Origin of the sequence: Sphaerisporangium sp. NPDC051017 (genome assembly GCF_040683095.1) — a bacterium.
In the GTDB taxonomy this organism is placed as follows: domain Bacteria; phylum Actinomycetota; class Actinomycetes; order Streptosporangiales; family Streptosporangiaceae; genus Sphaerisporangium.
In genome coordinates, this window is the sequence record NZ_JBFBCI010000056.1 from 1 (window position 1) to 56,573 (window position 56,573).

Sequence of the window (56,573 nt, forward strand, 5' to 3'; positions counted from 1 at the left end):
GTGTTCGAGAACTCGCGACCACCTGGGGCGCCTACTTCTTCACCGGTGAGCCGGCCACCGCCGAACGCCACCGCGAACCCCGCACCGTCCTCGTCTGCCATGCCCGGCGGATCGAACAGCACGATCATCTCGACTCCGCCGGGTAACGCCGATCCGCCTTGGCGGTGGATCGGCTTTCCTGCCCCGCTGCGCGGGACAGTCCGCTTCACCCCCGGCCTGAAGCCCGGAGCACTATGGACTAACCCGGTAGCGGCCCGGCCGCCACGCCGTTGTCTCCAGGCGCCGCGCGAGGCCCGCGGCCCGCTCAGCCGGCCAGGCGGCCGTGACGGGCGGAGTGGTCGGCGCAGACGGCGGCGAGCGCGTCCAGGGAGATGCCGAGGGCCTCGGCCAGGGCCGAGACGGTGAAGAAGGCGGGCGTGGGGATGCGCCCGGTCTCGATCTTACGTAGGGTCTCGGCGGAGATTCCGGCGGCGGTCGCCACCTCGGCCATGCTGCGGTCGCCGCGCGCCTGCCGCAGCAGGGAGCCGAGCAGTTCGCCGCGCTCGCGTTCGGGGCCGGTCAGCGGGATTCGCACCATGCCCCTCATAGTACCGCGATAACAATACCGGTATTCCTATTGGGCCCGACGGGTGGGCGCTGCGCACCATCGACCGCAGCCGCGCGGCGCACGTGGAGCACACCGTGGCGATCACCGACGACGGCCCCCGCGTCCTCACGACCGCCAGGCCGAGGGCAACGCCGCGTCCGCGTCCTTCCCCCCGCTGAGCGATGACGTCCACGCCGGAGTCGCCGGCGTGTACGACGAGCTGATCCGCCCGCTCGTCCACGATCGCTGGTAGTCCGTCCGTCCACGTTCTCCGGCCGCCCGCACGCGTGCGCGGCGGGCCGGCCCTCGTCGCCCCCCGGCGGCGGGTCACTCCGGGGCGTGGACGGCGCGGGCGAGCCTCAGCGAGCCGGTGGAGTCGGACAGGACGTCGGTGCTGTCGCAGAACTGGTCGACCGTCCCCACCGGGGCCAGCGAGCCGACCTCCGGGCCGGCGCCGGCCAGCAGCGCGTCGGCGAACCGCTCGGCGCCGATCACGCGGAACGGCCGGTCGAAGTAGGGGCGCACAGACGGGTCGAGCGGCTCGGTGAGCGCCAGCCGGTTGTGCAGGCCGGCCACCCGCTCGTACGCGCGGCACAGGTGCTCCTCGCGGGCGCGCCAGCCGCGCGCGGACAGCGCCACCGCGAACGTCTCCCCGAGCTCCGCCGAGCCGGGCAGCCGGGCGAACGCGCTGCCCAGCCACTTGGCGTACGGCGGGTAGCGGCGGCGCATCAGCAGGCACAGCCGCATCAGGTCCTCGACCAGGCGGGCCGTGACGATCACCGAGCCGAGGTCGTCGCCCACCTCGCCGCAGCGGCCGGGGAAGCTCTCGATCCTGGCGACGCGCCGCCACTGGCACGCCAGCACGTACCGCCACAGTTCCGGCGGGTACCAGCGCAGGTTGGCGCGGGCGCGGCCGAGTTCGCCCAGGCCGTCGTGGAACACCTCGCCGCTGGTCGTCTCGGCCAGGCGCTGCCACGAGACGCCCAGCCAGTCGGCGGTGGTGATCTCGCCGCGCGGGTCGAAGCCGAGCCGGGACCGCGCCCAGGATCCGAAGCCGGTGACGACGACCCCGTGCCGCGCCGGGTTGCGGTCGGATCCGAACATGGTGGGATATCCGCGGAACCGCTCGGGCAGCGCCTCCGGCAGCCGCGCGGCGATGCCATCGGCGAGGGAGGGTTCCACGAAGACCAGGACCCGTGGCCCCCAGTCGTGGTCGGCGGAACGTTCGGTGTCGAAGGCGAGCACCTCCGAGCCGGGGCCGATGAGGGCGGCGCCGTGGGGCACCTCGCCGAGGAGCGGCCTGACCACCTCCGTGTAATAGGCACGCGACAACTCGCGGCCGGGCACGAAACCAGAAGCGAAATCGGACATCACTGAATAACTGTGCATCGCGGATCTGCGGCGTTCACCTGGTTTTCCGGGCGACGGCGACCGGCGCGTATCCGACGCCCGCGCGCGACGTGAGCGCGATCGCCGGATCAGGCGACGTGGGCGGCGGCCATCGGCCGGTGGCGCAGGCCGAGGCGTTCGTACAGGCGGATCGCCGCGTGATTCCACGAGTGGACCATCAGGGCCACCCGCCCCTGCTCGGCCGGCAGGACGCCGACGAGGAACCGGCACACCGCCGCCGCGTGCCCCTTGCCCTGCTCGGCCGGGGCCGTCGCAACGCCGGACACGAAGATCGCACCCCGGCGGCCATGCCCTGCGCCGCCCACACCATGGGGAGGTCGTCCCCGGACGCCGAGACGACGTCGCCCGCCCGGTACAGCTCGCGGATCACAGAATGGCGCCCGGACGGTAGGCCGCCGCCTCCGGGTGCCGCGCCACGACCGCGCCCACCCGGGACACGACCTCGGCGACCTGCGCGGCCGCCGCGCCGGTGAACGGCGCCGGGTCGGCCAGCAGCGCCCGCAGCGCGGGGAGGTCCAGCGGGAACCGCTCGTCGGCGGCCAGCCGGTCCAGCAGCGTGTTGTCCGCGCCGGTCTCGCGCATCGCCAGCGCCGCCGCCACCGCGTGCTCCTTGATCAGCTCGTGCGCGGTCTCCCGCCCGACCCCGGCGCGCACGGCCGCCATCAGCATCTTCGTCGTCGCCAGGAACGGCAGGTAGCGCTCCAGCTCGGCCTCGATCACGGCGGGGAACGCGCCGAACTCGGAGAGGACCGTCAGCATCGTCTCGACCAGCCCGTCGAAGGCGAAGAACGCGTCGGGCAGCGCCACCCGGCGCACCACCGAGCAGGAGACGTCCCCTTCGTTCCACTGGTCCCCGGCGAGCTCGCCCGCCATCGAGGCGTACCCGCGCAGGATCACCGTCAGGCCGTTCACGCGCTCGCAGGAGCGGGTGTTCATCTTGTGCGGCATCGCGCTGGAGCCGACCTGGCCCGCGCGGAACCCCTCGGTGACCAGCTCGTGCCCCGCCATCAGCCGGATGGTCTTGGCCAGGCTCGACGGCGCCGCCGCGAGCTGGACCAGCGTCGTCAGCACCTCGTAGTCGAGCGAGCGCGGGTACACCTGCCCCACGCTGGTCGGCCCGGCGGAGAAGCCCAGGTGGCGGGCGACGCGGCCCTCGAGCTCCGCCAACTTGCCCGCGTCGCCGCCGAGCAGGTCCAGCATGTCCTGCGCGGTGCCGACGGGGCCCTTGACGCCGCGCAGCGGGTAGCGGGCGATCAGCTCCTCCAGCCGCGCGAACGCCACCAGCAGCTCGTCGGCGGCGGTGGCGAACCGCTTGCCCAGCGTCGTCGCCTGCGCCGCCACGTTGTGCGAGCGCCCGGCCATGACCGTGCCGGAATGGGCGGCGGCCAGGTCCGCGAGCCCGGCGAGCAGCGCCACGCACCGGTCGCGCACGAGGAGCAGGCTGTCGCGGATCTGCAGCTGCTCGACGTTCTCGGTCAGGTCGCGGGAGGTCATGCCCTTGTGCACGTGCTCGTGCCCGGCCAGGTCGTTGAACTCCTCGATGCGGGCCTTCACGTCGTGACGGGTCACCCGCTCGCGCTCGGCGATCGAGGCCAGGTCGACCTTCCCGAGCACGGCCTCGTAGTCGTCCGCCACGCCGGGCGGCACGGGCACGCCCAGGTCGGCCTGCGCGCGCAGGACGGCCAGCCACAGCCGCCGCTCGGCCACCACCTTGTGCTCGGGAGACCACACCTGGGCCAGCTCGGGCGAGGCGTAGCGGGCGGCCAGGACGTTCGGGATGCGCGGCTTGACGGTCACGTTGCCTCAGTCTATGGGGACCGGCGGCCCCGGCCGCGCACAGGGCCGCCGCGTGGCGGCCGGGCCCATGACGTGGACCCTCGTATCGGTCGAGGCGTGGGTGAACGCAGGTCAAAGGCGTCACCATGGCACGGCAAGTTTGGACAACCCTAACACTTCGCGATATACGAATATTTAGCAGGACTGTGAACACCTGATAACCTGCGCTCGCGACGCCGGAGGGTGAACGTGGACGAGAGAGAAGAGCTCATCGCTCGCATCGAAGAGGACCAGCACGCCCTCAGGCGCGTCTTCACCCACGACAGGTCCATGCCGCTGCTCACACTGAACCTCACGATGCAGCAGCTCAAGGTCGTCCTCATCCTCGCCGGCCGCGGCTCGGCCTCCGGCCAGGAGCTCGCCCACGCCCTCGGCACCGGCCTCGGCACCGTCACCGGCATCGTGGACCGCCTCGTCGCCCAGGGCCTGGTCTCCCGCCACGAGGACCCCAACGACCGCCGCGTCCGGCGGATCCGCCTCACCGACGCGGGCGTCCGCATGACCGAGGAACTCGCCGACGCCGGGCCCGCCGGCTACCGCCGCCTGCTCGACGCCCTCGACCTCGACACCCTGCGCCAGCTCGAGCACGTCATGGGAAAGCTCCGGGAGGCCGCCACCGGTCTGATCGACACCGGGTGATACCTTCCGCTCCATGAGCGCGCCCGACGACCCGGCGACCCCGGCCGGCTCCTACCTCGACCGGCTCTTCTCCCTCTCCGGGCGCACCGCCCTGATCACCGGCGGCAGCTCGGGCATCGGCCTCGCCATGGCAGAGGCGATCGGGCGCGCCGGAGCCGCCGTGGTCATCGTCGCGCGCAGGCACACCGAGCTCGCCCAAGCCGTCGCCACCCTGCGCGGTCACGGCGTGCGCGCCGACTCCATCTCCGCCGACCTCGCCGACGCCGGCGCCGTCCAGGACGTCTGCGCGCGGGCCGCCTCCTTCTTCGGCGAGATCGACATCCTCGCCAACGTCGCCGCCAACAACATCCGCCGCCCCATGGCCGAGCTCACCCCCGCCGACCACGACCTCACCATGCGGGTCAACGTCACCGCCCCCTACGTGCTCGGCCAGCACTTCGGGCCGCGCATGGCGGCGCGCGGGTGGGGCCGCATCATCAACGTCGGCTCCCAGCAGTCGATCAGCGCGTTCGGCGACAGCGGCGTGTACGGGGTGAGCAAGGCCGCCGTCGCCGGGCTGACCCGCTCGCAGGCCGAGGCCTGGTCGCGGCACGGCGTGTCGGTGAACACCGTCGTCCCCGGGTTCGTCCTCACCCCGCTCACCGCGCCCGCCCAGGCCGTCCCCGGCCGCGTGGAGGCGCTGGCCGCCCGCTCGATGACCGGCCGCAACGGCCTTCCGTCCGACTTCGCGGGCGCCGCGGTGCTGCTCGCCGGGGACGGGGCCGCCTACATCACCGGCCAGATCCTGTACGTCGACGGCGGCTTCTCGGTGTACTGACGCCCCGGCCACCGCCGCCTGTCGTGCGCTTCTGTGGGGTAGAGAAGGGGCTGACCTCCCCCGGGCCCTTTACAACGTAGATCATTGACGAATTTGACCTGGAGCGCACTCCAGCACGAAGACTTCGGTCACAAGCGAGAGCATCAAGGAGAACCACGTATGAAGCAGAGAACCCTCGGCCAGGGCCTCACCGTCTCCCCTCTCGGCCTCGGCTGCATGGGCATGAGCGAGTTCTACGGGGCCGGCGACGAGGCGGAATCCCTCGCGACCCTGCACCGCGCCCTCGACCTCGGCGTCACCTTCCTGGACACCGCCGACATGTACGGCCCCTTCACCAACGAGCGGCTCGTCGGGAAGGCGATCGCCGGGCGCAGGGACGAGGTCGTGCTGGCCACGAAGTTCGGCGTCGAGCGCGGCCCGGACGGCTCCATGCGCGGGATCAACGGCCGGCCCGACTACGTGCGGCGGGCCTGCGACGCCTCCCTCCAGCGGCTCGGCGTCGACCACATCGACCTGTACTACCAGCACCGCGTCGACCCGGCCGTCCCGGTCGAGGAGACCTGGGGCGCCCTCGCCGAGCTGGTCGCCCAGGGCAAGGTGCGCCACCTCGGCATCTCCGAGGCCGCGCCCGCCGTGGTGCGCCGCGCGCACGCCGTCCACCCGATCACCGCGGGGCAGTACGAGTACTCGCTGTTCACCCGCGACCCCGAGGACGAGATCATCGCCACCTTCCGGGAGCTCGGCATCGGGCTGGTCGCCTACAGCCCGCTCGGCCGCGGGTTCCTCACCGGCGCGATCACCAGCGCCGACCAGTTCCAGGCCGGGGACTTCCGCGCGGCCAATCCCCGCTTCCAGGGCGAGAACTTCGCCGCCAACCGGGAGCTGGTCGTCCGGATCGAGCGGATCGCCGAGGCCAAGGGCGTCACGCCCGCGCAGCTCGCGCTCGCGTGGGTACTGGCGCAAGGCGAGGACGTCGTGCCGATCCCGGGCACCAAGCGGCGTGCCTACCTGGAGCAGAACGTCGCCGCCCTGGACATCGCCCTCACCGCCCAGGAGCTGGCCGGCCTGGAGGAGGCCGCCCCGCGCGGCGCGGTCGCCGGCGAGCGCTACCCCGCCGCCGCCCTCCCCCGGATCACCTCCTGACCTGTTCGGGGCCTGTTCGAGGGCGCGGCGGTGTTCTGGAGGAGGAGGGAGGAAGGGGTGAGGGACGAGCCCCTTCCGCGTGACGACGGAAGAACGCCGCCTCCGGGGCGCCTTGAACCGCCGTGCCGGAGGCGCGGCCATAGGCACAGCTCCCCGCGCGCCGGACGGGCGCGCGGGGGCGTGTCGCGGGGGATAGAGTCGTACCGTGTGTCCGGTGATGTCGGATTTAATGCTGTTTTTCCCGGGCCTTTGGCGGGACGTCACTTCGCGGGGGCGATGCTCGGTGGGGAGGAGGTTCCCGTGAGCCAGAAGACGACCCCGCCACGCATCGTCGTGGGCGTGAACCACTCCCCCGCCGCGACCGCCGCGCTGCGCTGGGCCCTCGGCGAGGCCAGGCTGCGGGGCGCGGTGATCGAGGCCGTCCACGCCTGGCAGTGGTCGGGCCAGCACCGGGCGTCGTACGCGCCGATGGGAACCTGGCGTTCCCACGACGAGGAGTACCAGGCGGCGCGCGAGCGGACGCGGCGCATCGTCGCGGAGGTGCTGCCGTCCACCGAGCCCGTCGTGGCGCACGGCCCGCCCGCCCAGGTGCTGCTCGCCCACGCCGAGGACGCCGACCTGCTCGTCCTCGGGATCCGCAGCCCGTCGCCGGGCGCGCCCGCCTCGGCGACGCCCGTGCTGGCCGCCTGCGTCATGGGCGCGCGCTGCCCGGTGGTCGTGGTGTCCACCGAGATGACCCCCGCGCCGGAGTTCGACCCCCGCCGCGTGACGCTGAGCGGCGCCCCCACCCGCTGAGGCGACGACTGCGCCCCTCCTGTCATGGCTTGTGGGTGAACGACCACTTCTGGACACCGCCGGGCACTCCTCAGCCGCACGGTTCGCGCCTACCGTGGGTCTCACCTCGGACACGCTCGGGCCCCGGCGCGACGGCGGCGCGCCGGGGCCGGGCGGCCTCAGCGGCCGTGGTCCAGCGGCTCGGGCTCGCGCGGTGAGCCCGCCGCGTACAGGGCGGCCATCTCCCGGATCGCCGAGACCATGAGCTCGCGCAGCTCGGGCGGGCCGAGCACCTCCAGGCTCGCGCCCATGCGCAGCAGCAGCCAGCAGGCGTGCCGGACCGACTCGATCGGCAGCCGCAGCACCCTCCAGCCGTCCTCTCCCGGCGGCCCGGCCGTCGCCAGGGCCGCCTCGACGGGACGCGTGCCCGCCGTGAGGCGCAGCATCTCCTCGGCGCCGGGGGCGAGGCGCACGGTGGCCTCGTACGGGTACATGCGCTCACGGAAGTCCTCGGAGTAGTCCTGCCAGAACTCCGCCAGGTCGAAGCCCTCGGGGCGGGTGAAACGGGCGGACAGGGCCTCGGCGGAGATGATGCGCGAGACCCGGTAGGTGCGCGGCCCGGCGTCTTGCGGGGCGGCGATCATGTACCAGGACCCGCCCTTCAGCACCAGCCCGTACGGCCGGACCTGCCGGGTGACCTCGGCGGGACCCCAGCGGCGGTACAGCATGCGGATCTCGCGACCCTCCCAGACGGCGTCGGCGACCAGGCCCAGCAGCGGGACGTCGTCGGCGTCGCGGTACCACCCGGGGACGTCGAGCAGGAACCGCTCGCGCATGCGGGAGGCGTGCGAGCGCGGCTCGGGCGGCAGCGCGGCCAGCAGCTTGAGCTCGGCGGCGGCCGCCACGTCCGCCAGGCCCAGCTCGGCGGCGGGCCCGGGCAGCCCCGCCAGGAAGAGCGAGGACGCCTCCTCGGCGCTGAGCCCGTTGAGCCGGGTGCGGTACCCGTCCAGCAACCGGTAGCCGCCGGCGGGCCCACGGTCGGCGTAGACGGGGACGCCGGCCGACGACAGCGCCTCCACGTCCCGGTAGACCGTGCGGATCGACACCTCCAGCTCCTGGGAGATCTCGGCGGCGGTCATCCGGCCGCGCGTCTGGAGAAGCAGCAGCAGGGACAGCAGCCGGCTCGCGCGCATAGGCCACAGTCTCCACGATTTGCCAACCTCACATGACGGATGTTCATATGAACGCATGGATCGTTTGCGTGCCATCATGGAAACCCTCATGACCTCGGACAGCGTGTCCGTCGCCGAGCTCGCCGCCGAGCACGGCGTGTCGGAGATGACCATCCGGCGGGACCTCGACGAACTGGCCCAGCAGGGGGTCGCCCGGCGGGTTCGCGGCGGGGCGCAGAGCCTGCTGCTGCGCGGCGAGGAGCCCCCCTTCGGCGTGCGCGAGCGCGAGTCGATCGACGCCAAGCGCCGCATCGCCGCCGAGGTGGCCGCGCTGATCGCCGACGGCGAGGCGGTCGTGCTGGACGGGGGCAGCACGGCCCTGGAGGTCGCCCGCGCCCTCCACGACCGCAGGGTCACCGTGCTCCCGCTGTCGCTGCAGTCGATCCAGGCCCTCGCGGACGCCCCCCGCGTGCGGCTGGTGCTGCCCGGCGGCGAGGTCCGCCGCGGCGAGCTGAACGTCACCGGGCCGCTCACGGTCGGCACCATCGGCGGGCTGCGCTTCGACACCGCGGTCATCGGCTGCTGCGGCCTGTCCGCCGAGCACGGGATGACCGCCCACGACCTCGCCGAGGTCGCGGTCAAGCAGGCCGCGATCGGCTCCGCGCGGCGCGTCATCGCCGTCGCCGACTCCACCAAGTTCCGCCAGACCGCGTTCGCCGCCGTCTGCCCCGCCTCCCGCCTCGACGTGCTCGTCACCGACTCCGGGATCCCCCGCGACCAGCACGACGCCCTCACCGCCGCCGGCGTGACCGTCCGCGTCGCCGCGTGAACGCCGTGACACGAACCCTCACCGGCGCCCGGTCCGACGCCGACGCCGCGCTGCGCCGCGCCCGCCTGGCCGTGTACGTCACATTCGCGATCCCAGGCGTCGCCCTCGGCGTGTGGACCGCGCGCATCCCCGCCATCAAGGAACGGCTCGCGCTCGGGGACGGGCAGCTCAGCCTGGCCCTGCTGGCCGTCGCCGCCGGCGCGCTCGCCGGCATGCAGGTCATCGGACGGCTCGTCGACCGCCACGGCGGCGCGAACGTGATGGTGCCGCTCGCCTTCGCCCAGGCGGCCGTGCTGCTGCCGCCGGCCCTCATGCCGAATCTGATCGGCCTGGCGGCCTCGCTCGCCTTGTTCGGCGTCGTGCACGGCATGGTCGACATCGCGATGAACGCGGTCGCCGTCGAGGTCGAGCGGGCCTGGAGACGGCCGCTGATGTCCTCCTTCCACGCCGTCTTCAGCGTCGGCGGGTTCACGGGCGCGGCGATCGGCGGCCTGTTCGCCCACGCGGGCGTGGGACCGTGGCCGACGTTCGCCGCCACCGCCGCCCTGCTCGCGGTCCTGGCCGCCATCTGGTCCCGCCCGATCCTGCGCGCCATGCCCGCCGTGCGCGCCGCCGAGGCCGATCAGGACGCGCCGCCTGGCCCCGTCGCGCCACCCGGACCCGCGGAATCGCCGGAGACCGCCACGGCCGCCGAGACCCCGCCCGCCGCCGCGCCCGGCCCGTCCGGAACGCCGGGGACGGCCGGGAAGGCACGGGCCGGCAGCGGAGCGCTGAGCGTGCTGTTCCTCGGCCTGCTCGCGTTCTGCTGCATGGTCGGCGAGGGCGCCTCCGCCGACTGGGGCTCGGTCTACCTGCGCGAGGACCTCGGCAGCTCCGCGGGCCTCGCCGCCGCGGCCTACGCGACCTTCTCGATCATGATGACCGCCGGGCGGCTGGCCGGGGACCGGCTCGCGGCGCGGTTCGGCCCGGTCGCGCTGGTGCGCTCCTGCGGGCTGCTCGCCGGCACCGGCTTCGCGGCGGCGCTGCTCGTGGGCCATCCCGTGGCCGGGATCATCGGGTTCGGCTGCTTCGGCGCCGGTCTCTCCTGCATCGTGCCCCAGGTGTTCTCGGCCGCGGGCAACCGCGACCCCGCGCGGGCGGGACGTGCGCTCGCCCGGGTGGCCGGCCTCGGGTACGCGGGCCTGCTCACCGGGCCCGTGCTGATCGGCGGCGCCTCCGAGGCGATCGGGCTGCCGCGCGCCCTGGCGATCCCGGCGGTCCTCGCCGTGTTCGTGGCCCTGGCAGCCCCGGCCGTGCGCGACGCCCGCGCGGCCCGCCGGTAGGGGCGGGGTGCGGTCAGATGTCCTGCTGTGGCTCGCCGGGCTCCGGGGGCGTCGTGCCGGAATCGCCCGGGGACGGGGAGGGCCACGGCTTGAGGGTGTCGTTCGGCGAGGGCACCGGCGGCGGCGTGGGCTGGAAGTAGGTGTTCGGCAACGGCCGGGAGGGCGGCATGGTCTCGTCCTGGCGGCCGAGCATCAGCCAGACGATGGCCCCGCTCAGCGTCAGCAGCGCGACCAGCGCCGACAGCGCGACCACCACCGCCCGCCGGGTCTCGGTCGGCGGCGGCGCGGGCGGCGGCGGCACCGGCAGCGCCGGCGCGCGATCGCCCAGCCAGTACGGCACGAAGTCGGGCCCGTGCGTCTCGCCGATCAGCGTGCCGGTGACCAGCACCGACTCCAGGAACCACGCCGCGCCCGGGCCGCCGGGGACGTAAGGCACGGCCACCCACGGCGCGGCGCCGCCGTCCATCGCGATCACCCGGGGCGCGCCCGCGGACCCCCGGCCGCGGGCACGGCCCAGCCAGCCGCGCACGCCGCCCCGCGCGGGCGAGGCCTGGCGTACCGCCATGAGGAACCGCTCGCGCGCCGCGGCGTCCAGCGCGGCGCCGCGGGTCAGCAGCGCGATCGACGCCACGCGGCCGTCGGAGTCCTGCCCGAGGTAGACGAACCCGGTGGGCAGGGCCTGCAGCCGCGCCTGCACGACGTACGCCCCCAGCCGGGGCGGGTCACCGTACTGCAGCGGAGTGGCCACGGTTGACATGAAAGCACACCAAGACACCCGGCTCACCGTGACGGTGCCGTGCACCTTTGGGCCGTGTTTGATGGAATGGCCGCATGACCGTTGCGGAAGAACGCAGTGACGGATCCGGGCCGGACGACGGCGCCGACGCGGACCTCCGTCTGCTCCAGCAGTCCATCGCGGAGGTCCGGCGCGTGATCGTCGGCCAGGAGCACATGATCGAGAGGCTGCTGGTGGCGCTGCTGGCCCGCGGTCACTGCCTTCTGGAGGGCGTGCCCGGCGTCGCCAAGACCCTCGCGGCCTCGACCCTGGCCACGGTGGTCGGCGGCACCTTCGCCCGCATCCAGTTCACACCCGACCTGGTGCCGAGCGACATCGTCGGCACCCGGGTGTACCACCCTTCCAGCGAGAGCTTCGACGTCGAGCTCGGCCCGGTGTTCGTCAACTTCCTGCTGGCCGACGAGGTCAACCGGGCCCCGGCCAAGGTGCAGTCGGCGCTGCTGGAGGTCATGGCCGAGCGGCAGGTCACGCTGGCCGGGCGCACCCACCCGCTGCCCCGGCCGTTCATCGTGCTCGCCACCCAGAACCCCGTCGAATCCGAGGGCGTCTACCCGCTGCCGGAGGTCCAGCGCGACCGGTTCCTGTTCCGGGTGCGGGTCCCGCACCCGACCGCGACCGAGGAGCTGGAGATCCTCCACCGCATGAGCGTCTCCCCGCCGCTGCCCGGCCGGGTGCTCGACCCGTCGCGGCTGATGTCCCTGCAGAAGCTGGCCGACCAGGTGTCGGTCCACCAGCTCGTCGCCGACTACGTCGTCCGCCTGGTCATGGCGACGCGCGCCCCCGCCGAGTACGGGCTGCGCGAGCTGGCCGAGGCGATCGAGGTCGGCGTCAGCCCCCGCGCCACCCTCGGCCTGGTCGCCGCCGGGCGCGCGCTGGCCCTGCTGCGCGGGCGCGACTACCTGCTGCCCGACGACGTGCGCGACGTCGCCGCGGACGTCATGGGGCACCGCCTGATGCTCACCTTCGACGCCCTGGCCGACGGCGTCGACCCCGAGTCCGTCGTCCGGCAGATCCTCTCGGCCGTGCCGCCCCCGCTCGTCGTCTGGAACCAGGCCCAGCGGTGACGGCCCCGCAGGCATCCGAGGACGCCCGGCCGCCCGGGGAATCGGGACGCGACCCCGAGCACGCCCTGCGGCGCCTGGAGCTGACCGTCGTGCGCCGCCTGGACGGCCTGCTGCACGGCCAGCACCAGGGCCTGCTGCCGGGCGCGGGCAGCGAGCTCGGCGACAGCCGCGTGTACGTCCCGGGGGAGGACGACGTGCGGCGCATGGACTGGGCGGTCACCGCCCGCACGACGGTCCCGCACGTCCGCGACCTGGTGGCCGACCGGGAGCTGGAGACCTGGGCCCTGGCCGACATGTCGCCCAGCATGGACTTCGGCACCGCCGCGATGGAGAAACGCGACCTGGTCGTCGCCGCGGTCGGGGCGCTGGGCTTCCTCAGCAGCCGGGTCGGCGACCGGTTCGGCGCGCACGTCCTGCACGACGGGCACGTCCACCGCCTGCCGGCGCGCACCGGCCGCGCCGCGATGTACGCCCTGCTCCAGACACTGATGGACGCCCCGCGCGGCACGCCGTCCCCCCTTCCCGCGACGACGCTGGCCGAGGCCGTGGAGGGGCTCGGCCGGGCGCACCGCAAACGGGGCCTGCGCGTGGTCGTGTCGGACTTCCTGGAGCTCGGCGAGGGCGGCGACGTCGCCACCGAGCGCCCGTGGGAGCGGCCCCTGCGCCGGCTCGCCGCCCGCCACCAGGTGCTCGCCGTGGAGGTCATCGACCCCCGCGAGCTCGAGCTCCCCGACGTCGGCCTGGTCGTGCTCACCGACCCCGAGACCGGGCGGACGCGCGACGTCCACCTCACCGCGAAGGTCCGCCGCGCCTACGCCGAGGCCGCCCACGCCCACCGCGAGGCCACCCGGCGCGCGCTGCGCCGCTGCGGGGCCGGTCACCTGGTGCTGCGCACCGACCGCGACTGGGTGTACGACATCGTCCAGTACGTCCTGAGATACCGCCGCACCGCGCACCTGGCCGGGCGGCACGCCGTCAGGAGGGCAGGCGCGTGATCTTTCTGTCTCCCGGCTGGCTGTGGCTGTTCGCGGCGGTGGCCCTCATGGCGGGGGCGTACGTGCTCACACAGCTCGCCCGGCGCCGGTACGCCGTCCGGTTCACCAACCTCGCCCTGCTGAGCCTGGTCGCCCCCGAGCGGCCCGGCTGGCGCCGCCACGTGCCCGCCGCGCTGTTCCTGGTGATGATGAGCCTGCTGGTGCTGGGCGCGGCCCGCCCGGCGGACGCCACGCGCGTGCCCAGGGACCGCGCGACGATCATCGTCGCCGTCGACATCTCCCTGTCCATGGAGGCCGCCGACGTCACCCCCACCCGCCTGGTGGCCGCCAAGCAGGCGGCGCAGCAGTTCGTCAAAGACCTGCCCGAGCGGTTCAACGTGGGCCTGGTGTCCTTCGCCCGCTCTGCCGTGGTCGTCATCTCGCCCACGACCGACCACCAGGCGGTGATCACCGGGATCGGCAACCTCACCACGCGCCCCGGCACGGCCATCGGCGAGGCGGTGTTCAACTCGCTGGACTCGGTCCGCTCCTTCGACCAGCGCGCCGTCACCGACCCGCCGCCCGCGGCGATCGTGCTGCTGTCCGACGGCGACAACACCTCCGGCCGGTCGGTCAACGAGGCCGTCCAGGCCGCCGTGACGGCCCATGTGCCCGTCTCCACCATCGCCTACGGCACCCCGGACGGCACGGTCGCCATCGACGGCCGCGACGTGCAGGTGCCGGTGAACAAGGCCACCCTGCAGTCCCTGGCCGACGGCACCAGCGGGCGCGCCTACAGCGCCGAGTCCGGGGACGAGCTGCGGGACGTCTACAGCCAGATCGGCACCTCGCTGGGCTACCGGGTGGTCAACAAGGAGATCGGCCAGTACTTCACCATCGCGGGCGTGTTCGCCGGCCTGCTCGTCGCCGGGGCCGCGATGCTGCTCGGGACGCGCCTGCCCTGACCGGCGCGCGGGCCCGCGGGCGCCGCGGGATCGACCAGGCCCCCGCGGTTGGTAACGTCTCTGCACGTGACGTCCAAGTCCACGGGGGCACATTACTTCGAGGAGCGGCCCGGCGCGGCCGCCCGGCCGGGCACGGTCGAGGTCGTCCTGCCCGACCTGCACCTGCGCCTGGCCACCGACAGCGGCGTCTTCTCCCCCGGCCGTCTCGACCCGGGCACGCGCGTGCTGCTGGAGACGGTCCCGCCACCGCCCGCCCGCGGCGACCTGCTCGACCTCGGCTGCGGGTACGGGCCGATCGCGCTGACCATGGCCTCGCGCGCCCCGGAGGCGACCGTGTGGGCGGTGGACGTCAACCGGCGCTCGGTGGAGCTGTGCGCGCGCAACGCCCGGGCCGCCGGCCTTGACAAAGTAAGGTCGGTGCACGTGGACGAGGTGCCGCCGCAGGTGCGGTTCTCGGCCATCTGGTCCAACCCGGCGATCCGCATCGGCAAGCCCGCCCTGCACGCCATGCTGACCCGCTGGCTCGACCGGCTGATCCCCGGCGGCTCGGCCTACCTGGTCGTGCAAAAGCACCTGGGCTCCGACTCTCTGCAGCGCTGGCTCGGCGACCAGGGCCACCCGGTCACGCGGGTGGCGTCCCGGTCGGCCTACCGCGTGCTCAAGGTCGACGCCCGGCCGAGCCCCCGCGACGCGGCCACCGGCCCCGCGACCGGCGCCACCACCGACACCACCACCGACACCGCGACCGACGAGGAGCGATGAACGCCCGATGAGCGCAGGCACCCGCAGGCAGTTGCGCCCCACCGACGTCAAGCGGCTCAACCGCTCCTACCGGCGCGGCACCGCGAACCGGCTCTCGCTGATCCTGGAGTCGGTGACGGGCCCGTACAACGTCGGCTCGCTGTTCCGCACCGCCGCGGCATTCGGCGCCGACGAGCTGTGGCTGGCCGGCAACGCCACCCCGCCCACCAACCCCAAGGTGCAGAAGACCGCGCTCGGCACCGACAGGCTGGTCTCCTGGCACGAGGCCGTCCCCGCCCTGGAGGCCGTGCGGGCCGCCAAGGACGACGGCTACACCCTGATCGCCGTCGAGCTGACCGAGGACGCCGTGCCCCTGCACCAGGCCCGCCTGGACCGGGACGTGTGCCTGGTGCTCGGCAGCGAGGACCACGGCTGCTCCCCCGCCGTGCTCGCGGCCGTCGACGAGGTCGTCTACATCCCGCAGGTCGGCCGGGTGGGCTCCTTCAACGTCGGCGTCGCCGGGGCCATCGTGCTCGCCGAGGCCCGCCGCCAGGAATGGGCCGCCGCCGGGGCCCCGTCCACCGGCTGAGCCTCCCGCCCCGCACGTTTCGTGTCCGTTCGTAACCCAAATGTTCATTCGGTACGCTGACCTCACAGCCTTACACAGGGGATACTCCTGGTCGTGCAGCGCCGCTTCCCGTTCTTGGACCACCCGGGCCCGCTCGCCTTCGCCCACCGCGGCGGGGCCGCCGAGGGCCGCGAGAACACCATGGCCGCGTTCTCCCGGGCCGTCGAGCTGGGGTACACCTACCTGGAGACCGACGCCCACGCCACGTCCGACGGCGTGCTGCTCGCCTTCCACGACCACACACTGGACCGCGTGACCGACCGCCACGGCCGCCTGGCCGCGCTGCCCTACCGCGAGGTGCGCCGGGCGCGCATCGGCGGCGTCGAGGAGATCCCCCTGCTGGAGGACGTGCTCGGCACCTGGCCCGACGTGCGGGTCAACGTCGACGTCAAGGAGGCCCCGGCGATCGGCCCGCTCGCCGAGGCGATCCGCCGCACCGACGCCTACGACCGGGTGTGCCTGACGTCGTTCTCGGACATGCGCCTGGCCAGGGCGCGCATGGCGGTGGGCCGCCCGGTCTGCTCGGCGCTCGGCCCGCGCGGGGTCGCCCGGCTGCGCGCCGCGGCCATGGGCTCGGGGTACGGCCGCCTGCTCGGCGGGCTGGCCCGGCTCGGCGTCCCGTGCGCGCAGGTGCCGGTGGGCTTTCGCGGCATGCGGGTGACGACGCGCGCCCTGGTGCGCACCGCCCACGCGCTCGGCATGCAGGTGCACGTGTGGACGGTCGACGAGCCCGGCCAGATGGAGAGCCTGCTGGACCTCGGGGTGGACGGCATCATGACCGACAACATCTCGGGCCTGAGGGACGTCCTCGGCGCCCGGGGCCAGTGGCACCCCCGGCGGCCCGCCGCGCGGGCCTGACGCCTTCCACCGGCCCCCCTCACCCCCGTTTCGAGGCCAGGAGACCCCCGATGACCACGTCCATCGTCGCCGAGGACACCCCGAAGGCGCGCAAGCGCGAGCAGTGGGGCTGGTACTGGTACGACTTCGCCAACTCGGGGTTCCAGACCACGGTGATCACGGTCTTCCTCGGCCCGTACCTCACCGCGCTGGCCGAGAAGGCTGCGGGTGGCGAGAACGGCTTCGTCGCCTTCCTCGGCTTCGACATGCGCGCCAAGGCGTACTTCTCGGCGATCGTGACCATCTCGGTGGTCCTGCAGATCATCGTCATGCCGATCGCCGGGGCGCTGGCCGACCACACGGGCCGCAAGAAGGAACTCCTGGGCCTGTTCGCCTACCTCGGCGCGGCGGCAACGCTCTGCTTCTACTTCGTCGCGGGCGACGCCTACGTGCTCGGCGGGGCGCTGTTCGTGACGGCCAACGTGGCGTTCGGCGCGGCCATGGTCGTCTACAACTCGTTCCTGCCGCAGATCGCCGGAGCCGACGAGCGCGACGCCGTGTCCTCTCGCGGCTGGGGGTTCGGGTACCTCGGCGGGTTCCTGCTGCTGGCCGTGAACCTGTACCTGTACCAGCGCAGCGGCATCGAGGAGGGCCTCGCCGTGCGCATCAGCCTGGCCTCGGCGGGCCTGTGGTGGGCCCTGTTCACGGTGATCCCGATGCTGCGCCTGCGCAACCGCCCGGTGGAGGGCCACGACGCCACGGTGGCCCAGGCCGTCGGCGGCAGCTTCCGCCAGCTCGGCCGCACCATCGCCGGGCTGCGCCACTACCCGCGCACGCTGCACTTCCTGCTCGCCTACCTGATCTACAACGACGGCGTGCAGACGGTGATCTCGTTCTCGGCGACCTACGCCGACCAGGAGCTCGATCTGGGCAAGGACGTGCAGATCACCGCGATCCTGATGGTGCAGTTCGTGGCGTTCGGCGGGGCCCTGCTGCTCGGATGGCTCGGCTCGCGGTTCGGCACCAAGCGCACGGTGCTGGCCAGCCTGGTGGTGTGGACGGGCGTCGTCGGCGTCGCGTACTTCCTGGAGAAGGGCGCGGCCGTGCAGTTCTACGCCATCGCCTTCCTGATCGCGATCGTCCTCGGCGGGACGCAGGCGCTGTCGCGGTCGCTGTACTCGCTGGTGATCCCCCCGGGCCGGGAGGCGGAGTACTTCAGCCTGTTCGAGGTGAGCGACAAGGGGTCGGCCCTGCTCGGATCGCTCACGCTGACGGTGGCCCTGCAGATCACCGACAGCTACCGCGTGGCGATCCTGTCGCTGATGATCTTCTTCGTGCTGGGATTCGCGCTGCTGGTGGCCGTCAACCTGCCGAGGGCCGTGCGCGAGGCGGGCAACGAGGCGCCCGCACACCTCTAGCGCCGGCCCGCCTGGGGGCGCCGCCGTCGGGAGATGCCGAAAGATCACCTTTGCGGCATACGGAAAGCGCGATTGGATCACCCCCAGGGTGGGAATCCATCCACGGTATCAAGCGTTGTAAGCCGTGGAGACCCACCCCTCAGAACGGGGCCCTCAGGAGGCATTGAAATATGGGCGAGCGTGCACTTCGCGGAACCCGGCTCGGAGCCACCAGCTACGAGAACGACCGCAACACCGATCTGGCCCCGCGTCAGGAGGTGCCTTACACCTGCCCGAAGGGCCATCACTTCGACGTTCCCCTTGCCGCCGAGGCGGAGATCCCGGCGACCTGGGAGTGCCGCAACTGCGGCGCCACGGCCCTGAGAGTCGACGCCGAGCAGCCCCAGCAAAAGAAGGCCAAGCCGCCGCGCACCCACTGGGACATGCTGCTGGAGCGCCGAACGATCGAAGACCTCGAAGAGGTGCTCAACGAGCGCCTGGCGATCCTCCGGGCACAGCGGCGCAAGAGCGCCTGACCTCTCGAATCAGGCTCGGCATCGGCCGGCACGGCGTCTCCGGTTCACCCGCACGGGTGACCGGGGGCGCCGTTCGTCATGTCCGGCCTTTCCTTCCCGGCCGTACTCAAGGCTCTCCAGCCCGCCCATGCTCATGTCCGGCCGTCCGCGCCCTCCTCCACGACATGCCCGCGGACGACCCGGGACGAGCCGTGCGCGGCCCCGTCGGGCGCCGGGCCCCCGAATCCCCCGCCCCCGAACACCGCGCCGTACGGCGACCTCGCCGCCATCGCCCGCACCCGCCGCCCCAGGAACCAGGCCAGCGCCCGGCGCGCCGCCGGGCGGGTGAACGGCAGGACGAGGGCGAACCCGGCGACGTCGGTCAGGAAGCCCGGGGCGAGCAGCAGCGCGCCGCCCGTGACCAACAGCGCGCCGTCGGCGAGCTCGCGGTCGGGCATGCGGCCGGACTGCAGGGCCTGGTTCAGCGCCCGCCACGCGCGGCGGCCCTCCCGCCGCACCAGCCACGCCCCGAGAATGCTGTCGAGGATCAGCAGGCCGACCGTCTGCCAGCCGCCGATGACCTCGCCGATCTGGATGAGCGCCCAGATCTCCAGAACCGGCACGACCAGGAACGCGATGAACAACGCGACACGCAGCATGGCTCCACCATCATCTCGGGGCACCTCGTGCACCTCGGGACGTACAACGCCCGAAACGGCCGGGATGGTTCCCCGCGCCGCCCGGACGGGCCCGCACCGGCGAGGGCCGGGCGGGGTCGGTGCCGGGTCTGCGCGGGGTCAGCGCGGGGTCAGCGCGGGGTCAGCGCGTCCCGCGGACACGGCCCGGCAGGCCGGAGACGCCCCACACGGTGACCCGCCACAACGCCTCGGCGACGATCGCGCGGCTCATCTTGCTCGCCCCGGCCGTCCGCTCGACGAAGGTGATCGGCACCTCGGCCACGCGTAAGCCGCCCCGCACGGTGCGCAGGGTCAGGTCCACCTGGAAGCAGTAGCCCTCCGACCGCACGTCGTCGAGCCCGATCTTCTCCAGCGCCGAGGCGCGGTAGGCCCGGAAGCCCGCCGTGGTGTCGCGCACGGGCACGCCGAGCATCAGGCGGGCGTAGGTGTTGGCGCCCCGGGACAGCAACTCTCGGCCGACCGGCCAGTTGACCGTCTCGCCGCCGGGCACCCAGCGCGACCCGATCACCAGGTCGGCGCCGCCCGCCAGGGCCTCCAGCAGCTTGGGGAGCTCCTCGGGCCGGTGGGAGCCGTCGGCGTCCATCTCGACCATGACGTCGTAGCCCTCGGCCAGCCCCCACCGGAACCCGGCGATGTAGGCGGCGCCGAGCCCCTGCTTGCCGGGGCGGTGCAGGACGTGGACATGATCGTCGGCGGCGGCCAGCTCGTCGGCGACGTCGCCCGTGCCGTCGGGGCTGTTGTCGTCGGCGACCAGGAGGTGGACGTCCGGCACGGCGGCCCGCAGCCGCGCCGCGATCACCGGAAGGTTCTCGCGCTCGTTGTAGGTGGGGACGATGACGAGTACCCGTCCGAGGGCGCGCTCCTCCATCACCTGTCCTCTTCTTCCGGTTCCTCCGGGTCCTGTGGGCCTCGCGTGCTCTGGCCGCCTTCCGCGCCCGGGGCGCGCCGCCGCGCGAGGGCGAGGGCCACGGCGCCGGCCCCGATGAGCGACAGTACCCATTCCGGCAGCGCGCCCACCCGCGTGGCGAGCGTGCGGCCGGTCTGGAGCGGCACGGTGATCACGGCCATGTCCTTGACGCGCTCGGCGGTGCGCCAGCGCACCCGGCCCGCCGGGTCGATGTAGGCGGATATGCCGGTCGTGGCGGCGATGACCACCGGGCGGGCGTGCTCGACGGCGCGGAGCTGTGACATGGCGAGCTGCTGCGGCGGCAGGTTGGTCAGGGCGTAGGTCGCGTTGTTGGTCTGCACGACGATCGGCGTGGCCCCTGTGAGCACGGTCGAGCGGACGGTGTCATCGAAGGCGACCTCGTAGCACTCCACCGCGCCCACCGTCACCGGGCCCATCTTCAGGTCGCCGTCGCGGGTGCCGGCCAGCGACTGCAGGCCCACGAGGTTGACGCGCGCGATGAACTTGGACAGCAGATCCTTGAAGGGGACGAACTCTCCGAACGGGACGAGCCTGCGCTTGTCGTAGAACGCCCCGGGGCCGCTCGCCGGATCCCAGACGATGCCCCGGGTCATGCGGTGCTCGCCGTCGGGGTGGCGCACCACCGCGCCGACCAGCACCGGGACCCCGATGTCGCGCACGGCCGCGTCGATCACCTCGCGGGCGTAGGCGTCGCGGTAGGGGTCGATGTCGGTGGAATTCTCCGGCCAGATCACGATGTCCGGCCTGGCGATCCTGCCCTCGCGCACGGCCCGGGCCAGCTCGTGGGTCTCGTCCGCGTGGTTGCGCAGGACGACGGCGGGCTGGTCGCCGAGGAAGCCCATGCCCCGGCCCGGCACGTCGCCCTGGATCACGCCGACGCGCACGGTGCCGGATGGCGCGCCCTGCTGCCACGGGAGCGCGTACCCCACCGCGGACCCCACCAAGGGCAGCGCGACCACGCCCGCCGGCAGGCAGGCGACCGGCCAGGGCGGCGTCCCCCCGGCCGGGCGCGCGCGCCGCGCGAGGGCGGGCAGGCGCGGGGCAAGGGCGGTGAGCAGGGCCGCGAGCAGCGTGCCGCACAGTACGACCGCGAAGGTCACCAGCGGGGCGCCGCCCAGGGCCGCGTACGGGGTGAAGGGCGTGTCGCCCTGGCTGAACGCGACGCGTGCCCAGGGGAACCCGCCGACGGGGAACCGGCCGCGCAGCCATTCCTGGGCGATCCACAGGGCGGCGACCCACAGCGGCCAGCCGCGCAGCCGCGTGACCAGGGCCGCGCCGGCGGCCAGAGCCCCCCAGAACAGGCTCTCGATCGCCACCAGCGCCAGCCACGCGTCGTCGCCGATCGGCCGCACCCACGCCAGCGTGGGCAGCAGGAACGCGACGGCGCCGAGGTAGCCGACCCACGCGGCCCGGCGCGCGGGGAGGCCGCGCACCGCCAGCGTGAGGGACGCGATGCCGATCGGGGCGAGGAACCACAGCCCGATCGGCGGAAAGGCGAGGTAAAGGAGGACTCCCCCGGCGAGGGAGGCGGCGATCCGCGCCAGGACGCGCGGGGGCGGCGGGCCGCCGGCGACGGCCGGCGTCCGTTCGTGCTGCTGCACCGTTCGCTGGGCCACAGGTGCGGTGTCTTTTCTCGCGGATCCTTCGGTGACCCCCGAACGCTATCGCCCGGCGGGCACCGCTCCAACCGCAGGGGCGGCGCGGCGGAGGATCGCGCATGGTGATCCCTGGGCACGGGTCACGCCCAGGAACCACGCTGCGTTGCGGCACGGGACGGGAAGAGGGCCCGGACGACCCTTCGGACCGGATCCGTCCCGTCGGCGGCGAGCGCGGAGTTCCGTTGTCTACTGGGTGTCCAGGCCCCTCCCGGGTCCAACCCCCCACCCGGCTGGGGTGCCCCGACTCGACGGAACGCCAGCGCTGCGCCTGGCTGAGCAGACGGAGTCGTGCTCCGTCATGACGCAGAATCCGACGATGTCTGAAGACGGCCAACCGGTAGTCCCGTGCTGGACTGTCCAGCAAACTACCGACCTCAGCTCAGATGTCAACCGTGTCCCGATCAGCGGAAACCTAAGTTTTCGCAGCTAGGACAGGAGACGTGAGTGCCGCCATGTGCGCCGATCGGGGTGTTTATGCAGCTCATGCGCATGCACCTCGTGATCTCCGGACGAGCCCGGCACACCGTCAGGGGGCCTCGATGCCTCCGTCCGGGCGCCGCACGCCGGCGGCCCACCGCTCGAACAGGTGGGTGGACGGCGGGAAGGCGGCCGCGGCGGTCTCGTCCAGGTCGATGCCCCAGCCCGGCGCGTCGTTGGGGTACAGATGACCGCCGCGCGGGACGAGCGTGCCGGGGAAGACCTCCAGGGTGGCGTCGTTGTAGACGTGCCCCTCCTGGATCGCGAACGCGGGCGAGGTGACGTCCAGCGCCACGTTGGCCGCCGCGCCGACCGGCGAGACGTCGGCGGGCGCGTGCCAGGCCGTGCCGACCCCGGTGAGCTCGCACAGCGCCACGAGCTTGCGGGCGGGGGTGAGCCCGCCGACGGCCGAGACGTGGCATCGCAGGATGTCCACGCCGCCGCCGGTGACCAGCCGGGCCGCGTCGGGGACCGAGGCGACCTGCTCCCCCACGGCGATCGGCATGGGGGCCGCCTCCCGCAGCTCGGGGAGCCGGTCGTACAGCTCCAGCGGGATCGGGTCCTCCAGGAAGAACAGCCGGGCGGGCTCCAGGGCGCGGGCCATGCCGATGGCCTGCTTGACGGTGAGCCGGTGGTGGACGTCGTGCAGCAGTTCGATCTCGTCGCCCAGCTCGGCCCGGGCCGTGGCCAGGACGTCCGGCGTGGTGCGCAGGTAGTGCAGCACGTCCCATCCGTCGGGGTTGGGGTGGCCGGGGTAGGCGCCGCCCCTGCCCGGCGCGCCGTAGCTGCCGAGTCCCGGCTGCCCGACCTGGACGCGCACGTGCCGGAACCCGGCGGCGATGATCTCGCGGGCCTGGCCTAGGGTCTCGGAGAGAGTCGCGCCGCCCGCGTGCAGGTACAGCGCCGCCGCCGCGCGCACCCGCCCGCCGAGCAGTTCGTAGACCGGCATGCCCGCGCGTTTGCCCGCGATGTCCCACAACGCCTGGTCGACGCCGGACAGCGCGCTGTTGAGCACCGGGCCGCCCCGCCAGTAGGACGTGAGGTGCACCATGCGGGTGATGTCCTCGATGTCGGCCGGGTGGCGGCCGATCAGCATCGGGGCGACGTGCCGCTCGACGGTGGTGACGACGGAGTGGAAACGCTGGGTGAAGGTGGCGCAGCCGAGGCCGTACAGCCCGGGGTCGCCGGTGTCGACGCGGACCACGACCAGCGGGACGCCCTCGGGCGCGGTGACGATCGCCCGCACGCCGGTGATCCGCAGGCGGTCGCGGGCCGGCCAGGGAGCCTGGGTCTGCGGCATCACGACGGCCTCGCGCGGCGCCGGGGCCGCGTCCTCACGGGCGATCATGGTGTCACCTCACCGGTGTGGGCCTCGACGGGGTACAGGTGCTCGGCCTGGAAGCCCAGCAGCCGGGCGGCGGCGCTCAGGTCGATGGGGACGGCGCGCCCGGGCAGCGGCGCCCGCCGTTCGGCCTCCGGGTGGTAGCGGTCGAGCAGTTCCTCGGTGGGCAGCGCGCACAGCGTGGTCGGCGCGGCGAGGAGGACCACGTTCGCGCCGGTCAGCGGGCGCGTCGCCGCGAGCCGGTTGGCCCGGGCGGCGTCCCTGAGGTCCAGGTAGGACCACAGCTCGCGGGCCCCCTCGGCGGGGTCCCGCGCGTACATGGCCGCGCGGTCGGGCAGCTTGTCGCCGGGGCCGCCGAGCAGCGGGAAGCGCATGGCCACCGAGTCGACGCCGTGGCGGCGGGCCATCATGACGGCGATGGCCTCGTCGGTCTGCTTGGACAGCGCGTACGGGTCCTCCACCTGCAGGGGCAGCGCCTCGTCGATCGGCACGTAGGCGGGGTGCAGCGCGCGCGGCGAGAACGGCAGGCCGAGGACCGAGAGGCTGCTGGCGAACACGACCCGCCGCACACCGGCCCTGGCGGCCTCCTGGAAGACGGCGAAGGTGGCCCGGGTGTTGCCCAGGAACACCTCCTCCGGCGTGCCGAGGGTCGGGGCCGGGATGGCGGCCAGGTGGATCACGGTGTCCACGCCGTCCATGGCGGCCCTGACGGTCTCGGAGTCGCCGGCCTCGCCGGTGACCACTCGGTCGGCGGGGAGGTCACCCGGGTCGTGGAGGTCGAGCGCGGTCACCGGGACCCCGTGCCCGGCGAGCAGGTCGAGCGTCGGGCGCCCCAGCCTGCCCGCCGCGCCGGTCACCAGGACGCGTCGCGTGTCGCGGGTCAAAAGATCACCACCTGAACGTCCGTGCGTTTCGTTGCCCGACCTGCCTACACCATCCGCCCGGGGCTGCGCGACCATCGGGCGCACGCCACGGCGGTCAGGGGGCCGGGACGGGCTCGCAGCGGGAGAGGATCCCGGGCAGCGGGCCGGTGTGGACGACGCCGAGCCGCTGGGTGGCGCGGGTGAGGGCGACGTACAGATCACCGGCGCCGTGCCGGGACTCGGCGAGGATCTCCCCGGGCTCGGCGACGATCACCGCGTCGAACTCCAGCCCCTTGGCCTCGGCGACGGTCAGGACGGCGACGGGGGCCTCCAGCGCGTCCGCGCCCTGCCCGGCCACCGCTCCGGGCACCGAGGAGGTGACGGCCTCCCCGAGCTCGGCGGCCCGGCCGGCGGGGACGATCACGACCAGGCGCCCGCCCTCGACGACCTCCCCCGAGACGATCGGCCCGAGCTCGCCGAGGTCGCCGACGCGGCGCGACCACGGCCGGGTGCCGGTCTCGCGCACCGAATCCGGCGCCCGCAGGGAGGGCCCGACCAGTGTGAGGACGTCGGCGGCCACGGCCATCAGCTCGACCGGGGTGCGGTAGTTGACGCTCAGCGTCTCCGCGCGCCAGCGGCCGGCGGCGTACGGGTCCAGGACCTGCTTCCAGGAGGTGGCGCCGGCGGCCGACCCGGTCTGGGCGATGTCCCCGACGATGGTCATCGAGCGGTTGGGGCTGTGGCGCATGAGCATGCGCCAGGCCATGGGCGACAGCTCCTGCGCCTCGTCGACGACGATGTGCCCGTAGGCCCAGGTGCGGTCGGCGGCGGCGCGCTCGGCGGTCGTGAGGTGGATCTCGTCGTCGCGGTGCCGGGCGGCGAACCGCTCGGCGTCCAGGATGTCCGACATGCCGGTCAGTTCGAGGACCTCGCGGGCGTAGGTCAGCTCGGCGTCGCGCTCGGCCTCCTCGGCGCGGCGGGCGGCGGCGAGTTCCTCCTCGGCCTGCATCGCGGCGGCGCGCACCACCATCGGGTCGATGTCGCCGAGCAGTTCGGCGGCCTCGTCCAGCAGCGGCACGTCCGCCTCGGTCCACTGGACCCGGCCCGGGCGCGGCGCGCGGAACAGCAGGTCGCGCTCGGCCGCGCCGAGCCTGGCGTACTCCATGCGCTCACGGGAGCCGTACAGGCCGAGCAGGAGCTGCTGCGGCGTGAGGTAGGGCCACAGGCGGTTGAGCGCGGACTTGACGGCGGGCTCGGTGCGCAGTTCCTCGCGCAGGTCGGCGAGGTCGGACTCGTCGAGCATGCCCCGGCCGAGCACCTTGGCGGCCTGCTTGGCGAGCGCGCCGAGGACCTGGCGGACGAAGACCGACCTTGCCTGGTTGTGCGGGCGCCTGCTGCGCAGCGCGCGGCTTCGCGCCGTCTCGCAGACGCGCTGGTCGAGGCGCAGGGTGTACCGGCCGAGGTCGATGTCGATGGGCCTGCGGGGCATCCGCTGGCGGTCCTGGACGGCGCGGGCGATCACCTGGGCCATGCGGGCGTCGCCCTTGACGGCGGCGATGTCGTCGGGCTCGCGGTCGGTCGCGGTGACGCCGGGGAACAGCTCGCCGACGGTGGACAGCAGGACGTCGGTCTCACCGAGCGAGGGCAGGACCTGCTCGATGTAGCGCAGGAAGGTGAGGTTCGGGCCGACGATGAGCACGCCGCGGCGGGCCAGCCGCTCGCGGTGGGTGTAGAGAAGGTAGGCGGCGCGGTGCAGGGCCACGACGGTCTTGCCGGTGCCGGGCCCGCCCTGCACGACCAGGACGCCGTTCAGGTCGGAGCGGATCACGCGGTCCTGCTCGGCCTGGATGGTGGCGACGATGTCGCGCATGCGCCCGGTGCGCTTCTCGCCCAGGGAGGCCAGCAGGGCGGCCTCTCCGTTGAGGGTGGCCCGGTCGTCGTCGCTGAGCCGGTCGAGGTCGAGCAGGTCGTCGTCGACGCCGATGACGCGCCGTCCCCGGGTTTGCAGGTGGCGCCTGCGGGTGACGCCCATGGGCTCGGCCGGGGTCGCCCGGTAGAACGGCTGGGCGACGGGGGCGCGCCAGTCGATGAGAAGCCGGGTCTGCTCGTCGTCCGACAGGCCGAGGCGGCCTATGTAGAGGGGTTTCTCCTCGGCCAGGTCGAGGCGGCCGAAGCACAGGCCGTTCTCGACGGCCCACAGCCGCGCGAGGCGCTCGGAGTACATGACGGCGAAGGTGTCGCGCTCGGAGCGGTTCTGGTGGGTTCCTCCGCCGCCCTGGGCGAGCACGCCGTCGAGCTGCTTTCGTGTGCGTGCCCGGAGCAGGTCGAGCCGCTCGTACAGGCCGGCGACGTAACGCTGCTCCCTGGCGAGCTCGATTTGACGGGTAGTCCCTGCTTCATTATCATTGATAGTAATGTGAAACTCCGGGCTTGCATTGCTATTTGTGTTCATTGTGATGACAAGGGCTCAGAATAGCAGATCGCCCCTCGCGCTCCGATTTCCATCGCCGCCCCCCGAGGCGGCTTTTCTGTTACACGGGCCCTTTTCTCCCTTCCCACTCCGATCCCGGCCGATCGCGCTCCGTTCACCGTCGCGCATGCCCTCCGCCGGGGGCGGACTCCCCCGGCGGGCGATCGCCGCACGTCAGCGGGGTGCTACCAACCTGGTCACAGCTTGGTAGAGCCTATTGACCCTGGTCGGGGGCGTGGCGGTACGGTCCTAGTGAGTTAGTAATCTTTCCTAACTTGCGCCGGGGACTGTCCGTGTGGTGAGGAGTATTGGGCGGTATGAACACGAATTCGCAGCCGGGAACGCCCAGCCTGCTGCGCGCGATCAACGACCGCGCCGCGCTGCAGGTGCTGCTGGAACGCGGGCCCCTGACCCGCCCCGAGCTCGGCGCCCTCACCGGCCTGTCCAAACCCACGGCCTCGCAGCTGCTCATACGCCTCCAGGAGGCCGGCCTCGTCGTGCTGGACGGCATCCGCGAAGGACTTCCCGGGCGCACGGCCGAGCTGTACCGGATCAACCCCGTCGCCGCGCACGTCGTCGCGCTGGACGTGACGCCCGCGCGCATCGCCGCCCGCGCCGCCGACATCACCGGCGCCGTCCTGGCCGACCATATCCTGCCCACCCCCGGCCGTAGCGCCGGCAACGTCGTCGAACGGGTGCGCGCCTCCGTCAACGGGGCGTGCCTGCAGGCCGGCATCGACCCCGCCGCCCTCCATCGCATCGTGATCGGCATCCAGGGCGCCGTCAACCCCGCGACCGCCCGCCTCGGCTACGCCGCCCACATCCCCGGCTGGCACATCCCCGACCTCGTCGGAACCCTGCGCGACGGGCTCGGCGTGCCGGTCGACATCGAGAACGACGTGAACCTCGTCGCGCTGACCGAGCAGGCCCACGGCATCGCCCGCGGCCACGCCGACTTCATCCTGCTGTGGGCGGACGCGGGCATAGGAGCCGCGCTCGTGCTCGGCGGCCGGCTGCACCGCGGCGCGACCGGCGGTGCCGGCGAGGTCGGCTACATGCCCACCGTCGGCGCGCCGACCTCCCGCGAGACCGGCAAGCGCGGCGACCACGGCTTCCAGGCCCTCGTCGGCGGCCCTGCCGTGCTGAAGCTCCTGCGCTCGCACGGCGTCCGCGGCACCGAGCCGGCCCAGGCCGTCCGCAACGCCGTGCGCGACGCCGCCGTCGGAAGCGGCCGCGCGGAACGCGCCCGGGAGGCGCTGCGCGAGGTCGCCGCCCGCCTGGCCATGGGCCTCGCCCCCATCACGGCCGTGGTCGACCCCGAGATCGTCGTGCTCACCGGCGGCATGCTGCTCGCCGGCGGCGACCTCCTGGCCGAACTGGTCGAGCAGGAACTGCACCTGCTCACCTTCCCCCGGCCGCCGGTACGGGTCTCCAGCGTCGACGGCAACCCCGTGCTGACCGGCGCGCTCGGCCTCGCCCTCGCCACGACCCGCGACGAGATCTTCAGCTCCACCGTCCCGTCCGCCCTTCCCGACCCCTCCTGACCCCTCCTGCCGCCTTCCCCCGGATTCCCCGGACCCGCGCGCTCCCGCCGCCCCTCGTGCGACCTCCTGATCACCGACCACCCTTAGGAGGAATTCCGTGAAATCACCTCTGCTGCTCGCCGCGGCGGCAGGTCTGGCCCTACTCGCGTCCACCGCCTGCACGGCCGGAACCGAGAGCGCGCCCGGCGTGCCGTCCGCGGGAAGCACCCCTGGCAAGGAGCCGGTGACCATCACCATGTGGCACGGCTTCTCCGCCGACAACGAGATCAAGGCGTTCGAGGACGCCCTGGCCGGCTTCAGGCAGAAGTTCCCCTGGATCACCGTCAACACCACCAAGGCGGTCCAGGACGACCAGATCATCCAGTCCGTGCGCGGCGGCAATCCGCCGGACGTGGCGCTGTCCTTCACCACCGACAGCGTGGCCACCTTCTGCAAGACGGGCCTGTTCCAGAACCTGGAGCCGTACCTCGCCGCGGCCAAGATCGACGAGTCGATCTTCCCCAAGGTGATCGCCGAGTACACCGAGTACGACGGCAAGCGGTGCGTGATGCCCATGCTCGCCGACACCTACGGCCTCTACTACAACAAGAAGCTGATGAAGGGTGCCCAGCCGCCCAAGACACTGTCGGAGCTGGCCGACCTGGCCAAGAAGCTCACCGTGCGCGACGCGGACGGGACCATCAAGGTCGCCGGCTTCAACCCCAGCGCCCAGATGTACGAGAACGTCCCGATCCACACCGGCCCGATGGTCGGCGCCAAGTGGACCAACCCCGACGGCACCTCGGCCATCGGCGCCGACCCGGCGTGGAAGCAGCTCATGACCTGGCAGAAGGGCCTGGTCGACTGGTTCGGGTACGACAAGCTGGAGAAGTTCCGCAAGACCTTCGGCGACGAGTTCTCGGCCGACAACCCCTTCATGAAGGGCAAGGTCGCCATGGCCATCGACGGCGAGTGGCGCAACGCCATGATCGCCGCCGACGCGCCGGACCTCGACTACGGCACCGCCCCGCTGCCCGTGGCCGACGACAAGCCCCAGCTCTACGGCAGCGGCTTCATCGCCGGAACGGTCGTCGGCATCCCGCGCGGCGCCAAGCACCCCGAGGCGGCGTGGGACCTGGTGAAGTACCTCACCACCGACACCGACGCGCTGGTGACGCTGTCCAACGCGCTGCGCAACGTGCCGAGCACCCTGCCCGCGCTGCAGTCGCCGAAGCTGGACAAGGACGCCAACTTCCAGACGTTCCTCGACATCTTCGCCAACCCCAACAGCAGCACCCTGCCCGCGCACATCAACTCGGCGTTCAACCAGCAGACGCTGCAGGAGGCCCAGAACAACTGGGAGTCCGGCCGTGCCAAGGACCTGGACGCCCTGCTCGCGGACGTCGACAAGAAGATCAACGACAAGCTCAAGCTGACGGCGGGCGGCTGATCATGGCCGCGACGACGCTCGGGCGTCGAAGGAAGGCGGTGCCGGTCGGCGGCCGGCACCGTCCCACCCTGCGGGCGCTGCTCTACCTGTCCCCGTGGCTGGTCGGATTCGGGGTCTTCTTCGCCTATCCGCTGATCGCCACCGTCTACTTCTCGTTCCAGCGCTACGACCTGTTCACCCTGGAGCCGGTCGGCCTGCTCAACTACGAGTACTTCCTGCGGGACGAGGCGGCGTGGACCTCGATCCGCAACACGCTGTGGCTGGTCGTGGTGATGGTCCCGGCGCGGCTGCTGTTCGGCCTCGGCGTCGCCCAGCTCGTCACCAAGCTGAAGTCGGGCGTCGGGGTGTTCCGGACCATCTTCTATCTGCCGTCCCTGGTGCCGCTGGTCGCCGGGACGCTGGGGTTCGTCTTCCTGCTCAACCCGGGCACCGGCCCGGTCCCGACGATCCTTTCGGCGATCGGCATCCCGTCCCCGGACTGGTTCGGCGACCCGGCCTGGGCCAAGCCGGGGCTGACCCTGCTCGCGCTGTGGTCGGTCGGCGACCTGATGGTCATCTTCCTGGCCGCGCTGCTGGACGTGCCCAAGCAGCTCTACGAGGCCGCCGCGCTGGACGGGGCCGGGCCCTGGCAGCAGTTCTTCCGGGTGACCCTGCCGGTGATCCGGCCGGTGCTGATGTTCGCCGCCGTCACCGGCGTCATCCAGACGCTGCAGTACTTCACCCAGGCCATGGTGGCCGCCCGCGTGGCCTCGGGCTCCACCGACTCCGCCGGGTCGGTGTTCACCCCCGGCTACCCCGACCAGTCCACCCTGACCTTCCCCGAGTGGCTCTTCCACCAGGGGTTCCGCGACTTCGCCATGGGTTACGCCTGCGTTCTGGCGCTCATCCTGTTCGCGGTGTCGATGGTGTTCACCCTGTTCCTGCTGCGGCAGTTCCGCGGCCTCGGCGAGGAGGACGCATGACCCTCACCCTCGCGCCCGCCTCCCGGGCGCGCAAGGCGGCCGGCCGTACGCGCGTCCCGCGCCGGCGGGCCACGCTGAACTGGATCGCCACCCACGCCATCGCGGTCGCCCTGTCGATCATGTTCCTCGGCCCGCTGGTGTTCATCGCGCTGACCGCCGTCATGACCGACCACCAGGCCCTCACCTCGCAGCTGTGGCCGAAGGACTGGGAGTGGGGCAACTTCGCCGAGATCTTCCAGAAGGCGCCGCTGCTCACCTGGATCCTCAACACGCTCATGTACGCGGTGCTGGCCACCGTGTTCATGCTGATCTCGTCGATCCCGGTGGCGTACGCGCTGGCGCGGCTCCGCTTCCCGGGGCGCAAGGTGGCGACCCTGCTGGTCATCACCACGATGATGCTGCCGCCGCAGGTCGTCGCCGTGCCCATCTACATCCTGTGGGCGCGCTTCCACCTCACGGGCACGCTGTGGCCGCTGATCGTGCCGATGCTGCTCGGCGACGCATTCTCGATCTTCCTGCTGCGGCAGTTCTTGGCGACGATCCCGAAGGAGTACTCCGACGCCGCCCGCGTCGACGGTTACGGCGAGTTCGGGACGCTGGTGCGGGTCATCCTGCCGATGGCCAAACCCGCGATCGCGGCCGTCGCCCTGTTCCAGTTCTTCTACTGCTGGAACGACTACTACGGGCCCCTGCTGTACGCGGGGACCGACACCTCCCACTGGACGTTGTCGGTGGGCCTGGCCTCCTTCAGAGCCGTGCACCGCGTCCAGTGGAACCTGACCATGGCGGCCACCCTGCTCGCCATGGCACCGGTGATCATAGTGTTCTTCTTCGCCCAGAAGGCGTTCATCGAGGGCGTCAAGCTGACGGGAGTCAAATGATGAAACTGGCCGTTGTCGGGGGCGGCTCCACCTACACGCCTGAACTGATCGACGGTTTCGCCCGCCTGCGGGAGGAACTGCCGCTGTCGGAGATCACGCTGATCGACCCCGACGAGCGGCGGCTGTCGCTGGTGTCGGGCATGGCGTCGCGGATGCTCGCGCGGGCCGGGCACCCGGCCACGGTGAGCACGGCCACCACCATCGAGGACGGCGCCGCCGGCGCGCAGGCCGTCCTCATCCAGCTGCGGGTCGGCGGGCAGGCGGCGCGCGACGTCGACGAGACGCTCCCGCTGGAGTGCGGCTGCGTCGGGCAGGAGACCACCGGCGCCGGGGGCCTCGCCAAGGCCCTGCGGACCGTTCCCGTGGTGCTGGACATCGCCGAGCGGGTCGCCAAGGCCGCGCCCGGCGCGTGGATCGTCGACTTCACCAACCCCGTCGGCATCGTCACCCGGGCCCTGCTCCAGGCCGGGCACCGGGCGATCGGCCTGTGCAACGTGGCGATCGGCTTCCAACGGCGCTTCGCCGCCAACCTCGGCGTCGCCCCCGAGCGCGTCTCGCTCGGGCACGTGGGCCTCAACCACCTGACGTGGGAACGGTCCGTGTACCTGGACGGCGTGGACGTGCTGCCCAAGCTGCTCGCCGACCACGGCGAGCAGATCGCCGGCGACATCGGCCTGCCACCGGCGCTGATCCGCAGGCTCGGCGTCGTGCCGTCGTACTATCTGCGGTACTTCTACGAGCACGACGCGGTGGTCGCCGAGCAGCGCTCCAAGCCCTCGCGGGCCGCCGAGGTCGCCGCGATGGAGGAGAGGCTGCTCGCCATGTACGCCGACCCGGCCGTCGACACCAAGCCCGCGCTGCTGGAGAAGCGCGGCGGCGCGTTCTACTCCGAGTCCGCGGTCGCGCTCATCTCCTCGCTGGTCAACGACCGGGGCGACACGCAGATCGTCAACCTGCGCAACGACGGTACGCTGCCGTTCCTGCCCGGCGACGCGGTGATCGAGGTCCCCGCGCGGATCGGCGCCACCGGGGCCACGCCGCTGCCCGTCGACCCGGTCGAGCCGCTGTACGCCGGGCTGATCGCCCACGTCACCGCGTACGAGAACCTCGCGCTGGAGGCCGCGCTGCACGGCGGCGCCGGCCGCGTGACCGACGCGCTGCTCGCCCACCCGCTGATCGGGCAGGCGTCGGTGTCGGCGGACCTCGCCGAGCGCCTGATCGCGGCCAACCGCGCCCACCTTCCGTGGGCGGTGCGGGCGTGACGACCATGCCACAGGCCGGGCTGGACGGCGCGCCGGCGCCCGGAATCGGGGAGACCCAGAAAGGCGGAGCCGCGTGAAGACCGTCCTGGCGGTCGACGGAGGCAACAGCAAGACCGACGTCGCGCTGGTGGCCGAGGACGGAACGCTCCTCGCGCGCGAGCGGGGCCCCGGGTTCACGCCGCAGAGCTCGGGCGTCCCCGCCGCCATCGACGTCATCGGCGAGACCGTCAGGCGCATGCTGGGCGACGCCGCCGCCACGCCGTACGCCGACCTGGTGTCCGCGTACGTCGCCGGTGCCGACCTGCCCGTGGAGGAACGGCTGCTCGGCGAGGAGATCTCCGCGCGGGGCTACGGCGCGGACGTCGTGGTCGGCAACGACACCTTCGCGCTGCTGCGCGCGGGCGCGTCCCGGCCGTGGGGCGTGGCGGTGGTGTGCGGCGCGGGGATCAACGCGGTCGGGGTCTCGCCCACCGGCGAGGTCGCCCGCTTTCCCGCCCTCGGCAGGCTCAGCGGCGACTGGGGCGGCGGCTACGGCCTCGGCGAGGAGGCCCTGTGGCACGCCGTCCGCGCCGAGGACGGCCGGGGCCCGGCGACGCTGCTGCTCGACGTGGTCCGCGGCCACTTCGGCACCCGGCTGGTCGAGGAGGTCGTCCTCGGGATCCACCTCGGCAAGCTGCCGTCCGACGTGCTGCACGGACTCGTGCCCCTGTTGCTGGCGGCGGCGGCCGAGGGGGACGCCGTCGCCCGCGGGGTCGTGGAACGCCAGGCCGACGAGGTGACGGTCATGGGCGTGGTGGCGATGCGCCGCCTCGGCCTGCTGGAGCGGCCGTGCGAGGTCGTCCTCGGCGGTGGCGTGCTCACCGCGCGCCACCCCCTGCTGATGGGGCTGATCGAGCGGAGGTACGCCGCCCAGGCGCCGTCGGCGACGCTGCTGGTCGCGGACGTCCCGCCGATCGTCGGCGCGGCGCTGCTCGGCCTCGACCGGCTCGGCGCGAGCCCGGAGGCGGCGCGCCGGCTGCGGGAGAGCTTCAGCGAGCCGATCCCGGCACCGGTCCCCTGACCGCCGGGCCGTCGGGGGCGCCTCCGCTCAGGAGGCGCCCCCGGTGAGGTCCGGGGTGCGGTACTCGTACGGCGTGCTCAGCACGATCGTCGTGCGTGTGGCGACGTTCGCCACCGCCCGGATCTGCTGCAGCAGCAGTTCCAGCGCGTTCGGCGACCGCACGCGCACCTTCAGGATGTAGCTCTCGTCCCCCGCGACGCTGTGGCAGGCCTCGATCTCGGTGAGGTGTTCCAGCTTCTCGGGCGCGTCGTCGGGGGCGGAGGGGTCGATGGGCTTGATCGACACGAACGCCGTGAGGGGAAGGCCGACCGCCTCGTGGTCGATCAGCGCGGCGTAGCTCCTGATGACGCCGCGCTTCTCCAGCCTGCGCACCCGCTGGTGAACGGCGGAGACCGACAGGCCGGTCTCCCTGGCCAGATCGGTGAAGCTCATCCGCCCGTCTGCGGCGAGCAGCGTCACGATACGGCGATCGATGTCCTCCACTCCGTAAACGGTAGCGCCCTCTGAACCCGTTTCGTCACGCTTAGCGGTCACGGCATGGCCGCAACCGACACTCGCCGGTCACATGCCGGATTCCCCGCCGCCGCCCGGCGTTCCGCGCGCCCTTCCCGAAACCCCGATCCGGGGCGCGCGGGGGCCCGATATTCCGCCCCTGGAGCACATCTGGAGATCGCCGCACCCCGTCGCCGAACCAGCCGAGCGAAGCGAGGCCATAGGCACGGCTCAGGCACGGCGGCCTCCGACGGATCACGCGAACTTGGCACGGACGTATTCGGCCCACTGACGCTCGAAGTCCTGCCTTTCGATGCCGAGCACCTCGGTGAGCGCCGCGTCGGCCCCCTGGCCCCGGTAGTGCGCGAGCACGAAGGCGACCATCTTCTGCTCGCCATACCGCTCCGCGATCACCTGAATCGCCAGGTGGCTGAGCTGATAGTTCACGCCGATGAGACCGTGAAGGTCCCAGGAGGCGTTGTCCGGGATCCGTCCCTCGAACGGCCGGTCGCCCCCGCCCCGGACGTACGCGCGCGTCTCCGGGGTCCGACCGTTGTCACCGAGGCTCTGGGCGGAACAGGCCCTCACCTTCGCGAGCACGATCATTTGACGCGCTCCCCGGCTGAAGCCCGGGGTTCCGCCTGTGCCGCACATGCTCACGCGGCGGCACTTCGGTGGCTTCCTGCTGCCTCGACCGTACCCTTCGCACCGCGCCGGGGCGCGGGGGTGGGGGTCTTACGGGTCTCCACAGGCGTTTTGGGTCTCCGCTTCCCGCCCGTCTCAGGCGCGGGTTTCCGTCCAGCGGCGACCTGCCGCCTCCCGGCGGCCAGGATGTTACGTGCGGCGTTGACGTCCCGGTCGTGGACCGCCCCGCAGGCACAGGTCCACTCCCGGACCTCCAACGGCATCTTGTCGGCGACAGTCCCGCACCCGGAGCACAGCTTCGAGGAGGGGAACCACCGGTTGATCCGGTGGAAGACCCGCCCGTACAGGGCGGCCTTGTACTCCAGCATGCCGACAAAGGATGACCAGCCCGCGTCATGCACGGACTTGGCCAGCCGGGTGCGCGCCAGTCCCGCCACGGCCAGGTCCTCCACGTAGATCGCTTGGTTCTCGCGAACTATCCGAGTGGATTGCCGGTGGTGGAACTCGCGGCGCGCGTCGGCGACCTTCGCGTGCTGCCGGGCGACCTTCCGCCGGGCCTTGGCCCGGCTGGCCGACCCCTTGGCCTTGCGGGACAGCGCCCGCTGGAGCTTCTTGAGCTTCTTCTCGGCCCGGCGCAGGAATCGCGGGGCGTCTATTTTCCGTCCGTCGGACAGGACCGCGAAGTGCCCCAACCCGAGGTCGATCCCTGTCTCGGACTCGACCGGCGCAAGGGGCCGCTGTTCGACGTCGACGACGAACGAGGCGAAGTACCGTCCGGCCGCGTCCTTGACCACCGTCACGCTGGACGGGTCGGCGGGCAGGGAGCGCGACCAGCGGACCTCCACGTCCCCGATCTTCGGCAGGCGGAGTTTCCCGCCGGGCGTGACGCAAAAGCGGGCGTTCTTCGTGAAGCGGATGACCGGACCGGGCGAATGAGTGTTCGAGAACTCCGCGACTACCTGGGCCGCCGCATCCGCGGCTCGGGGGTAGGTCAGTGGGCCGGACGCGTGGGTCGAAGAGTTATGGCTCCGCAGGCCGGTCGTCCGAAAGGTCCTGGACGGGGACGGCGCCGGTGTAGGTCCAGCCGGGGATTTGGAAGTGGACGCGGCAGGAGCCGCCGGTGACGGGTTCGCCGCAGGTGCGGCACACCAGGACCGGGTCGAGGTCGGTGCCGCAGGAGTGTTCCACGACGATCGGCGGGCGGTCGGCGAGGTGGCGGTCGCCCCACTGGCGCAGCAGGTGCAGGACGGGCTCCAGCTCGCGGCCGGCGTCGGTCAGGCGGTACTCGTGGCGGGCCGGGCGGGTGCTGTAGAGGGTCTTCTCCAGGACGCCGCCCTCGGTGAGGTGCCGCAGGCGGGCGGCCAGGATGTCGCGCGGGGCGCCGGTGTTGCGCGCCGCCGCGCTGCTCATCACGACCAGTGAGACGGCCGCCCGGCTCGGGCTGCGTCCCCTGGCGAGGCTGCACTCCTTCGCCGTCACGGGTTCGGACCCGCTGCTCATGCTCACCGGCGTGATCCCGGCCACCGAGAAGGTGCTGCGCCGGGCCGGGCTGACGCTCGCCGACATCGACCTGTTCGAGGTGAACGAGGCCTTCGCCTCGGTCGTGCTCGCCTGGCTCCAGGAGACCGGCGCCGACCCCGCGAAGGTCAACGCCGACGGCGGCGCCATCGCGCTCGGGCATCCGCTCGGGGCGAGCGGCGCCCGCATCATGACCACCCTGGTCCACGCCATGGGCCGCCGCGGCGCGCGGTACGGCCTGCAGACCATGTGCGAGGCGGGGGGCCTCGCCAACGCGACCATCCTGGAGAGTATCCGGTAAGGATCAACGATTCCGTTCCGACGTCTCGGCCCGGGCTCTGGACGGGGTCGAGGAGGGCAGGCCGGAGATCCTCGCCGTCGAGGTCAGCCGTGGCGTCAAGGCGAAGCTGTCGGGCGAGGTGGACGCGCTCTACCCCGGGCTCGCCCGGGCGTGACGCCGTCCGCTCAGCCCTGCGCGGGACGCTCCTCGATCGCGTCGACGCGGTCGGGGTAGAAGGCCAGGTGCCCCTCGATCTCGGCGACCGCGGCGTAGGGCGTCTCGTAGGTCCAGATCGCGTTGACCGACCGCCCGCCGCCGTCCGGAATGCTGTAGTAGGACGCGTCACCCTTATAGGGGCAGTACGTCGCGTGGCCGGTGCGTTCCAGCCGCGCCATGTCGACGTCCTTGCGCGGGACGTACTGGACGGGCGGGTAGTTCGCCTCGCGCAGCGTCAGCGCGTCCGTGGTGTCGGCGAGCACGCGCCCGCCGACGGTGACCACCACGCGGGCGGGGTTGCGTTCGACCGTGATGGGGTGATCGGGTCCCGGGGTCAGCACCGGCTTGTCCGCCATCGTCATCTCTCCTCAGCTGGTCTTCGCCGTATGCGTCTGCTTGGGCTGGAACACGGCGGGCCGCACGGGTTATTTCACGCCGGTGAGCCGACCGGCCCGCGGGTACGTCTATGGGTCATGAGGACCTGGCGTATCGCGGTGATGTCCGTGCTCGTCCCGGCGATGGTCGCGGGGGCGGTGCCGTCTCCGGCGGCGACGGCGGCCGCGGCGGACGAGGCGCGGCGGGCCGTCCGGCAGAAGGCGACGTCCCTCGTGAAGCTGCAGCGGCAGGGCGGTTTCGCCGGCGTCGACGACCACGTGACCGTCTACACCAACGGCTGCGCCCGCGTCGTCCATAGAACCGGCCCGGCGATCAGGCGATGCCTGTCCGCGGCGGACACGCGCAAGCTCCGCGGTGAGCTGAAACGGCTGAGCCTGGGCCGTTCGCAGACCGCGCCGCCAGGCGCGGACATGTACGAGTACACCCTCACCTACAACGGCAGGAGCGTCAGCCGCTACAGCGTGCCCTCCTCCTGGCGCCCAGTCGTGCGGCGCCTGGAGAAGCTCCTCGACGCCCGCCCCGCCGGCTGACACGGGCCCGGCCTTTCGCTCCTCGACGGCCACGAACGCGCCGGTGTCCCACGTCCCCGCGGGGCCCTGCACGTTGAGCGCCACGCACTGGTCTGCCCAGCGCGACCCGGACCAGGACGACCTGGTGGGGCGTCATGCCGGGCGTGACCAGCAGGGTCGGCTCGGTCGTGGCGGACGGGCCGACGACCAGGGCGCTGCCGTCCGCGCGCAGCACGATGGCCCGCCAGCCGATCCTGCGCAGGTAGGAATCGCGCAGGCCCCGGTGCCAACGACCTGTCTTGAGACAGCCCGACACGACAGCGCATCGTGTGACAATATTGAGACCGATCGAATGAAAATACTGGAGAGTCGCCACGATGTCAGGAGCGCAGCACGCGAGGCCGGCCGAGAGGATCGCGTCCGGACCGGCGACGGCACTCGATCGCCCGGCCACCCCAGCAGGGAGATCGACTTCTCGGCCGTCACCGATGCCGCAGCGGCACTACTAGAGACAAATGGGCAGGAGTCCTCGTGGTACAGACGCGTGCGTCGCCCCGTGCCGAATCTCACCGAGGCCGCCGTCCATCCGTGTCTGACCACCCGCGGCACGTGACTCCGGCTCGCTGTACAGTCCTGCCCCGCACAGGCGCCCCGACGTTGCACAAAGGAGATCACGACATGTCCGCCGAGAGCACCGAGAAGGCGCTACTCATCGAACGGGACGAGCCGGTGGCAGTGGTGACGCTTAATCGCCCGGACCGGCTCAACGCGCTGAGCCACGCCCTGCTGGCCGAGCTGCGGCAGGCGCTGGCCGCGCTCGACGAAGACCACGACATCCGTGCGATCGTGCTGACCGGCGCCGGCCGCGCGTTCTCTTCAGGAGCGGACCTGCGCGGCGGTCCCAGCGACGCCGAAGCCGTCATCCGCGAGTTCTACAACCCGCTGATCCTGGCGATGACGTCGATGAGGACTCCGGTGATCGGCGGGATTAACGGTATCGCCGCCGGAGCCGCGGTGTCGCTGGCACTGGCGTGCGATCTCCGTGTGGCCGCCGATACCGCGTCCTTCCAGCTGTCGTTCGTCAAGGTCGGCCTGGTACCGGACGCCGGATCAACATGGTTGCTGCCGCGAGTGGTGGGGACTGGCCGCGCCGCAGAGATGATGCTGTCCGGCCGCCGGGTCACCGCGGACGAAGCCTTGGCCTGGGGCCTGGTCAACGAGGTGATACCGGCCGTCGAGGTTCGCGAGAGGACCGTGGCCCTGGCGCATTCGCTGGCCGCGCTGTCGTCGTCGGTTGGCGCCGCCCGGCACCTGCTGTATCGAGGGCTCGGCAGCGGCCTGAACGATCAGCTCGACGCCGAGGCCCGTGCGCAGGGAGTGGCACAGCACGGACCGGACTTCCAGGAGGCCCGCAACGCCTTCGCTGAGAAGCGCACGCCACGATTCATGTGATCGGCGTGTTCTCCCCCACGAGCAAACTCAGCCACCGCACGCAACATGATCGATCCATGTCGCGGTGTCGCCCACCTCGACGCGCCGATGCGGCAATCGTTGGCGGGGTGTCCGGGAGTAGGCCAGGCGAAGGAGATACCGCAGACGAGTAGCCGATCCTCCGGCATCCCGAAGTACTCGGCATGAATGACACGTAGGCGGCGAGCGCAACTTGCGGGATCGCACCGAGGCCCAGGCTCTGCGCCGCGAGCAGGAACGTCTCGACGTGGACGCCGCAATCGACCGCGCCCTAGGGCGTGTCCTGTAGATCTTTGATGGTGATTTGGTGTAGATCAGTACGGTGGATGATCGCCTGAATCGTCATGACCTGTCCGAGGAGGAATGGCAACGGCTGTCGCCACTGCTACCGGTCAATCCGCGTCAGGGCGGCCGCTGGGCCGATCACCGGCCGGTGATCAACGGGGTCTTCTTCCGGACCCGGACCGGCTGCCCGTGGCGGGACCTGCCCGAGTGCTACGGAAACTGGAAGACGGTCTACAACCGGCATCGCCGCTGGTCATTGGACGGCACCTGGGCGGTGATCCTGGATCGGCTGCGGGCGGGATGCGACGAAGCCGAAGGCGAGGACTGGACGGTCGGTGTCGACTCCACCGTCGTCCGTGCGCATCATCACGCGGCCGGGGCGCATCACCTGCCGCCCGCGGACTTCCCGGTAAAGGGGACGGCGTAGATCACGAATCGGCCAAGAACCGTGAAGGGCTCGGGCGCTCTCGTGGCGGCCTGACCACGAAGATCCATCTGGCCGCCGATCGGCGGTGCCGGCCCGTCGCCCGGCTCACCAGCGCCGGGCAGCAGGGCGACAGCCCGTACTTCATCCGGGTGATGGCGTCCATTCGCATTCTCCGTCGCGGCCGTGGCCGGCCTCGCCGAAGGCCCGCGCGTGCCCTGGCCGATAAGGCGTACTCTTCGCGCGGCAACCGCGCCTACCTGCGGCGACGCGGCATCCGCGGGGTCATCCCGGAGAAGAGGGATCAGCAGGCCAACCGTTTGAAGAAGGGTCGCCAGGGTGGCCGGCCACCGGCGTTCGACGTCGACCGATACAAAGAGCGCAACACCGTCGAACGCTGCATCGGCAAACTCAAGGCCTTCCGTGCCGTGGCCATGCGCTTCGACAAGCGCGAGCGAATCTACCAGGGCACCATCGACGTAGCCTCGATCAAGATCTGGCTCGGGGACCCAGTTCCTTGATCCAAAGGACACGGCCTAAAGCTCCCTTCAGCGGCGACCCACGGCACGGCCGCCGGTGATCACTGGTTACGCAGGTCAGAGCTCATGAGCGGAAAGAGTTTCCAGGGCAAACGTCCACGCGGACTTACGCCGCGAATTGCCGACTCACGACTCAGTGTTCCGCCGGCACGTCGATGTAGTCCTCTGGGTTGAACTTCTTCGTGCGTCGCCAGAAGTCGATGTACTTCCACGGGCTGCTCACGACCACGCGGCCCTTGCCGTTGCGGTAGTAGGTGGTCGCCTTCATGTGCGACCAGATCGCCTGCGAGAGGGCCTCGTCGAGCTCGTCGTTGTACTCCCGGAAGACGTCCTCGTGCACCTCGGTACTGGCCAGGTCGGCCTCCACGATGTGCTTGATCGCCTGCATGATGTACCGGACCTCGAGCTCTGTGGCGATGATCGCGCTGCCGCCGTGGCCGGCGTTGGTGTTGGGCCCGTTGACGATGAAGAAGTTCGGGAAGTCCGGTACAGTGACGCCGAGGTAGGCACGGGCGTCGTCCTCGCCCCACTGCTCGCGCAGGGTCCGGCCCGAGGCGCCCCGGATCTCCATCGGCCACAAGAACTGCAGGGTCTTGAAGCCGGTCGCCAGCACCACGACATCCGCCTCGAAGCGCTCCCCCGACGCGGTGATCACGGTGTTCTCGGTCGTCTCGGCCACGGCCTCCGTAATCAGGTCGACGTCGTCGCGGGCCACCGTGCGGAACCAGCCGTTGTCGAGCAGCGGGCGCTTGACGTAGGGCGGGTAGTCCGGCAGGCAGTCGTCGAGCATGTCGGCGGCGCGCTCGCCGAGCTCCCGCGTGATGTGCTTGGTGAGGAACACCCGGTGCTTTTCGTTGGTGGCGTTGATCGATCGGTCCTGGTGCGGCCACGTGGGGTCGATCTGCAATGATTCGTGCAGCCGGTCGCCGAAGTTCCAGAAGGTGCGCAGCCGATACCAGCGGGCGTACAGCGGGACCCGGTCCATCAGATGGCGCACGCCCTCGGGGACGTTCCAGTGGTAGTTGGGGTACGGCACCACCCATTGCTTCGAGCGCTGGAAGACCATGACCCGCTCGGCCTCGTCGACGATCGCCGGGACCAACTGCATCGCGCTCGCACCGGTCCCGATCACCGCGACCCGCTTGCCGCGCAGGTCCACGTCCTGCCGCCACTCGGCCGTGTGCATCATCGGGCCCTCGAAGCGGTCCAGCCCGGCGATCGGCGGGATCGAAGGCCGGTTCACCATGCCGACAGCGCTGACCAGGACGGGAGCGGTCAGCTCCTCCGCCCGGCCCTTCGCGTCGCGGATCCGCACGGTCCACGACGCCGACGACACGTCGTAGTCGGCCCGGACGACCTCGGCGCCGAACCGGATCCGGTGGCGGACGTTGTAGCGGTCGGCAAGCTCGGAGAGATAGGCGAACACCTCGGGGCGCTTGGCGAAGTAGCGCGACCACTTCGAGTTGGGCGCGAAGGAGAACGCGTAGAAGTGGCTCGGGGTGTCGACGCCGCAGCCCGGGTAGACGTTCTCCAGCCAGGTGCCGCCCAGGTCGCCGTCCTTCTCCAGGATGACGTAGTCGATCCCGGCGGCCTCCAGCTTGAAGGCCGTGCACAGCCCGGACAGACCGGCGCCGATGATGACCACCTTGAAGCCCTCGCGGGCCCGCGGGATCTCGATGTCACGCGAGATCAGGCCCATCTCCTCGCTCAGCAGGGGCCCGTACTCGGCGGGCACCTCCTCGACGAGCGCGACCGACAGCAGCTCGGCGACCTGCTCCGGAGCCAGGTCGACCGGCACGAGCCTGCCGGCCTCGTCGTCCAAGATGGCCGCGTGGGCAGCGTCCCGTACCTCGGTCTGCAGTTCCTCGGACAGGCCCGCGGTGTCGTTGTCGCTCAACGGCTTGCCGCGCCGGGGCGTGTACGGGTCGGCGAGCCACTTCCGGTCACCGGTGAGGTGCGTCAGGACAAGGAGCAGCGTCGGGATGTTCGCGACCTCGAGGGCCGCACGGAGCTCGCGATCCCCGTCCGGTTCGCTCTCGGACTGCGGCTGTCTGCTGCGGGTCACGACCGATTCGGACAACTGACTTCCCCTTCTCCACGGAACGCGCGGCACCCCCCGCCCACGCGGGCAGGGCGACGCGGAGCGACTCACGGGTGGCAGGTCTCCCGCCGGGCGGACATGCGGCGCTGTCGGCCACCCGCACCGCGTGGCGGCATCCACCTATATTGAGACTGTAAGGCTCAATATAATGTGGGCAAAGATTTAGTGTCAATGCGAGGTCGGTCACATCGGCCGGCGTCCAGGCCGGTCGGCTGGGCCGGGAAGTTCAGGACAGGGCGGCCGCGGTGTCGAGATCGATCGCGAGGAACAACGCCTCGGCCTCGGCGAGCGTCGTGCCGTGCTGCTCCACGACCGCGTCGATGAAGAGCTTGCGTCCGTCCCTGCGGCGCATCTGGCCGCGGACGCCGAGCGGGACTCCCACCGGCACCGGCTTACGGAAATGGACCTCGAGCCTGGCGGTGTAGCCGGGCGTCCGTTGCAGCGAGTCCAGGACGAACCCCATGACGTCGTCGAGGAGCGCGGCGACGACCCCGCCGTGCGCGATGCCGGGCGAGCCGGCGGCGGCGGCGGCGAGCGTGACCGTCGCGTGTACCGCGTCGCCCACCCGCCGGGCGGTCATCGCGAGCCCGAGGGGGTTCGCGTGCCCCGAGACCGGGCACAGGACGCCGTGGTCGACGACGGCGCCGTCCGGTGGCACGGGCTCGGCGAGGCGCGCCACCTCGTCCGCGACGGTCCGCTCGACGAGGGGGCCGCCCATGACCGCGACAGCGAGCTCGTCGGCGAGGTCCGCGACGCGTTCCAGCACCGCGTCGTCCGCCCGGTGCGCGACCATCGCGTGTCCCAGATTGCGGAGGGCGGCGGCCGCACGCAGCCGTGAGCGCTCCCCCATCACTTCCGACGTAGTGTCCATGGCGACGACAGTAGCCGATGAGGCTTGGGCGGTGAACGATCGTTGACAATCCTCCGCCCAGGGGACGACGATCGCTACGCGGTGCGCGCAAACGGCAGGGCACCGGATCCCCATCGCGACGAGCGGGCGATCCCGCTCCCTGGAGGCGACACATGACCCACAGCCACACGACCGGACCACTGGCCGGGCTGCGCGTGGTGGAGCTCGCGGGCATGGGCCCCGGGCCCTTCGCGTCGATGCTGCTGGCCGACCTGGGAGCCGAGGTCCTGCGTGTCGACCGCCCGAGCGGCACCGGCGGGACGGCGATCCCGCCCGAGCTCGACGCCCTGCGCCGCGGTCGCAGCTCTGTCGTGCTTGACCTGCGCCGCCCCGAGGGGGCGCGGGCCGTGCTCGACCTCGTGGCGCGGGCCGACGTGCTCATCGAGGGGAACCGGCCGGGCGTGACGGAGCGCCTCGGGCTGGGGCCCGAGGACTGCTGGGCCCGCAACCCGCGGCTGGTCTACGCCCGCATGACCGGGTGGGGCCAGGACGGGCCGTTGGCCGCCTCGGCCGGCCACGACATCACCTACCTCGCCCTGACCGGTGCCTTGCACGCGATGGGCCGCAAAGGCGAGGGGCCCGCGGTACCGCTGAACCTGGTCGGCGACTTCGGCGGCGGCTCGCTCTATCTCGTCGTCGGGGTGCTGGCCGCCGTCTTCGAGGCGACCGGCTCCGGCAAGGGCCAGGTCGTCGACGCGGCGATCGTGGACGGCGCCACCTCGCTGACGACCGTGCTGCACGCCATGATGGCGGCCGGCATGTGGCGCGACGAGCGCGGCGTGAACATGCTCGACACCGGTTCGCCCTGGTACGACGTGTACGAGACGTCCGACGGCCGCCACATGGCCGTCGGCGCGATCGAGCCGAAGTTCTACGCGGAGCTCATGACGCTGCTGGGTTTGGACCCCGACGAGGGCAGGCGCCGGGACGCCGCGGCGTGGCCGGCCCTCCGCGAGGAGATCGCCGCGGTCTTGCGCACCCGGACCCGCGACGAGTGGGCGAAGGTCTTCGACGGCACAGATGCGTGCGTGGCGCCGGTGCTGAGCCTCACCGAGGCACGGCACCACCCGCAACTGGCGGAGCGGGGCACGTTCGTCGAGATCGGGGGAGTCCCGCAGCCGGCACCCGCGCCGCGCTTCGGCCGCACTCCCGCACCGGTCCCGCAGGCCCCGGTCGCACCGGGGGCCGACACCAGGCGGGCGCTCACCGAGTGGGGCGTGTCCGAGGTGGACGCGCTGATCGAGAGCGGCGTCGCGGTGCAGGCCTGACGGCGGCGGCCGGCGGCCCCAACGAGGCGGAGGCCACCGGCAGTGCGCGTCAGTCCACCCAGGTCACGGTCTCGGGGACCTCGACCCGGCGGGTGCGGAAGGAATTGGCCGGGTGGTCGTGGTCCGGCCGGCCGAACGAGATCCCGCAGACGACCAGCCGGTTCTGGGGCAGGCCGAAGAACTCGCGGATGAAGGGGCTGTACGCCGCCAGCGCGGCCTGCGGGATCGCGCCGAGACCAAGGCTCTGCGCGGCCAGCAGGAACGTCTCGACGTAGATCCCACAGTCCACCGCGCCGTACACGCCCAGATCGGCCTCGGTGGTGATCACCGCGGCGTGGGGGGCGCCGAAGAGCGCGAAGTTCTTCGCCGCCTGCACCGCGGACGCCGCGCGGTCTCCCCTCTCGATCCCGACGCTTTCGTAGAGTTGCCAGGCTGTCTCCTTCCGGCGCGCGTCGTAGCTGCCCGCATAACGCTTTGGGAAGGGGAAGTCCGGCGCCAGTGGCGCGGACGCAGCATGCGCCGACAGGGCCGTCCGGAAGCGCTCGGTACCCTCTCCTTCGGTGAGCACGACATGCCAGGGCTGGGTGTTGCACCAGGAGGGCGCGCGCCGGGCCAGATCCAGGACCTGCTCGATGATGGGGCGGGGCACCGCGTCGTCGAGGAAGCCGCGGCAGCTCCACCGCCCGTCAAGCAGCCGCCCAAGGGCGGCCGTGTCCGGACCGGTGCCGCAGACCTCGGCGTTCGTGACCGTCATGGATGTACCTCCGGATCGGGACGTTTGGCTCCACGCTACGCGACCGTGAACGACCGTTCCTCCACTGCCCGGCGAGATCGACGCGGGGAGCAGCCTCGTCTCGCGAAAACGAGCGTAGACAGGCCCCGTAGCGAGGGATAGATTCTGAGACGAGCTGGTCAACAATTGCTCGCCGGTAACCGTCCGTTCGATGCTCGAGCGGGCCTTGACCGACATCGCACGAGGAGGTTGATGGTGGAGCAGGTTCTCATGCCGCAGCCGGAGTCAGGTCCGACCAAGCAGGATCGACAGACCGACACGGCGCTGCACGCCCTGGCCCGGGCGGTCGCGGTGGTCCCCGACCAGGTCTTCCTCGACTTCTCGGGCGACCTGTACACCTACGCCGAGACCGAACGGCTGGCCACCCGGTTCGCTCACGAGCTGATCCGGCTCGGGCTCGAGCCCGGCCAGACCGTCGCGACCCTCCTGGACAACTCGATGGACCAAGTCGTCAGCTGGCTGGCGATCAACAAGGCGGGTGGTCTCTGGGTCCCGCTCAACACCGCCTACCGGGGCGATTTCCTACGCCACCCGATCGACGACTCCCTTGCGACCATCGTCGTCGCCGACACGCGCTACATCGGTGACGTCGCCGCGATCAGCGCCGATCTCCCCCACCTGCGACTCGTGCTGCGCCGCGGTCCGGCCACAGGTGAGGCGCCGGCGTGCGCGGTCCCGATTGAGGCCCTCGACGACCACCGCGGCACGGACGACACGCCGATCCCGATCAGCGCCCAGCCCGGCGACCTGTCGATGCTGATCTACACGTCCGGCACGACGGGTGTCTCCAAGGGCTGCATGATCAGCTACAACTTCATCCTCAACCAGGGCCGCCAGTCGAACCAGGCGGTGCCCCCGCTGCCCGGGGACGTCATGTACACGCCGCTGCCGCTCTTCCACGTCGCCGCCATCGACGTGGCCCTGAGCGGGCTGCTCGCCCAGGCCAGGGTCGCGATCTCCGAACGCTTCTCCGTCTCAGGGTTCTGGGCCGAGATCGAACGCTCCGGCGCCACCCAGGCCCGTCTGATGGCCTCCATCTTCCCGCTTGTCGCGAACGCACCTGACACCCCCGAGATGCACCGCTGCCGCGGGCAACTCCGCTCGGTGGTGGGCGCGCCGTTCCCGCCCGCGCTGCGCAAGGTCTGGCAGGACCGGTTCGGCGTCGAGTTCACCGACGGTCACAACTACGGCCTGTCCGAGGGCGTGCGGCTGGCCATGTCGCGATTCGGCGACGACTCCATGCCAGAGGACTGCTGTGGGCGGATCGCGGACGACTACGAGGTCGTCATCCTCGACGAGGACGACCGCATCCTGCCCGACGGCGAGATGGGCGAGATCGCCTTCCGCCCCCGCAAACCACACATCATGTTCGTCGGCTACTGGCGCCGCCCCGAAGCCACCGCAGAAGTCTGGCGCAACCTCTGGATGCACACCGGAGACTACGGCCGCATCGCGAACGGCTACCTCTTCTTCGTCGACCGCAAGAAGGACTACCTGCGCAGCCGCGGCGAGAACATCTCCAGCTTCGAAGTCGAAACCGCTTTCCTCAACCACCCCGCACTCAGCGAAGTCGCCGCCCACGCCGCCGACGACGGCATAAACGAGGACTGCCTCAAGATCACCGCGGTCCTCCGCGAAGGACACGCCCTCAGTGAGGAAGAGCTCTGCCGCTGGGCGCTCGACCACGTCCCGCACTTCGCGGTCCCCCGCTACATCGAGTTCCGCGATGAACTCCCCCGCACCCCCACCAACAAGGTCCTGAAGTTCCAGCTCCGCAAGCAAGGCGTGACCGCAGGGACCTGGGACCGCGAGGCCGCAGGCATCACCGTCCGGCGCCGCTGAACCTCGCCGCCGCACCGTCACCGCCGAACGGAGTTCCCGTGTCAGTCCCCGACCCGCAGTCTCTGCCCCCGGTCACCAGCCGCCTGCTGGCCTCCGTGGCCGATGAGCTCGCCATGGTCGCCGAGGAGATCGGCGACGCCGGGCTCGCCGGGCGACTCGAGCACGCATCGGCCCTGCTGGCCTGGGTGCGCGGGCGCCTGGACGTCGACGAGGACGCGTCCGCCGAACTGGCCCGCGAGGTGACCCGGCTGTCCGCGGGCGCCGACGGCTCCGGGCTGCTCCGCAAGTCGATCCACCGCTTGCTGGACTCGATGCGGCCCGCCGACACCCGCGTCGCCGAACCGTCGGCCGGCTCCCCCGCTGCGGGTGACAAGCCGGTGTCCCCCGTGGACGTCACCACCTACCTGCGGGCCCGCAGGCCCGGCTCCACCGACGAGGCGCACGAGGTGCGGGCCATCCTCGGCGGCTTCTCGAAGCGCACCTTGCTGGTGGCCGCCACGCTCGACGGCGTCCGCCAGGAGATCGTGCTGCGCCAGGTACCGGCCGGCAGGCGCGCCCGGTCACTCGCCCCGGAGTTCGAGGTGGTCCGGGCCGTGTACGCGGCGGGTCTCCCGGTCCCCGAGCCGATGTGGATCGAGCCCGAGGACAATGCGTTGGGCGGGGCGTTCTTCGTGACGCGCCGCGCGCCCGGGAGCAACGTCGGCGACGTTTGGGGGGCGAGGGGAGTGTCGAAGGACGTCTGCCTTGAGGTCGCCTCAATCTACGCGCGGCTGCACCAGCTCGACGTCGAGGGCGTGCCGATGCCTGTGTCGCCGCGCAGCACCCCCGAGGAGCTGCACGAGATGATCTCCTGGCAGGAGAGCACCCTCGCCAAACGCAGGATCGAGATCGAGCCCGTCCTCGCCGCCCTGCTCGCCTGGCTGCGGGCGCATGTCCCGGCCGCGCCGGCCCGCCGGTCACTCATCCACGGCGACGCCGCGTTCTCCAACCTCCTGATCGAGGACGGGACGGTCACCGCGGTACTCGACTGGGAAGCGGCGCACATCGGCGACCCGGCCGAGGAGCTCGCGTACCTGCGGCCCTCTGTCGAGCCGGTGCTGCCATGGGAGGAGTTCATCGGCCACTACGTCGCGGCGGCCGACTGGGCCCCGGACCCGGAAGTCATGCGGTTCTTCGAGGTGTGGTCGCATGTGTGGCGTCACATCGGCTGCCTCTGGCTGGCGCAGAACTACGACGCCAGCAGGCGGTACGCCTCCGCTATCGCCGCGTATGTCCACGGTCCCCGGTTCTTGGCCGAGGGAGTCACCGCCGCGTTCGGTCCCCCCTGACACCGCCGGGTCCCCGGCCGATCCCCCCGCGAAGTGGAGGCAGGCGATGCGCCTGGTCGACCGGATCAAGGACGTCATCGTCGGCGGTACCCGCCCGACCCTCGACGAGCTGCGCGAGCGCTGCCGCGCGCTGATCGCCGAATACAAGCCACCGCGTGCCCTGGTCCTGGGCCCGATCCCCGCGACAGCGCGGGCAAGGTGCAGAAACAGCTGCTCCGCGCCCGCCTGCAGGACTGAGCCGGCGCCACCGCGCCGGACCGCTGACCTCCCGGATCCACACCGGCGACACCTCCGCACGTCCCGCGCCCACCCCGAACTGTCAGAGGAGACAGCACATGGCCAGTTACGAACTGCAGACACTCGCCACCGGTGGCGCCTATTTCGAGGCGCCACGCTGGCACGACGGCCTCTGGTGGGTCTCCGACCTATACCGCAAGGGCATCTTCACCTACACCTCCGAGGGCAAGGAGGAGCAGGTCGTCGCCCTGGAACACCAGCCGTCCGGCCTCGGTTTCATGCCCGACGGCAGCCTGCTCTACGTCAGCCAGGAGGACCACCGGATCTACCGGCGCGCGGCGGACGGCACCACCACGCTGCACGCCGACGTGTCCGAACACTGCCGTGGCGACCTCAATGACCTCGTCGTCGACGAGCGCGGGTACGCCTACGCCGGCTTCTTCGGCTTCGACCCGTTCGCGGGCGAGCCGCCCGCGAAGGCAGCCGTGATCGGGATCGATCCCGAGGGCGACCACCGCGTGCTGGCAAGGGACATGGTGTTCCCCAACGGTTCGGTGATCACCGCCGACGGCCGCACACTTATCGTCGGCGAGGGCCTGGCGGGCCGCTACACCGCCTTCCCGATCCAGGCTGACGGCTCGCTCGGCGAGCGCCGGGTGTGGGCGGAGCTGTCGAAGGCGCCTGACTTCAGCTCCTTCGATGCCCTCATGGCGGGTCTGGACCTGATCCTCGACGGCTGCTGCCTCGACGCCGAGGGCCTGATCTGGGCCGCGGACCCGCAGAACGCGCGGGTCATCCGGGTGCGCGAGGGCGGCGAGATCGTCGAGGAGATCAAGGCCCCGGAGGGCCAGAACATCTTCGCCTGCATGCTCGGCGGCTTCGACGGCCGCACCCTGCTGCTGTGTATCGCGCCCGGCCTGGTCGACAACGACCGGCTCGGTGGCCTGGCCGCGACACTGCAGACCACCCGCGTCGAGGTCCCGCACGCCGGACGCCCGTGACCTGATGTGCGCGATGACGTGGGGGCCACCGCGATCGCGGTGGCCCCCACGTCGTCCGCCGGCCCGGCGGCCTTGGGTCAGCGGGGTGCGCCGTCCTCGAGGAAGTCGGCGAAGAAGGGCTGGTGGGCCAGCAGCCCGCCGTCGACCCGGATGAGCATCCCGTTGATCCCGCGGGCGTCGTCGGAGGCCAGGAATGCGACCACCTTGGCCAGGTCCTGCGGGGTGTTGAGCCTCGGGTTCAGGGTGTGCCGCTCGTAGCTCGCCCGGAACTCCTCCGGGGCCTGCTGGACGGGCGGGCTCAGCGTCGTCCCCGGACACACGGCGTTGCACCGGATGCCTTGCCGCGCGTACTGCGTGGCCGTGTAAAGGGTCAGCGCATTGACCGCCGCCTTGGACGCCCCGTACCCGGTCAGCTGCAGGTCACCGGCGAACGAGTGCGTCGAGGAGGTGTTGACGATCGCCCCGCTTCCCGCGGCGACGAGGTGTGGCAGCGCGTGCTTCGTCAGCAGCATCGCGCCGCGCACGTTCACGGCCATGACGTCGTCCCAGACCTCGATCGCGAGGTCGCCGACCCTACCGTCGGCCCTGGGGAAGATACCCGCGTTGTTCGCGACGATGTCGAGCCGGCCGAAGGTGGACACCGCCTCCGCCACGAGCCGCTCGATCTGTGCCTCCACGCGGATGTCGGTGGGTACCGCCAGGGCCACCTTCCCTGCGGTGGCGTCGTTGAGCCGGTCGGCGAGGGCGTCCGCGCCCTCGGTGTTCACATCGGCGAGGACCACCTTCGCGCCTGCCGCGACCAGTTCCGTGGCGATCGCCCCGCCGATGTTGAGGCCACCCGGTTCCACGACCGTCGCGCCGGTGACGATCGCGACTTTTCCGTCCAGTGTGGGCATGATCTGTGTCCTTCTCTTCGATCGGGTCGGTGGGGTCAGGCCGGGGCGACCCGCCGCACGCTCGGCAGCACCTCGCGCGAGAACAGCCGCATCGACGCCCGTGCCGTGTCGACGGGCATCCCTGGGAAGTGCATCCGCAGCACCCAGTGGTCGCAGGGAAGGGTCGCGGCGTGCCGGCGGAGTTCGGCGACGAGCGTCTCCGGGCTGCCGATCAGCATCCGGTCGCGGCCGAACTCGCGCAGGGCGTCCGCCTTCAGGTCCGCCTCGTCGGCGTCGGCCCGGTAGCCGCCGTCACGCTGCACCGACGGCAGCTTCATGTGCGCCGAGTAATCGGCGAACAGGGTGGCCAGGTAGGGGGCGGCAACCGCCCAGGCGTCGTCGTCGGTGGGAGCACAGAAGCACTCCCGGACGATCGGGTACTCCACCGCGGCCTCGTGGTGGCCGGCCTCGGCGAGCGCCTCGTCGTAGATTGCCCGCTGTTTGACCGCGATCGGCAGGGGTGCCCCGGACAGCGGGACGGTCAGCCCCATTCGGGCGGCGCGGGTCAGCCCCGGGCGCCGCTGCGCTCCCATCCACAGCGGGACGGCCGGCTGTACCGGAAGCGGCGCGATCTTCGCTGCGGCCAGGTGGTGCACCCGCCCGTCGAAGTCGAACTCCTCACCGGCGAACGCCCGCCGCAGAATCTGCACGGACTCGACCAGGTGCGACACCCGGCGCTTCGGGTCGAGCCCGAACCGGGCGAACTCCTCGTCCCGGTACCCCATCCCGAGTCCGACCGTGACCCGGCCTCGCGACAGGTTGTCCAGGGTCGCCGCGTCTTCGGCGAGGCGCAGCGGGTGGTAGAACGCCGGGAGCGCGACGGCGCTGCCGATCCGGATCCGCTCGGTGGTCGCCGCGGCCGCCGCGGCGACCACGAACGGCGACGGCACCTCGTTGATCGCACTGCCGTGGTGCTCTGTGAAGAACATGGAGTCAAAGCCCCAGTCCTCCAGGTCGCGGGCGAGGGACGGGACCGCGGAGAAGGCGTCGGCGGGAGTCAGCGCGCCCCCCGGCGGAGCCTGCAGGGCGAAGAGCGCGCCGACCTGGACCGGGCGATCCGCTGCTCGCTCAGCCACGGAAGTCCATCCAGTGACCGTGCGCGGTCCAGCCGAGGGCGAAGGGGAGCTCGATCCGGGCGATCGGGCCGACCGTGATGTCATGGGTGTCGAAGATCTGGTACTCGCCCCGCTTCTCCGCCCACCAGGACACCGGCACGATCAGCCATCCGTCACCCTCCGGCGCATCCGGCGTCCGTGGCACGAAGGTCGCCTCGAGAACGGCCGCCGGCTGATCGGTGCGGATCCGGTACTCCTGGTCGGACAGCGTCTGCATGTCGGTGACGACCAGGCTGTTCATCGACATGCCGGCCCGCTTCACCACGCCGCCGACCTGGTAGCCCCAGCGGTATCCGCGGCCGTAGAAGCGCTCGTCGACCTTCGGCAGCTCCGAGGGCCGGTCCGAGAGCCGCTCGCTGGAGGTGGCACCGGTGCCGAGGTCGACGCTCCAGCGGCCGAGTTCGCTCTTGGCGATGGAGAAGAACAGCGCCACGTCGTCCCCGTCGGCGAAGTCCTGCTCGAACGGGAACGGCGGCCGGTTGAAGATCGGGCCGTCGAGCGTGAGCCGGTCACCGGTCACGTTGGCCGACATCGTGTGCATGATGTACTGCGCCTCGATGTCCATGGTGACCCAGCGGATCGGGGCTGCCAGGTCGTGCCGCGGGATCAGCGCGAGCACGATCGGCAGCTCCGGCTCCCACGCGTAGACGCTGCGACCTTTCAGGATCCGGGCCTTGTCGACGAGGAAGGGCTGGAACGGCATCACGACGTGCTCGGGCGTGAGCCAGATGTCGTGGGCGACCGAGTTGTAGGGCGCGTCGTCGATGTCGCGCGACAGCACGCCGCCGTCGGGCCGGACGACGTGGAGCGTGACGTACGGCTTGGTGTCGCGGTAGGTCCAGCCGTAGAGGATACCCGTCTCGTGATCCCACTTCGGGTGGGCGGTGAACCCTGCGTCACCGAAGGCCGCCTTCTCGTGCAGGCCGGCCGACAGCTTCGACGACCAGGACACGGCGCCCACCGTCTCAAGCGTGATCGGGTCGATCGCGATGGGGGCGCCGACCGAGTCTGCGGTGGCGATCATCTTGCCCGCGAACGGGAAGATGTTGACGTTGTTCGTGCCCTGCGGCACGCCGGTCGTGTACCGGTCGCGCTGCACGTCACCCAGGCCGAACGAGCGCCAGTCGTGCCACTCGCCGTCGGTCCAGGTGAACATCCCGCGGCCATGCTCCTCCTCCAGTTGGTACTTGGGAGTGCGTACCCAGCGGTTGCGGAAGTCGGCCCGGCCGTTCTCCAGCACCAGACCCTGCACCATGCCGTCCATGGCCAGCAGGCCATTGGTGCCCTGCTTCGTGGGCCTCTTCCAGGTCGGGCCGACCCGGTAGAAACCACCGGCCAGGTCCTTCGGGATCTCACCCTCGGTGACGATGCACTCCTCGACGGTGGCCTCGAAGCGCATCGGCTGGAATGGGCCCTTGAACCGGGCGTCGACGGGAATCGGGTAGCCCACGGTGTGTCAGCTCCTCGCGTAACCGGTGGTCGCGCCGCCGGGCAGGCGGCTCAGGACAGGAAGTTCTCGGCAGGCGGAACCGGTGCGGGAGTCGGTTCGAGGGCGGCACGGGATTCGGTGCGCCGGTGCAGCAGGCTCAGCAGCCCCATTGCGACGGCGGCCAGGCCCGCCGGAACCATCGCGCACAGGAAGATCGCCTGGGGGGAGACGTTCGCCCCCAGCAGAATGCCGCCGATGGCCGGGCCGACGAGCGAGCCCACCCTGCCGACGCCGTAGCACCAGCCTACTCCGGTGGCCCGGATCTTCGCCGGGTAGAGGCCGACGGCGACGGCGTTCACGCAGGTCTGAGTGCCGATCACGCCGATGCCCAGCGCGAACACCGCGAACAGCAGCGGGACGAGGCTGCCCATTGTCTGCGCCGTGACGAAGGTGGCGATCGCGGCGAGCACGAAGCCGCCGGCCAGCATCCGGATCGGGGACTCTCTCCGGTCTGCCACGATGCCTAGCAGCACGCCGCCGATCATGCCGCCAAGTGTGCAGACGGATGTCGCGATGAGCGAGGCACTCTTGCCGAGGTCGGCGGCGGTAAGCAGGGAAGGCATCCAGCTGAAGATGAAGAACGACAACAGCAGGGCGTTGAAGAAGACGATCCAGAGCAGCACCGTCGTGAGCGCGCGACCCTCGGTGAACAGCGCGGTCATCGGGGCCCGGCCCGCCTTCACCTTCCCGGGCAGCGCCAAGCGGTCGGTCTCCGTGATCGATTGCGACGGGTCTATCTGTTCCAGCAGCCGGGCCGCGTCCGCGTTCCGGCCGCGGGCGACGCAGAACTGCACCGACTCCGGCAGCCATCTCAGTGTGACCAGCACGTAGACCAGCGGCGCGATGCCGCCGAGCAGGAACACCGAGTGCCATCCGAACGTCGGCACCAGGTACCCGGCGATGAACCCGCCGATGAACCCGCCCGCGGCCAGCCCGGCACCCGCGAGGGTCACGACGGTGGCGCGCATCGGCTTGGGCGCGTACTCGGAGCAATACCCGATCAGGCTCGGGACGACGGCCCCGAGCCCGAGGCCCGCGCAGAACCTCAGCGCGGCCAGCTCTGCGATGCTTCCCGAGAAGGCCGACACGAGGGTCAGTGCGCCGAAGACGACGAGGCCGACGTTCATGATGCGGCGCCGGCCGAACCGGTCGGCGAGTGGGGCCAGCAGGAGCGCCCCCGCGATCGTGCCGAGCAGGCCGCCGATGATGACCGGGGTCAGGGCGGCGGCGGTCACCTTCCAGTCGCCCGAGATCGCCGGCACGACGAAGCCGATGATGAGGCTGTCGAAGCCGTCGATCATGGCGAGACCGAAACTGAGTACGAGCGCGCGCTTTTGCAGTCGCGAGAGCGGCGCGGCGTCGATGACGGCCTGGGCGTCGATCATCCGTGAAGTCTGTGAAGAGGGCATGGTTCACTTCCCTGTGGTCGCCCCGGTGTACGGGCGGTCTACACAATGCCGGGGCCGCCCGGCGTAGTACGGCGTGCACCGGCATGGGGCACCACCCACCGATTCACACGACGTTTCTCGGCCCGGTGTTATCGCCCCAGGCCGTACTTCTCCACCCGCCCGGAGCTCATCACGGGCAGGTGACCGGTGCCGGGCGCACCGTCGATCCAGACGCGTGCGGGTTGTTCGCGGTGCCCCGGGAACCACGGCTCACCGTTCCGGGTCACCCGACCAGGGACGGACAGGTCGACCCGGTCGGTCTCGACGATCTCGCCCCGCGGCACCCCGACGCCCCGGCTGTCCTCGTAGCCGTTCTCGTAGCCGGTGCCGCGATAGGCCCATGCGCTCTGCAGTGCCTCGGCTTCCAGCGTCATCTTCTGGCCGTCGGCCAGGAACAGGTGATAGACGAGCGTGCTCCAATCACGGCTGCCGTCGATGAACACGATGTCGTGCTCGACGCGCTCGATCCGCACCGGCTCCCGGTCCGACCCGGAGGCGTAGATGACCTCGCCGTCGAAATGCGTCACGGTACCGGTGCCGGTCTCCCTGAGCTGGAAGTGCACCGCGACTTCGCCGGTGGTCGCGAACGTCCACAGCCACAGCATCGGCGAACGGGTGTGCCCGTGCGACGGCTCGAAGCCACCGACGTCGGGCCGCACGCCCCAGGAGTGGTCGCGGACCCCCCACCAGTCGTCCGACTCGTACCGGGTGCCGTCGAGGTCGATCCAGCCCTCCAGCCGGCCGATCTGGTCGTAGCGGCTGGTGTCCTGGACGATCCGGCCCTCGCTGAAGGTGAAGTGCGGCTCCTCCAGGTACACCGGGAACACGCTGGTCCAGTGAAGCTCCGCGCTGAGCGGATACTTGCCGGGTGTGAGCGTCAGCCGCACCCGCTCGTACGGCTCAAGCACCTGGATCTCCAGGGGGCCGACCACCGAACGCAGGTCGTTGCCGAGCGGGCGCGAGACACGCACGTTGGTCTGCTGCCGGTCGTGCTGCGCCACGAGGAAGCCGTCGGCCACGTCCATGTTCTTGTAGACGCCCATCCCGGCGAGCATCATCAGCTCCCCGCTAGGGTGCACCGCCTCGAACCAATGCCGGTCGTAGAATCGGTGGTCCGTGGTCCCAGGCACCCGGAACGGCTTCGACGTCTGGTGGTTCAGCTCCTCGTCGAGGGGGCCCAGCAGTGACATCGTCGACTTCCCTTCGTTCATGTCGCACCGGGTCAGACATCCCTGGAGCCGGAATGTCAAGCGGCGAGGTCGTGTTGCCGGTGTGACCATGCGGTTGCTTGGTCGTAGGTGGTGTGGGTTTTC

General features: G+C 71.8%; 51 protein-coding genes and 2 pseudogenes. 28 read left to right on the forward strand and 25 right to left on the reverse strand.

Annotated features, from left to right (window positions below; genetic code table 11):
- Window positions 1–304 precede the first annotated feature (304 nt).
- From AB0M95_RS32100 to purB, 4 genes are all read right to left on the reverse strand, one after another.
- On the reverse strand, window positions 305–577 hold the full coding sequence (locus AB0M95_RS32100; RefSeq protein WP_358521441.1) for a helix-turn-helix transcriptional regulator: 273 nt from the start codon (window positions 575–577) through the stop codon (window positions 305–307).
- 336 nt (window positions 578–913) lie between these two features.
- Window positions 914–1,957: a DUF4037 domain-containing protein gene (locus AB0M95_RS32105; RefSeq protein ID WP_363772835.1), complete on the reverse strand. Its 1,044-nt coding sequence runs from the start codon at window positions 1,955–1,957 to the stop codon at window positions 914–916.
- Between the two features lie 107 nt (window positions 1,958–2,064).
- Complete coding sequence (locus AB0M95_RS32110; RefSeq protein WP_363772707.1) at window positions 2,065–2,301, reverse strand: GNAT family N-acetyltransferase; 237 nt, start codon at window positions 2,299–2,301, stop codon at window positions 2,065–2,067.
- Between the two features lie 61 nt (window positions 2,302–2,362).
- Window positions 2,363–3,793 carry an adenylosuccinate lyase gene (purB, locus tag AB0M95_RS32115; RefSeq protein ID WP_363772710.1) on the reverse strand — a complete coding sequence of 477 codons (1,431 nt, stop codon included), beginning with the start codon at window positions 3,791–3,793 and terminating at the stop codon, window positions 2,363–2,365.
- A gap of 228 nt (window positions 3,794–4,021) precedes the next feature.
- Between purB and AB0M95_RS32120 the strand changes: the two genes are divergently transcribed.
- The 4 genes from AB0M95_RS32120 to AB0M95_RS32135 all read left to right on the forward strand — a co-directional run bounded on the left by AB0M95_RS32120 (window position 4,022) and on the right by AB0M95_RS32135 (window position 7,226).
- Window positions 4,022–4,471 (forward strand): MarR family transcriptional regulator, encoded by a 450-nt coding sequence (locus AB0M95_RS32120; RefSeq protein WP_363772713.1) that lies wholly within the window; start codon window positions 4,022–4,024, stop codon window positions 4,469–4,471.
- 13 nt (window positions 4,472–4,484) lie between these two features.
- Window positions 4,485–5,288, forward strand: coding sequence for an SDR family oxidoreductase (locus AB0M95_RS32125; RefSeq protein ID WP_363772716.1), 804 nt, complete (start codon window positions 4,485–4,487; stop codon window positions 5,286–5,288).
- 159 nt (window positions 5,289–5,447) lie between these two features.
- The gene (locus tag AB0M95_RS32130) at window positions 5,448–6,431 is read left to right on the forward strand and encodes an aldo/keto reductase (protein ID WP_363772719.1); all 984 of its coding nucleotides are present in this window, start codon (window positions 5,448–5,450) and stop codon (window positions 6,429–6,431) included.
- Window positions 6,432–6,731: 300 nt separating this feature from the next.
- On the forward strand, window positions 6,732–7,226 hold the full coding sequence (locus tag AB0M95_RS32135; protein ID WP_363772722.1) for a universal stress protein: 495 nt from the start codon (window positions 6,732–6,734) through the stop codon (window positions 7,224–7,226).
- A gap of 158 nt (window positions 7,227–7,384) precedes the next feature.
- Here the strand turns inward: AB0M95_RS32135 and AB0M95_RS32140 are convergent, their stop codons facing one another.
- On the reverse strand, window positions 7,385–8,398 hold the full coding sequence (locus AB0M95_RS32140; protein WP_363772725.1) for a transcriptional regulator: 1,014 nt from the start codon (window positions 8,396–8,398) through the stop codon (window positions 7,385–7,387).
- A gap of 55 nt (window positions 8,399–8,453) precedes the next feature.
- On the opposite strand from AB0M95_RS32140, the gene AB0M95_RS32145 reads away from it, so the two are divergent.
- Entirely contained in the window at window positions 8,454–9,206 is a 753-nt protein-coding gene (locus tag AB0M95_RS32145; protein ID WP_363772728.1) for a DeoR/GlpR family DNA-binding transcription regulator, read from the forward strand.
- A 5-nt stretch (window positions 9,207–9,211) separates the two neighbouring features.
- Window positions 9,212–10,528 carry an MFS transporter gene (locus AB0M95_RS32150; RefSeq protein ID WP_363772731.1) on the forward strand — a complete coding sequence of 439 codons (1,317 nt, stop codon included), beginning with the start codon at window positions 9,212–9,214 and terminating at the stop codon, window positions 10,526–10,528.
- Between the two features lie 13 nt (window positions 10,529–10,541).
- Here AB0M95_RS32150 and AB0M95_RS32155 read toward each other — a convergent pair whose 3' ends face one another.
- Entirely contained in the window at window positions 10,542–11,285 is a 744-nt protein-coding gene (locus tag AB0M95_RS32155; RefSeq protein ID WP_363772734.1) for a hypothetical protein, read from the reverse strand.
- 74 nt (window positions 11,286–11,359) lie between these two features.
- Between AB0M95_RS32155 and AB0M95_RS32160 the strand changes: the two genes are divergently transcribed.
- From AB0M95_RS32160 to AB0M95_RS32195, 8 genes are all read left to right on the forward strand, one after another.
- Window positions 11,360–12,388, forward strand: coding sequence for a MoxR family ATPase (locus AB0M95_RS32160; RefSeq protein ID WP_358521470.1), 1,029 nt, complete (start codon window positions 11,360–11,362; stop codon window positions 12,386–12,388).
- On the forward strand, window positions 12,385–13,383 hold the full coding sequence (locus AB0M95_RS32165) for a DUF58 domain-containing protein (RefSeq protein ID WP_358521473.1): 999 nt from the start codon (window positions 12,385–12,387) through the stop codon (window positions 13,381–13,383). The genes AB0M95_RS32160 and AB0M95_RS32165 overlap by 4 nt, the downstream gene beginning before the upstream one ends.
- Window positions 13,380–14,327 carry a VWA domain-containing protein gene (locus AB0M95_RS32170; protein ID WP_358521475.1) on the forward strand — a complete coding sequence of 316 codons (948 nt, stop codon included), beginning with the start codon at window positions 13,380–13,382 and terminating at the stop codon, window positions 14,325–14,327. Before AB0M95_RS32165 ends, AB0M95_RS32170 begins: the two co-directional genes overlap by 4 nt.
- Window positions 14,328–14,393: 66 nt before the next feature.
- Complete coding sequence (locus tag AB0M95_RS32175) at window positions 14,394–15,089, forward strand: methyltransferase (RefSeq protein WP_363772738.1); 696 nt, start codon at window positions 14,394–14,396, stop codon at window positions 15,087–15,089.
- Window positions 15,090–15,096: 7 nt separating this feature from the next.
- Complete coding sequence (locus tag AB0M95_RS32180; protein ID WP_363772741.1) at window positions 15,097–15,657, forward strand: RNA methyltransferase; 561 nt, start codon at window positions 15,097–15,099, stop codon at window positions 15,655–15,657.
- Between the two features lie 93 nt (window positions 15,658–15,750).
- A complete protein-coding gene (locus tag AB0M95_RS32185; protein WP_363772744.1) occupies window positions 15,751–16,554 on the forward strand; it encodes a glycerophosphodiester phosphodiesterase in 804 nt (267 codons plus the stop codon).
- A 50-nt stretch (window positions 16,555–16,604) separates the two neighbouring features.
- Window positions 16,605–17,951: an MFS transporter gene (locus AB0M95_RS32190; protein ID WP_363772747.1), complete on the forward strand. Its 1,347-nt coding sequence runs from the start codon at window positions 16,605–16,607 to the stop codon at window positions 17,949–17,951.
- Between the two features lie 170 nt (window positions 17,952–18,121).
- Complete coding sequence (locus AB0M95_RS32195) at window positions 18,122–18,466, forward strand: RNA polymerase-binding protein RbpA (RefSeq protein ID WP_114033704.1); 345 nt, start codon at window positions 18,122–18,124, stop codon at window positions 18,464–18,466.
- A 131-nt stretch (window positions 18,467–18,597) separates the two neighbouring features.
- Here AB0M95_RS32195 and AB0M95_RS32200 read toward each other — a convergent pair whose 3' ends face one another.
- The 6 genes from AB0M95_RS32200 to AB0M95_RS32225 form a co-directional block, all read right to left on the reverse strand.
- Window positions 18,598–19,104, reverse strand: coding sequence for an FxsA family protein (locus AB0M95_RS32200; protein ID WP_363772750.1), 507 nt, complete (start codon window positions 19,102–19,104; stop codon window positions 18,598–18,600).
- A 160-nt stretch (window positions 19,105–19,264) separates the two neighbouring features.
- Window positions 19,265–20,011 carry a polyprenol monophosphomannose synthase gene (locus AB0M95_RS32205; RefSeq protein WP_363772753.1) on the reverse strand — a complete coding sequence of 249 codons (747 nt, stop codon included), beginning with the start codon at window positions 20,009–20,011 and terminating at the stop codon, window positions 19,265–19,267.
- Complete coding sequence (lnt, locus tag AB0M95_RS32210) at window positions 20,011–21,687, reverse strand: apolipoprotein N-acyltransferase (protein WP_363772756.1); 1,677 nt, start codon at window positions 21,685–21,687, stop codon at window positions 20,011–20,013. Before lnt ends, AB0M95_RS32205 begins: the two co-directional genes overlap by 1 nt.
- 568 nt (window positions 21,688–22,255) lie before the next feature.
- Window positions 22,256–23,554, reverse strand: coding sequence for an enolase C-terminal domain-like protein (locus tag AB0M95_RS32215; RefSeq protein WP_363772759.1), 1,299 nt, complete (start codon window positions 23,552–23,554; stop codon window positions 22,256–22,258).
- Entirely contained in the window at window positions 23,551–24,432 is an 882-nt protein-coding gene (locus tag AB0M95_RS32220) for an NAD(P)-dependent oxidoreductase (RefSeq protein ID WP_363772762.1), read from the reverse strand. Before AB0M95_RS32220 ends, AB0M95_RS32215 begins: the two co-directional genes overlap by 4 nt.
- A gap of 94 nt (window positions 24,433–24,526) precedes the next feature.
- A complete protein-coding gene (locus AB0M95_RS32225; protein WP_363772765.1) occupies window positions 24,527–26,863 on the reverse strand; it encodes an ATP-binding domain-containing protein in 2,337 nt (778 codons plus the stop codon).
- Between the two features lie 335 nt (window positions 26,864–27,198).
- On the opposite strand from AB0M95_RS32225, the gene AB0M95_RS32230 reads away from it, so the two are divergent.
- From AB0M95_RS32230 to AB0M95_RS32255, 6 genes are all read left to right on the forward strand, one after another.
- The gene (locus AB0M95_RS32230) at window positions 27,199–28,425 is read left to right on the forward strand and encodes an ROK family transcriptional regulator (protein ID WP_363772768.1); all 1,227 of its coding nucleotides are present in this window, start codon (window positions 27,199–27,201) and stop codon (window positions 28,423–28,425) included.
- Window positions 28,426–28,522: 97 nt separating this feature from the next.
- On the forward strand, window positions 28,523–29,854 hold the full coding sequence (locus AB0M95_RS32235; protein ID WP_363772771.1) for an extracellular solute-binding protein: 1,332 nt from the start codon (window positions 28,523–28,525) through the stop codon (window positions 29,852–29,854).
- 2 nt (window positions 29,855–29,856) lie between these two features.
- The gene (locus AB0M95_RS32240) at window positions 29,857–30,816 is read left to right on the forward strand and encodes a sugar ABC transporter permease (protein WP_363772773.1); all 960 of its coding nucleotides are present in this window, start codon (window positions 29,857–29,859) and stop codon (window positions 30,814–30,816) included.
- Window positions 30,813–31,697 (forward strand): carbohydrate ABC transporter permease, encoded by an 885-nt coding sequence (locus tag AB0M95_RS32245; RefSeq protein WP_363772776.1) that lies wholly within the window; start codon window positions 30,813–30,815, stop codon window positions 31,695–31,697. The genes AB0M95_RS32240 and AB0M95_RS32245 overlap by 4 nt, the downstream gene beginning before the upstream one ends.
- On the forward strand, window positions 31,694–32,959 hold the full coding sequence (locus tag AB0M95_RS32250; RefSeq protein ID WP_363772779.1) for a 6-phospho-beta-glucosidase: 1,266 nt from the start codon (window positions 31,694–31,696) through the stop codon (window positions 32,957–32,959). Before AB0M95_RS32245 ends, AB0M95_RS32250 begins: the two co-directional genes overlap by 4 nt.
- Before the next feature lie 73 nt (window positions 32,960–33,032).
- Window positions 33,033–34,019, forward strand: coding sequence for a BadF/BadG/BcrA/BcrD ATPase family protein (locus AB0M95_RS32255; protein ID WP_363772782.1), 987 nt, complete (start codon window positions 33,033–33,035; stop codon window positions 34,017–34,019).
- Window positions 34,020–34,046: 27 nt separating this feature from the next.
- On the opposite strand, the gene AB0M95_RS32260 is transcribed toward AB0M95_RS32255, so the two are convergent.
- The 4 genes and pseudogenes from AB0M95_RS32260 to AB0M95_RS32275 form a co-directional block, all read right to left on the reverse strand.
- A complete protein-coding gene (locus tag AB0M95_RS32260) occupies window positions 34,047–34,502 on the reverse strand; it encodes an Lrp/AsnC family transcriptional regulator (RefSeq protein ID WP_114033716.1) in 456 nt (151 codons plus the stop codon).
- Window positions 34,503–34,766: 264 nt separating this feature from the next.
- On the reverse strand, window positions 34,767–35,117 hold the full coding sequence (locus AB0M95_RS32265) for a hypothetical protein (protein ID WP_363772785.1): 351 nt from the start codon (window positions 35,115–35,117) through the stop codon (window positions 34,767–34,769).
- A 50-nt stretch (window positions 35,118–35,167) separates the two neighbouring features.
- Window positions 35,168–36,073, reverse strand: a pseudogene (locus tag AB0M95_RS32270) (transposase); the annotation flags it as partial.
- Window positions 36,074–36,176: 103 nt separating this feature from the next.
- Entirely contained in the window at window positions 36,177–36,566 is a 390-nt protein-coding gene (locus AB0M95_RS32275) for a helix-turn-helix domain-containing protein (RefSeq protein ID WP_363772788.1), read from the reverse strand.
- Here AB0M95_RS32275 and AB0M95_RS32280 point away from each other — a divergent pair.
- Window positions 36,550–36,975, forward strand: a pseudogene (locus AB0M95_RS32280) (steroid 3-ketoacyl-CoA thiolase); the annotation flags it as partial. The gene AB0M95_RS32275 and the pseudogene AB0M95_RS32280 sit on opposite strands and share 17 nt — an antisense overlap.
- Window positions 36,976–37,139: 164 nt before the next feature.
- On the opposite strand, the gene AB0M95_RS32285 reads toward AB0M95_RS32280, so the two are convergent.
- Window positions 37,140–37,526: a DUF427 domain-containing protein gene (locus AB0M95_RS32285; protein WP_363772791.1), complete on the reverse strand. Its 387-nt coding sequence runs from the start codon at window positions 37,524–37,526 to the stop codon at window positions 37,140–37,142.
- Window positions 37,527–37,643: 117 nt separating this feature from the next.
- On the opposite strand from AB0M95_RS32285, the gene AB0M95_RS32290 reads away from it, so the two are divergent.
- The 3 genes from AB0M95_RS32290 (at window position 37,644) to AB0M95_RS32300 (ending at window position 40,775) form a co-directional block, all read left to right on the forward strand.
- Complete coding sequence (locus tag AB0M95_RS32290) at window positions 37,644–38,096, forward strand: hypothetical protein (protein ID WP_363772794.1); 453 nt, start codon at window positions 37,644–37,646, stop codon at window positions 38,094–38,096.
- 657 nt (window positions 38,097–38,753) lie between these two features.
- Window positions 38,754–39,527, forward strand: a complete 774-nt coding sequence (locus tag AB0M95_RS32295) for an enoyl-CoA hydratase-related protein (protein WP_363772797.1) — start codon at window positions 38,754–38,756, stop codon at window positions 39,525–39,527.
- 331 nt (window positions 39,528–39,858) lie between these two features.
- A protein-coding gene (locus AB0M95_RS32300; protein WP_363772838.1) for an IS5 family transposase occupies window positions 39,859–40,775 on the forward strand; the annotation gives its coding sequence in 2 pieces (ribosomal slippage) (window positions 39,859–40,215 and window positions 40,218–40,775; 915 coding nt in all).
- Window positions 40,776–40,926: 151 nt separating this feature from the next.
- On the opposite strand, the gene AB0M95_RS32305 is transcribed toward AB0M95_RS32300, so the two are convergent.
- Window positions 40,927–42,858 (reverse strand): NAD(P)/FAD-dependent oxidoreductase, encoded by a 1,932-nt coding sequence (locus AB0M95_RS32305; protein WP_363772800.1) that lies wholly within the window; start codon window positions 42,856–42,858, stop codon window positions 40,927–40,929.
- Window positions 42,859–43,120: 262 nt separating this feature from the next.
- Complete coding sequence (locus AB0M95_RS32310; protein ID WP_363772803.1) at window positions 43,121–43,765, reverse strand: PaaI family thioesterase; 645 nt, start codon at window positions 43,763–43,765, stop codon at window positions 43,121–43,123.
- 152 nt (window positions 43,766–43,917) lie between these two features.
- On the opposite strand from AB0M95_RS32310, the gene AB0M95_RS32315 reads away from it, so the two are divergent.
- The gene (locus AB0M95_RS32315) at window positions 43,918–45,072 is read left to right on the forward strand and encodes a CaiB/BaiF CoA-transferase family protein (protein WP_363772806.1); all 1,155 of its coding nucleotides are present in this window, start codon (window positions 43,918–43,920) and stop codon (window positions 45,070–45,072) included.
- 49 nt (window positions 45,073–45,121) lie between these two features.
- Here the strand turns inward: AB0M95_RS32315 and AB0M95_RS32320 are convergent, their stop codons facing one another.
- A complete protein-coding gene (locus tag AB0M95_RS32320; protein WP_363772809.1) occupies window positions 45,122–45,826 on the reverse strand; it encodes a nitroreductase in 705 nt (234 codons plus the stop codon).
- A gap of 231 nt (window positions 45,827–46,057) precedes the next feature.
- Between AB0M95_RS32320 and AB0M95_RS32325 the strand changes: the two genes are divergently transcribed.
- From AB0M95_RS32325 to AB0M95_RS32335, 3 genes are all read left to right on the forward strand, one after another.
- Window positions 46,058–47,707 carry an AMP-binding protein gene (locus AB0M95_RS32325; protein WP_363772812.1) on the forward strand — a complete coding sequence of 550 codons (1,650 nt, stop codon included), beginning with the start codon at window positions 46,058–46,060 and terminating at the stop codon, window positions 47,705–47,707.
- A gap of 38 nt (window positions 47,708–47,745) precedes the next feature.
- The gene (locus AB0M95_RS32330; protein ID WP_363772815.1) at window positions 47,746–49,035 is read left to right on the forward strand and encodes a phosphotransferase family protein; all 1,290 of its coding nucleotides are present in this window, start codon (window positions 47,746–47,748) and stop codon (window positions 49,033–49,035) included.
- Window positions 49,036–49,370: 335 nt separating this feature from the next.
- A complete protein-coding gene (locus AB0M95_RS32335; RefSeq protein WP_363772818.1) occupies window positions 49,371–50,273 on the forward strand; it encodes an SMP-30/gluconolactonase/LRE family protein in 903 nt (300 codons plus the stop codon).
- A gap of 77 nt (window positions 50,274–50,350) precedes the next feature.
- On the opposite strand, the gene AB0M95_RS32340 is transcribed toward AB0M95_RS32335, so the two are convergent.
- The 5 genes from AB0M95_RS32340 to AB0M95_RS32360 all read right to left on the reverse strand — a co-directional run bounded on the left by AB0M95_RS32340 (window position 50,351) and on the right by AB0M95_RS32360 (window position 56,450).
- A complete protein-coding gene (locus AB0M95_RS32340) occupies window positions 50,351–51,169 on the reverse strand; it encodes an SDR family oxidoreductase (protein WP_363772821.1) in 819 nt (272 codons plus the stop codon).
- A gap of 35 nt (window positions 51,170–51,204) precedes the next feature.
- Complete coding sequence (locus tag AB0M95_RS32345; RefSeq protein ID WP_363772823.1) at window positions 51,205–52,284, reverse strand: LLM class flavin-dependent oxidoreductase; 1,080 nt, start codon at window positions 52,282–52,284, stop codon at window positions 51,205–51,207.
- Window positions 52,277–53,773: a carotenoid oxygenase family protein gene (locus AB0M95_RS32350; RefSeq protein ID WP_363772826.1), complete on the reverse strand. Its 1,497-nt coding sequence runs from the start codon at window positions 53,771–53,773 to the stop codon at window positions 52,277–52,279. The genes AB0M95_RS32345 and AB0M95_RS32350 overlap by 8 nt, the downstream gene beginning before the upstream one ends.
- A 50-nt stretch (window positions 53,774–53,823) precedes the next feature.
- Window positions 53,824–55,197 (reverse strand): MFS transporter, encoded by a 1,374-nt coding sequence (locus AB0M95_RS32355; RefSeq protein ID WP_363772829.1) that lies wholly within the window; start codon window positions 55,195–55,197, stop codon window positions 53,824–53,826.
- A gap of 152 nt (window positions 55,198–55,349) precedes the next feature.
- A complete protein-coding gene (locus AB0M95_RS32360) occupies window positions 55,350–56,450 on the reverse strand; it encodes a hypothetical protein (protein WP_363772832.1) in 1,101 nt (366 codons plus the stop codon).
- Between the last annotated feature and the right edge of the window lie 123 nt (window positions 56,451–56,573).

Bases quoted from the DNA above. Each gene is read 5' to 3' on its own strand.
- AB0M95_RS32155 (WP_363772734.1), bottom strand. From the start codon at position 11,285: ATGTCAACCGTGGCCACTCCGCTGCAGTACGGTGACCCGCCCCGGCTG.
- AB0M95_RS32310 (WP_363772803.1), bottom strand. From the start codon at position 43,765: ATGGACACTACGTCGGAAGTGATGGGGGAGCGCTCACGGCTGCGTGCG.
- AB0M95_RS32215 (WP_363772759.1), bottom strand. From the start codon at position 23,554: ATGATCGCCCGTGAGGACGCGGCCCCGGCGCCGCGCGAGGCCGTCGTG.
- AB0M95_RS32100 (WP_358521441.1), bottom strand. From the start codon at position 577: ATGGTGCGAATCCCGCTGACCGGCCCCGAACGCGAGCGCGGCGAACTG.
- AB0M95_RS32195 (WP_114033704.1), top strand. From the start codon at position 18,122: ATGGGCGAGCGTGCACTTCGCGGAACCCGGCTCGGAGCCACCAGCTAC.
- AB0M95_RS32145 (WP_363772728.1), top strand. From the start codon at position 8,454: ATGGATCGTTTGCGTGCCATCATGGAAACCCTCATGACCTCGGACAGC.
- AB0M95_RS32295 (WP_363772797.1), top strand. From the start codon at position 38,754: ATGTCCGCCGAGAGCACCGAGAAGGCGCTACTCATCGAACGGGACGAG.
- AB0M95_RS32245 (WP_363772776.1), top strand. From the start codon at position 30,813: ATGACCCTCACCCTCGCGCCCGCCTCCCGGGCGCGCAAGGCGGCCGGC.
- AB0M95_RS32355 (WP_363772829.1), bottom strand. From the start codon at position 55,197: ATGATCGACGCCCAGGCCGTCATCGACGCCGCGCCGCTCTCGCGACTG.
- AB0M95_RS32325 (WP_363772812.1), top strand. From the start codon at position 46,058: ATGGTGGAGCAGGTTCTCATGCCGCAGCCGGAGTCAGGTCCGACCAAG.
- AB0M95_RS32130 (WP_363772719.1), top strand. From the start codon at position 5,448: ATGAAGCAGAGAACCCTCGGCCAGGGCCTCACCGTCTCCCCTCTCGGC.
- AB0M95_RS32190 (WP_363772747.1), top strand. From the start codon at position 16,605: ATGACCACGTCCATCGTCGCCGAGGACACCCCGAAGGCGCGCAAGCGC.
- AB0M95_RS32225 (WP_363772765.1), bottom strand. From the start codon at position 26,863: ATGAACACAAATAGCAATGCAAGCCCGGAGTTTCACATTACTATCAAT.
- AB0M95_RS32315 (WP_363772806.1), top strand. From the start codon at position 43,918: ATGACCCACAGCCACACGACCGGACCACTGGCCGGGCTGCGCGTGGTG.
- AB0M95_RS32140 (WP_363772725.1), bottom strand. From the start codon at position 8,398: ATGCGCGCGAGCCGGCTGCTGTCCCTGCTGCTGCTTCTCCAGACGCGC.
- AB0M95_RS32125 (WP_363772716.1), top strand. From the start codon at position 4,485: ATGAGCGCGCCCGACGACCCGGCGACCCCGGCCGGCTCCTACCTCGAC.
- AB0M95_RS32205 (WP_363772753.1), bottom strand. From the start codon at position 20,011: ATGGAGGAGCGCGCCCTCGGACGGGTACTCGTCATCGTCCCCACCTAC.
- AB0M95_RS32200 (WP_363772750.1), bottom strand. From the start codon at position 19,104: ATGCTGCGTGTCGCGTTGTTCATCGCGTTCCTGGTCGTGCCGGTTCTG.
- AB0M95_RS32240 (WP_363772773.1), top strand. From the start codon at position 29,857: ATGGCCGCGACGACGCTCGGGCGTCGAAGGAAGGCGGTGCCGGTCGGC.
- AB0M95_RS32160 (WP_358521470.1), top strand. From the start codon at position 11,360: ATGACCGTTGCGGAAGAACGCAGTGACGGATCCGGGCCGGACGACGGC.
- AB0M95_RS32335 (WP_363772818.1), top strand. From the start codon at position 49,371: ATGGCCAGTTACGAACTGCAGACACTCGCCACCGGTGGCGCCTATTTC.
- AB0M95_RS32230 (WP_363772768.1), top strand. From the start codon at position 27,199: ATGAACACGAATTCGCAGCCGGGAACGCCCAGCCTGCTGCGCGCGATC.
- AB0M95_RS32320 (WP_363772809.1), bottom strand. From the start codon at position 45,826: ATGACGGTCACGAACGCCGAGGTCTGCGGCACCGGTCCGGACACGGCC.
- AB0M95_RS32360 (WP_363772832.1), bottom strand. From the start codon at position 56,450: ATGTCACTGCTGGGCCCCCTCGACGAGGAGCTGAACCACCAGACGTCG.
- AB0M95_RS32250 (WP_363772779.1), top strand. From the start codon at position 31,694: ATGATGAAACTGGCCGTTGTCGGGGGCGGCTCCACCTACACGCCTGAA.
- AB0M95_RS32285 (WP_363772791.1), bottom strand. From the start codon at position 37,526: ATGGCGGACAAGCCGGTGCTGACCCCGGGACCCGATCACCCCATCACG.
- AB0M95_RS32105 (WP_363772835.1), bottom strand. From the start codon at position 1,957: ATGTCCGATTTCGCTTCTGGTTTCGTGCCCGGCCGCGAGTTGTCGCGT.
- AB0M95_RS32275 (WP_363772788.1), bottom strand. From the start codon at position 36,566: ATGAGCAGCGCGGCGGCGCGCAACACCGGCGCCCCGCGCGACATCCTG.
- AB0M95_RS32290 (WP_363772794.1), top strand. From the start codon at position 37,644: ATGAGGACCTGGCGTATCGCGGTGATGTCCGTGCTCGTCCCGGCGATG.
- AB0M95_RS32265 (WP_363772785.1), bottom strand. From the start codon at position 35,117: ATGATCGTGCTCGCGAAGGTGAGGGCCTGTTCCGCCCAGAGCCTCGGT.
- AB0M95_RS32340 (WP_363772821.1), bottom strand. From the start codon at position 51,169: ATGCCCACACTGGACGGAAAAGTCGCGATCGTCACCGGCGCGACGGTC.
- AB0M95_RS32180 (WP_363772741.1), top strand. From the start codon at position 15,097: ATGAGCGCAGGCACCCGCAGGCAGTTGCGCCCCACCGACGTCAAGCGG.